Origin of the sequence: Phenylobacterium sp., assembly GCF_036495085.1 — a bacterium.
Lineage (GTDB): Bacteria > Pseudomonadota > Alphaproteobacteria > Caulobacterales > Caulobacteraceae > Phenylobacterium.
The window spans coordinates 1-40949 of record NZ_DASXNL010000134.1 but is presented as its reverse complement, the minus strand read 5'-3'; the positions used below and the strand labels follow the sequence as shown (position 1 = coordinate 40949).

The following is a 40949-nucleotide window of genomic DNA, read 5'->3' as shown; positions in this document are numbered from 1 at the left end:
CTCCAGATAGCCCAGGCCCAGGCCGCCATAGGCCTCCTCGACGGTGACGCCATGCAGGCCGAGCGCGCCCATCTGCGGCCAGAGTTCGCGCGGGAAGCTGTTGGTCTCGTCGATCCGCGCCGCGATCGGGGCGATCCTGTCGGCCGCGAAACGGGCGGTGGTTTCGCGGATCGCGTCGGCCGTCTCGCCGAGGCTGAATTCCAGGCCAGGTCCGTGATTGGGAAGCATGGGACGCCGCTTAGCATGCGCCGCACGGCCGCGCGAAGGGTCTAGCGGCGGCTCCGCGCTCGCCGTTCAGAGACACGGCCAAGCCGCTCGAGCAGGAAATAGATCGCGACCACGAAGAAGCCGACGCCGGCGACGCCCGCCAGGCCGCCCACCAGCTTTGGCCCGAGCCACGCCGAATGGGCCACGGTCCGCGCATTGGTGGCCCAGAAAATCCCTCCGCCGAAGAAGGTCAGCCCGAGAGCCGCCAGAGCCACCAGGGTCAGCAACCCGCCCTGGCCGGGCGACGGAAGCGGCTGAACCTTGGCGGGAATGAAATCGTAGGGCGCGGAATCATCGATGATCGTGCGGCCGACCTGATGGCCGCCCTCGCTGTCACCGCCGTCGTCAGCGCGCTCTTCGTTCCCGGGATCTTCTCCATGGGCCCCCTCGTCGACCCCAAGCCCGTCGGCCGGCTGCGGCTCGAACAGGTCACGGCCGCGGGTGTCGTCTTCATCGACGGGATTTTCGGCCAACTCGTCTTCGAAGGCCGCCTCGTCCGGCACGTCCTGCGGCTCGGGGGCGCGAAGAAAGAAAGGCACCGGGTCGTCCAGCCGCGCGAAGGCTGCAGGGCCAAGGTCGCCGGACGCGTGCGATCGGCCGAAGGTCGGTTCGGGATCGCGCTCCTCGCCCGGATCCTGAAAGAGACTCGACAGTCGTGCGCTGACCGATTCCGCTGCCGCCCTGGCCGGCCCCTGATCCTCGTCCTCGTATGCCGCCGGCGCGGGCGTCGGCTCGCCCTGGCGCAAGACGACCACCCTCTCGCCCTCCATGGAGGCCGTCACCTCCACCGGAGCGTGGCGGGGGACCAGTCCCTCGGCGTCTGCGTCCAGCAGGGGTTTGAGGATCGGCGATGGCGCGGGCACCCAGACGCCGCCTTGTGGGGTCAGGAACAGGGCCTTCTCGGAGGCGCGGCGACGGACCAGGCTGTCGATGACAATTCGTTCGCCGCCCACCTCGGCCTTGCGCCAAAGCTCCATGGCGTAGGCGGCCTGGATGGTCGCGCCCTCGTTAAGTCGCCGCAAAACGCCTGAGCGATGGAAGTTGTCGAGGCCGATGTTGAAGACAAAAGAGGCCAGCGCATCGAACTGGTTCTGAGTCAGGGGCGTGAAGACCGCCTCGTTCAGCGCGTGCGCGATGGCGATGAGGTCGTAGAGCAGCAGCGCCTCGGCGTCGTCTGGCGACACCTCCGCGCCCTGCCTTGCGCTCAGCGTATGGCCATGACCGATCGTCCAGCGCCCATCGGGGAGCTGAGCGGCCGCTCGGCGGTAGCCCTCGAACCGCTTGATCAGTTCGATCGCGGCTCGGGACACACGGTGGCGAGGCTGCATGCCCTCTGCTCTGACCCACTTTGACGCAACGCGCACAGGCGCCGGCCCTTACCGGCAAGTCCTGGGCCGAAACGCTTACTAGGCCAGTCCTTACAACAGGATAAGCGCCGCAATGCCTAGAAGTGCGAGGAATCCGAAGAAGTCGGTCATAAACGTGACCACCACGGATGATGATACTGCCGGATCCCGACCGAACCGGTCGAGGACAAGGGGAGCCAAAATCCCGCCAAGCGCGGCGACGAACAGATTGGCGATGATCGCCAGGAAAACGACGAGCGAAAGCTTGAGATCGTGCTGCCAGATGAAAAGGCCCGCGCCCAGGGCCAATCCGATCGCAGCGCCGTTCATCAGGCCCACGGCCAGCTCGCGGACGATGATGCGCGCGGAGTTGGCGGCGTTCAGCTCCTTGCTGGCGATGGCCCGGACCGCGACCGTCAACGCCTGGGTCCCGGCGTTGCCGCCCAGCGAGGAGACGATCGGCAACAGCATGACCAGCACGGCGATCTTGGCGATCATGGGCTGGAAGGGACCGATCACGACCACGGCGATGGCCTCAGTCAGCAGGTTGATGAGCAGCCACGGTAGCCGCGAGCGCACGATGCCGAGAAAGCCCGCGTCGCGACCGGCGTCGGTCACACCGGCCAGCGCCAGGATGTCCTCCTCGGTTTCTTCCTGGATGACGCCCACGATGTCGTCGACCGTGATCTGGCCGACCAGCCGGCCGCCGGGCTCCACCACCGGGGCGGAGATCAGGCGGTATTTGTCGAAGATGTAGGCCACCTCCTCCTGGTCCATATCGACCGGGATTTCGGTGACTTGCTCCATTATCTGCGCCAGCGGCGTCTCGCGTGATGTGCGCAGGAGGTGGCTGACCGGCGCGGCGCCCACTGGCTTGTAGGCGGGGTCCACGACGTAGACGTCGAAGAACAGCTCCGGCAGTTCCTTGCTCTCGCGCCGCAGGTGATCGATTGTCTGGCCGACGGTCCAGAATTGCGGCGCGGCCACCACCTCGCGCTGCATCAGACGTCCGGCGGTCTCGTCGTCGTAGGCCAGCGTCGTCTCGATGGCGGCCCGCTCGACCTCGGGCATGGCGGCCAGAACCTGGGCGCGCTTGTCCGCCTCCAGATCGTCGACGACGTCGGCGGCGTCGTCGCTCTCCATCTCGCCCAGCGCCTTGGCCAGGATCGCTGAGGGAACGTGCTCGAGGATCTCCTCGCGGATCTCCGTATCAAGTTCAGAGAGCACTTCGCCCAGGATCTCGGGATCCAGGTGTGGGACCAGTTCCTCGCGATCGGCGGCCGACAGGAAACCCATCAGGTCGGCGACGTCAGCCGGGTGCAGCGCGCCCAGCAATTCCCTCAACCGCTCGGCATCACCGCGATCGAGCGCGTCGGCGACCATCGGCACGTAGGCGGGATTTAGGGAATAGTCCTCGCCAAGGGCGAGGTCCTCCAGGTCCTCTTCGGTTTCAGGTCGCTCGCTTAGCTCGGGGTCGTCCGTTTCACGGCTCACGCGGACCTCCCAAGCTTATGTCGAAGCGCTTCTTTCCTGAAAGATTTCCAGACCCTGATTCACTGGTGCGGTCGAGAAGACTCGAACTTCCACGGGTTGCCCCACAGCGACCTCAACGCTGCGCGTCTACCAATTCCGCCACGACCGCTCGTGGTGAGGCGCGGGGGGTAGCAAACGCCGAAGGCTTTGTGAAGGGCGACGAAACGACCTTGCGTGTCGCAGGCTTACTGACCACCGGCCATGAAGTCGTAGACGTTGGCCTCGCGAGTGACCGCGATGGAGATTTTCTCGTCGTTGATCTGGATTTCGCCGCGCGCGACCGGATGGTTGTTGGCCAGGATCCAGACCTCGTCGTTCACGCTGGCGTCGAGCGGGATGACGGCGCCACGCCCCATGCGCAGCAGCTGTTGCATCGGGAGCGTCGATCGCCCCAGCACGACCTGGATCTCGACATTGACCGCGTTGACCTGACTCACCGGAACGCCCCTGACTTCACTTGGGCTTTGCGCACAGCCAGCCCGGCGCCCACTTTGGCCGCGACATGCTTGACCGGGTGTTAAATCCGGCCGCGCAGCATCAAATATGAACGGGCCTGCCAGCGTTTCTCCTCGGAGAGGGCTATTTTGTTCGGGCTGAAAATACGCAACGGACGGGGAACAACGCCACCGGATGAGGGGCATTCCTCCCGATCTTCCCCCAGTCGCTCCGCAGATATTCGGCTCGGCGAGCGGCAGGGCTGGTTGCCTTGCCGACGCCGGCTGACATCGCCATCTCCACAAAGGGTGCAAACCGGTCCTTGCCCCTTGCGGGTCAGGGTCTAGTCTTCCCCAAGGGTAGTGGATGAAACCTATGAGCGACGCCGTCGGCCCTGGCGATCTGGTTCTATGCGTCAATGCCGCCCCAAACCACGCCACGGGACGGCCGGTGCCCCTTCGAGCCGGAGAGACATACCGAGTCATCGCGGTGATGGAATTTGCCTGCCCCTGCGGACGCTCCGATGCTTTGCTCGACGTGGGCGTCGACTTCGCATGGTGCCAGACGCGCTTCCGACTCCTGCCGAAGCCCAAGGCCCAGACGAGAACGCGCCGAGTTTCGGCCCCCAAGGAGAAGGAAACGATTCGCTGAGCGGCCGGCGACGGCTTCGGCCCTGACCCTGACCGCTACCGCGACGGGCTCGCTTTAGTCTCCCCCTGCTCGACCGCGCGCGCGCCGGCCAAGACGTTGGTCATCGCGTAGTTTCCCTCGTGACAGGCGAATTCGTAGAGCACCGCATTGGTCGCGACGAACGCCATCTCCGCGCGCCACGGACGGGTGAAGATCGTTGGATCCTCGACGGTGAATTCATATTTCAGCGCGGCGGGCGCGACACGCGTGAACCGCTCCACGACTCTGGCCCCTGCGGTGAAGAAGAATGGCGCCTGGCTCAACGGGGCGTCCGCACGCAGGTTGGTGGTCTCCACCACCAGGGTGTCCTTCTCCCAATGACCAATGGAATCGCCGGTCCAAGGCCTGATCTTTGCGGGCAAGTGCGCCGCCCCGATTCGGATGATCCGCAACTCGCTGTTGTTCTCGGCCACGATCGCGACCTGGTCGCGAGTCTGCACGAACCGGTAGTTTGCGTTGTAGGGGGCGTTCAGCATCACCGGCCCCATGGCGCCCCAGCTGGGTAACAGGCAGCGATCCCCCGCCACGGGCCGCGACTCAGGGCCGTCGAAGGATTCGATCTGGGCTTGGGCGAACAGCGCGACACGGCGTTTTCCCTCGGCCGTGTAAGGGAGTTGGCCGTCGCCGGGATCGACCAGCCACGACGTGCGAAGTTCGCCATCGACCCTGGCCAGGTGCGCCCCGTCCCACCACTCGCTCTCCGTGCCGCCGACGTTCGCCGCCGTGCTCGGCGGCGAGTAGCTGCTCATGAGTTTGCGCTCCGCATCGGGCATGTCGGCGGCCCGCACGACTAGAGGCAGGAGCCCGGCCGGGCGTTGCAGCCGCGTGAGTGCGTTGTTGTTCCACACGCCATTCAGATCGGGCGCGCCGTATGCGTTTCGCGGCGCTCGATAGGCTTGCCCCGCAGCGCTGGCTGCCGGCAGACCGAGAAGGCCGGCTAAGGAAAGTACGCATAACGCGCGCCTAACCGACTTCAGATCCATGCAACGCCCCCGACGGATCACCCGGGGACCACCGTAGGCGGAATTTCCGAAAGTCCTAGTGACGCCGGGAGCACGCCTTCGCCTCCCGCGCACGACCAGACCAAGCGATCGTCCGGTCGTGATGTGCCGAGCGGACATCTGCGTTAGCTTGAGATCGATGAAACACTCGATTGTCGTCGGAGCCCTGATACTTGGTGGCCTCGGACTCGCCGCGTGCGGACCACGACCCGCCAAAGTCCACGGCGTCCCTGAGGCGGACCAGGACTGGGCCTACTATGGGGCCGACGAAGGTGGTCAGAGGTTCTCGCCTGCTCATCAAGTAACCCCCGCCAACGTCGGCGCGCTTCGCTTGGCCTGGACATCGTCGACGGGTGATCTGGCCGCCCATGGCGCCGACGTCAGCCGCGCGGCGTTCGAGGACACGCCGATCATGGCCGGCGGCCGGCTCTATGTGGTGTCGGCGTTCAACGCGGTCTCCGCCCTCGATCCGGCGACCGGCAGGCCCCTCTGGCGCTTCGATCCGAAGATCAAGACCACCGTGCAGTATGGCGAAGGGTTCACCGCGCGCGGCGTTGCTTATTGGCGCGATCCGGGCGCCGCGCCGGGGAGCGCGTGCGCGGAACGCATTTTCCTGGCGACCAACGACCGAAGGCTGATCGCGCTGGACGCCGCCACGGGCCGGCTCTGCGCCACCTTTGGGACCGCCGGTCAGGTGGACGTGGCCCATGGCGTTGTTCTGGAAAAGCCGGGCGAAATGCAGATCACTTCGCCTCCGGTCGTCGCGCGCGGCGTGGTCGTGGTGGGCTCCTCTGTCGCCGACAATCAGCGGGTCAAGGAGGTCTCCGGCGCGGTGCGAGCGTTCGACGCGATCACCGGAGCGCCGCGCTGGACCTTCGATCCCCTTGCCGGCGCCAATCCGCCGATCGTGGCCGGCGCGGCAAACGTCTGGGCGCCTATGTCCACGGATTCGGCGCGCGGCCTGGTCTTTCTGCCGACGACTAGCCCGAGCCCGGACTTCTGGGGCGGGCTGCGCAAGGGCGACGATGGCGACGCCGATTCGGTGGTGGCCCTCGATGTCGCCACAGGCCGAAAGGTCTGGGCCTTCAAGACCGTCCACCACGATATCTGGGACTACGACAATCCAGCCCAACCGACGCTGGCCATGGTCGCATGGCACGGCGCAATACAGCCGGCGGTGCTGCAGCCGACCAAGCAGGGCCTGCTGTTCACAATCAACCGCGATACCGGAAAGCCGGTCATCCCTGTCGAGGAGCGTCCCGTGCCTCAGGGTGCTGCCCCTGGGGAGACGCTCTCGCCCACGCAGCCCTTCCCTACCGCCCCGGAGCCGCTGGCCCCGAGCACGATCCGGCCGGAAGACGCCTATGGCTTCACGCCTTGGGACCGCGCGCAATGCCGCCGCAAGATCGCCGCCGCGCGCCATGAGGGCCTGTTCACGCCTCCCTCGACCCAGGGGACGATCGAATACCCGTTCACCGGCGGCGGCTCGAACTGGGGCGGACTCGCATTCGACCCGATCCGGCAGATAGCCTATGTGAACACCTCCAGCGCCATGCACCTGATCACCTTGATCCCCGCGGAGAAGGTCAAGGCGGCGAAGGCGGCCGAACCCGGGGTCGAGATCTCCCCCAACGCCGGCGCGCCCTTCGGGATGCGCCGCGAGGTGTTGCGTTCCAGGCTGGGGCTGCCCTGCAACGCGCCGCCTTGGGGGGTGCTGCATGCCATCGACATGCGTACGGGTCGTGTCCTTTGGCAGGTCCCATTCGGCACGACGGGCGACCTGGCGCCCGGCAGCCAACTCATCCTGCGCGGCTCCGGCGCCCCTAATTTCGGGGGGCCAATGGTCACGGGCTCGGGACTTCTGTTCATCGGCGCGGCGGTCGACAACTACCTGCGCGCCTACGACGGCGCCACGGGCCGCGAGCTGTGGCGCGGCCGGCTTCCCGCTGGCGGTCAGGCCACACCCATGACCTACGTCTGGAAGGGACGGCAGTATGTGGTGATCGCCGCCGGCGGCCACGCCAAGTCCAACACCACGCGTGGTGACCAGGTGCTCGCCTTCGCTTTACCCAGCTAGGCCTCGAGCAACAGCAGCCTCGAGTTAGGCGACGGACTTGAGGCTCCACGCCCGAAAGCGGACAACAACAAGAGGTGAGAGCCGGACGTTCTGCTCTATGCGCGATCCTGCAGAGGTGCGATTTCGACTTCGCCCTCAATGATCACGGGCGCGTTCAGCGCGAGCTCTGCGGCCCCCATCACCGCCCTTGGACAGATCGCGGCGTCCTCACCAAAGAGCGCGATCATGAGGTCTGTAAATCCGTCGAGGACAGCCGCCTGCCCGACGAAGCCCGGCGCCGAGTTCACCATGCCGAAGACGCGGCTCCAGCTCACAACCCGATCCAGGTCGCCGATTTCGCGCTTCAGGTCACCGAGGATCGCCAGACCCGCGGCCTTCGCCGCCTCGCAACCTTCTTCAATCGAAAGATCACGCCCGAGCTTGCCGGGTTTGCCGAACGGCGTCCCGTCCGCGGCGCGGGGACCGTGTCCGGCGATGATCGCCCGCGTTCCAACGACGCGGACTTGCCGCCAACTTACCCGCAGGTCGGGTGGAAACTTCATTTCGGCAGGCAGGGCGAGCCCCATCGCCTTCAGTTTCCCCTCAACGCTCATGGCCGTCCCTCGCCCTTCCCCAGGCATGGCAGGGTCACAACGAAACCTGGGCCGCCCGCAGAACCGCAGTTCGCCTTACAGGCCAGTGCAGATGATCACGGCGCTCCTTCAACCGCAAACCAGCCGGGCCATAGGTGGAGTGATCAAGATCCGTGTCGGGGTCGCGGACGGCCATTGGCTGCGCGTCGGGAACGAGTCATTCAGACAGTGGCCCGGGAGCGGAATCCGCCCGCACGACGCGGCTCTGTCATTCAAGAGCAAAGACAGCCAATGTGGGTGTGGGACAAAATCTACCACAAAAGTGAGCAGATTTCCAGAATAATGAATGAAACCAACATCATACACGGGGTATCAGACATAGCGACCACACCGGCCATATTCGGCCGCAGCGACCATGCGGCGGTCGGTTGGGCTGTCTCACAGGCCCAGGTTCCATACCCCGACGCCGTAGCCGCCATGGAGGCCCGCGCCGCCGCCATCGCCGAAGGGACTGCCGGCGAGCTTGTCTGGCTTCTCGAACATCCGCCGCTCTACACGGCCGGGGTCTCAGCCAAGCCGGCGGACCTCCTGGAGCCGGATCGCTTTCCGGTGTTCGAATCCGGCCGCGGCGGCCAGTTTACCTACCACGGTCCGGGGCAACGGGTCGCCTATGTGATGCTGGACCTCACGCAACGAAAAAGGGATGTCCGCGCCTTCGTAGCCGCGCTGGAGGCCTGGGTGATCGGCGCCTTGGCGCGCTTCAATGTCGCAGGCGAAATCCGCCCGGGCCGGGTTGGCGTGTGGGTCGAGCGGCGGGTGGCCGGCGCTCCGACGCGCGAAGACAAGATCGCCGCGATCGGGGTGAAACTCCGCCGCTGGGTGTCGTTCCACGGGATTTCCCTGAATGTCGAACCTGAACTCGCCCATTTCAGCGGTATCGTCCCCTGCGGCGTCACCGAGCATGGCGTCACCAGCCTGGTCGACCTTGGCCTGCCGGTGAGCATGGCGGAAGCCGACGAGGCGCTTCGGGCCAGCTTCGCCGAGGTGTTCGGACCAGTGGCGGTCGCGGCTGCGCCGGGCTAGGTCAGGGGTAGATGTAAGCGAGGGCGAGTCGGATGTTGAAACCCTCAGGTGGGGCTAGATGATCATCAGGCAACGCCGCGCGGCCTTAGGCCTGGCCTCCGCAATCGCGCTCGGCATGGTCGCGCCCGCCATCGGCCAAGGCGCCGGCGTCAGTTATCCGCCGTCTCGCTCCCTCCCGGATTTGGCCTCCTGGCTGCAGAAGGAGACGCCGATCTCGCCGGCGCAGGTCGTCGACATCAGTCCCTCGGCCATCACCGCGGTGGTCAGCTCCAGTTCGGTGCGCGAGCCGCGCGGCTTCCAGGCGACCATCAGTTCCGAAGCCGTTAACCCGGACATCGAAGCCCATGACGGCGTGGCCTCATGGTCGATCCCGGTCGAGGTCAATTGCGATCAACGCTCAGTGCGCCTGGGGGCGATGACCGGTTTCCACAGTCGCAACCTGCGCTCCGAGCCCAAGGTCCTGCGCCAGGCGGATACGGCTTTCGTCAGCCCAACCCCCTCCGCGCCCCTCGGAGCTGTGATCCGAGCCCTCTGCGATCGTGATTTCAAACGACCCCTGGTTGGGATCTCGACAAAATTCGCGGCCAAGGCTCCCGCCAAGCCTCAGCCTGCCCCCCCAGGTCCCAAGCCAGAGATCGTCGCGGCTTTGCCCAAACCACCGCCCTCCGCTCCCGTGACCCCCCCACCCGCCGAGCCGAAAGCTGCGGCGGCCGCGCCAGCGGCGGCCGCAGCGTCCACCCCAAAGCCCGCTGCGGCGACACCCAAGCCGGAGGCGACGACGCCGGCGCCCGCCGCGCCCGTTGTCGCGGCGGCTGAGCCGAAACCAAGCCCCGTGAGGGCCATGTCCAATCCCGCCCCGGCCGCGCCTGTCGTGGCGATGGCCGCGCCGAGCCCCGGCCCCGTGGCGGCTCTGCCAAAACCTGGGCCGACGGCTGCGACCGTGCCCCTCAGGCCGGAGCTGGCGCCAACAGCCAAGCCGCTACCGGCCCGCGCCGCGCCCCCCGTCGCCGCTCTCGGCTCGGCCGCTCAGCCGCAACCCCGGCCCGCACCCAAGCGGCCGATCATCCCGTCCATCGTGATCCAGGTCGGGGCCTCCCCGAGCCTGCCCGAAGCCAAGGGTATCCTGGCGCACGTCACCCGCAAATTCGCCGGCGAACTGGACGGCTTCAAAAGCGACGTGGCGACGGTCGATGTCGACGGCAAGCCGCTGTATCGGGCGATGATTTCCGGTTTCAGTTCGACGTCCGATGCGAGAGCGTTGTGCGGCAAGCTCAAGGCGGGCGGCCAGGCCTGTTTCGTCCGGGACTGACGCGGACCGGTTGCGCATCGCAGGGCCCCCCGGAGGCTAGGCTCAGATCGTCGCCTGGATGGCAGCGGTGGCGGAACAAACCCAAAGCGTGGCCGTTTTCTACTGGGGTCGTCAGTCTCCGGAGTTATCCATGGTCAGTTCCAGCGCAGCGCCTCTCAGAAACGAGGCAGAGTTTGAACGCGCGCTCACCGAGGTGGAGCGCCTGTTAGAGGGACCGCAAGCTCCCCAGACGGTGGAAGACATCTGGTTCAATCGCCTGCTCACACGGATCGCCGATTTCCACGACGCACAGCCTCCGGAGCAGCGCGACGCCAACCTGGATCGGCTGCAGGACCTCGACAAGCAGTTGCAAGCCTTCGGCAAGCGATGGCCGCATCCGGACGATCCTGATGGCGATCACCACTGGAGCCCGATGCTGCACCTCGATCTGGATCCCAGTCACCACCAACACTAGTGGCCTGGATCAGGGTTCGCACGCGACCAGCGAGCGGGCTTCTCAGGCGAAGAAACCAGCGACGAGGGTGGATCGAATTGGCTCTACCTAGGCTGCCACGGACGGCCGCAAGGGGTTGGGGCCGTATCGGTTGGTCCCTGCCTCACCGGGCATGGCGCCCAGGTCAATGGCTGCCCAAATCAGAACAAGGGTGAAGAAAAAGTCGAAGAAGCTGTTGGGTTGCGGCCAGACCGCGACCGTGGCGACCAGCACGAGCGCCGCCCACCATCCGGTACGCCCTCGGTCGTGCAACCGCTTAGAGAGCACACATGCGCCGCAGTAGAACAGAGGGGGATAGACGAACCAGCCGGTGATCCAATGCAAAGTGGAACCGGCCACAGCCTCATAGAGCGCAGCGACCACCAGCAGCAGAGCCGCAGCCATCAATGACGGCATCCGGGCAGCCCGACCGTTGGCCGAGAAGAGCAGCTCGCCCCAGTCGATCTGGCCGTTCATGACGCTCGCCCCCAGAGATCCATGTCTAGAATCCCGGGCAAGGATAGTCCCGCCTTCAGGCGAACTCGACCAGGACTTCGTCCGCCGCGACGCTGTCGCCCGCCTGGGCGTTGACGGCCTTGACCGTGCCGTCGCGCTCGGCGCGAATGATGTTCTGCATCTTCATCGCCTCGATGACGGCGACCGCCTCTCCGGCGCGCACCAGCTGGCCCACCGCGACGTCCAAGGTGACCACCAGACCCGGCATGGGCGAGAGCACCAGCTTGGAGGTGTCGGCCGCGAGCTTCGGCGGCAGGCGCTCGTGGAGGTCGGCCGTGCGTGGGGTCAGCACCAGCACCTTGGAGGTGGCGGCGCGGTGGCGGATGCGGAAGCCCTCGGGCGCCGGCTCCACCTGGGCGGAGAAAGCCTGGCCGTCGAGTACGCCTTTGAACATCGGGCGTCCGGGGCGCCAGTCGATGGCCTCCAAGGCGAGCGTTCTGCCCTCGTCGAGGAATTCAACCTTCAGCACCTCGCCGTTGGTCACCCGCACGAGCCGCTTGTCGCCGTTCTCGATCACCACCCAGTCGTCGCGCATCAGCTCCGGCGCGGCGCGCCGCGTGATCGTGCGGTGCATGGCGCAGGCCACCGCCGTCATCAGGTCACGCTGGAAGGAGGTCGGCGTGGCGCCCCAGAAGCCCTCGGGGAACTCGTCCTTGATGTAGTTGGTGGAGAGCTTGCCGGACCGGAACCGCTCCTGGTCCATCACGGCTGACAGGAACGGGATGTTCTGGCCGAGGCCCTCGATATGGAAGTCCTCGAGCGCACGTCCCATGGCGTCGATCGCGCCTTCGCGGGTTTCGGCCCAGGTGGAGAGCTTCGAGATCATCGGGTCGTAGAACATCGAGATCTCGTCGCCCTCGCGGACGCCGGCGTCGTTGCGCACCTTCGCTGAGCCAACGTCGCCTTCAGCCGGCGGGTCGTAGCGGACCAAGCGTCCGATCGAGGGCAGGAAGCCGCGGTAGGGATCCTCCGCGTAGATCCGGCTCTCCACGGCCCAGCCGCCGATCTTCAGGTCTTTCTGGGCGAAGGCCAGCTTCTCGCCGTAGGCGGAGCGGATCATCTGCTCCACGAGATCAAGACCGGTGATCAACTCGGTCACCGGGTGCTCCACCTGCAGGCGGGTGTTCATCTCCAGGAAGAAGAAGCTCTTATCCTGCCCAGCCACGAACTCGACCGTGCCGGCAGAGTCGTATTGCACGGCCTTGGCCAGCGCCACGGCCTGGGCGCCCATGGCCTCCCGGGTCTTGGCGTCCAGGAGCGGGCTCGGCGCCTCCTCGATGACCTTCTGATTGCGCCGCTGGATCGAGCATTCGCGCTCGAACAGGTGGACGACATTGCCGTGCTTGTCGCCCAGCACCTGGATCTCGATGTGGCGCGGGCTTTCGATGAATTTCTCGATGAAGATGCGGTCGTCGCCGAAGCTCGCCTTGGCCTCGGCCTTGACGGCCGGGAAGCCTTCCTCGACGTCCTTGCGGTTCCAGGCGACGCGGATGCCCTTGCCCCCGCCGCCGGCCGAGGCCTTGATCATCACCGGGTAGCCGATCTCCTCGGAGATCCGGACCGCGTGCGCCGTGTCGTCGATCTCGCCGACATGCCCCGGCACCACCGAGACATTGGCCTTGGCGGCGAACTTCTTGGACTCGATCTTGTCGCCCATCGCCTCGATGGCGTGTGGATTGGGACCGATGAAGACGATTCCTTCCTCGGCGCACCGCTTGGCGAAGCCCGCGTTCTCCGACAGGAAGCCAAAGCCCGGGTGGATCGCTTGCGCGCCCGTCTCTCGGCAAGCCGCAATGATCTTTTCGGCGACCAGGTAGGATTGCGCTGCAGGAGGCGGCCCGATGAACACCGTCTCGTCGGCCATCTCCACGGCCAGCGAGTCGGCATCAGCCTCGGAATAGACCACCACCGTGGCGATCCCCATTCGGCGGCAGGTCTTGATGATGCGGACCGCGATTTCCCCGCGGTTGGCGATTAGGATCTTTGAGAACATCTACCCGCGATAGACGGGGCGGCCGGGCTTGGCAAATGCGTCTTCTCGCCCCCAGACGCCGCCAGCCTCGAAGATGGTGTTGAACCCGTCACCGAACTGCACATTCCCGTCCGTGCCGCCGCTTGGGGGCGGTGGGGGCGCCCCTGTTGCCGGGACCGGCCTCGGGCCGGCGCGCGCAAGTATCTCTCAACGCTTTCCCGGCGCGCGCGCACTGCTTACACTCGTCGCCATGAGCCCGACACCTCTCTCCCCGACTGGTTTCGATCTGACACCGCCAAGCCCGGAGCAGCGCAAAGCCCTGGAGGCGACGCTGACCCGCGAGGAATCCGACGTCCTGCTGCATCACGGCACCGAAGCGCCGTTCTGCGGCGGCCTGCTCGATCAAAAGGATGCCGGCATCTACTGCTGTCGGCTCTGCGGCCTGCCGCTTTTCGAGCACAAGACCAAGTTCGAGAGCGGGACCGGCTGGCCGTCCTTCTGGGCCCCTGTCGACGAGACGCATGTGAAGGCGGTGCGCGACGTCTCCTACGGCATGGTCCGCATCGAGACGACGTGCGCGCGCTGCGGCAGCCACCAGGGCCATGTGTTTCCCGACGGCCCGCCGCCCACGCGGCTGCGCTACTGCATCAACTCGGTCTCGCTGGAATTCGTCCCATATGGCGCGCGCCTCCCCGACCGCCTGGGCCGAGGAGAAGGAATCGCCACGCCGAGTGCGAGCGCAGTCGCTTAGGCTCCCCACGGACGAGCGCTCCGCGCCTGGGCGCGAGCCTCGCCCAATCCGTCGGAACTAGTTCCTCTTCCCCGTGGCCGACGGGCTTGCGCCAGCTCCGCCTCCACTATTGGAAGCCGGGTCGTCGCGCCGCATCTGGGCTTCGAGGACGCTGTCGCCGTAGCCTGAGCCAGAGCCGGTAATGAACCCACCCTTGGCGACGCGCAGATTGTTCTGCACGTGGTTCACCCCGGCAATGTCCTCGACGAGGCGTTCGGCGCGGTGCTTGGCTTCCCGGTTGTCCACGGCGCCGGAGAGGGTCAGTTCACCGGCTGCGACCGTGATCGTGATGTGCGAGGCATCGAGCCAGGTGTCATCGGTCAGGCGTTCGTGGGCGTCTTCGCTGATCCGTTCGTCAGAGCGTTTGTACCCCTGCGGTCCAAGACCCCGAGCAAAAGCGCCGCGGCCCTGGGGGTCGCCGCGCTCGTGAATGCCTGACTCAGCTCCGGCGTTGAACCAGGACGCCACCCGTTCGCCCGCGCGGTGCAGGAAATCACCGCCGCGGCCGCCATAGCCGCCCTCATAGTCTTCGCGGGCCCCGCCGCCGGCCCATCTGCGCGGCACGTGACGCAGGTCGGCCGGATCATAGCCCTCCCGGCCGTAGCCTTCGGCCTGGTAGCGTTCCCTCGCATAGCCGCGCTGGGCGTCGAAGCCGCTCGGCACGTCGCCGTACTCGACGCCGCCCTGGCCGTATTCCTGTGGGTAGATGCGCTCGCGCTCGTCGTCGCCATAGAAACGGCCGCCGCCCCGGTATTCGTCGCCTTGGTAGCCGCGACCTGCGTAATCCTGCCGGCTGAACTGCGGTCGTGCGCCATAGGCGCCGTGTCGCATCGCCGGGCTCACCCCGCCATAGTGGCGGTCCTGCCAGCCGGGCGTCGACGAGCGGCCGCGATAGGCCTCGTCGGCTTGGCGGTCGCCGTAGCCGGCTCCGCTTTCGCCCTCACCGAACACCCGGTCGCGATCGGCGCCGCCCCGACGCGCGCCGTACGCCCGAGAACTTTCTTCCCTCTCCCAGGTGCGGCCTTCGGGGCCGTGACGCTGCCCCTCGTCCAACCGTCGCCGGTCCCGCTCGTTCATCTGCCGCTCGCGGTCGTCCATCCAGTTGCCCGCCATGGAAACGTCCTCCGTGTTTGCGGCGCGGCGCAAAGCCGCCGCCGTCCTCGGGCGGAGAACACGGGCTGGCGCGGAGGGGTTCCGGTCCTAGAGCGGAATGTTGTCGTGCTTCTTCCAGGGGTTGGTGAGTTGCTTGCCCTTGAGGTTTTTGAGAGCCCGGACGATCCGCCGGCGGGTGCCGTGCGGCATGATGACGTCGTCGATGTAGCCCCTCGAAGCGGCCACGAACGGATTGGCGAAGCGTTCCTTGTATTCGGCCTCACGCGCGGCGATGGCGTCGGGATCGCCGATCTCGGAGCGGAAGATGATCTCCACTGCGCCCTTGGAGCCCATGACCGCGATCTCCGCGGTGGGCCAAGCGTAGTTGATATCGCCGCGCAGGTGCTTGGAGCTCATCACATCGTACGCGCCGCCGTAGGCCTTGCGCGTGATCAGGGTGATCTTCGGCACCGTCGCCTCGGCGAAGGCGAACAGGAGCTTGGCGCCATGCCGGATCAGGCCGCCCTGCTCCTGCTTGGTTCCGGGCATGAAACCCGGCACGTCGACGAAGGTGATGATCGGAATCTCGAAGGCGTCGCAGAAGCGCACAAAGCGTGCGCCCTTGCGCGAGGCGTCGATGTCGAGCACACCCGCCAGTGTCTGCGGCTGGTTGGCGACAATGCCGACAGGTTGGCCGTCCATCCGCGCGAAACCCACGACAATATTCTTGGCGTATTCCGGGCTGATTTCGAAGAAATCCGCCTCGTCCACGACCTTGGAGATCAACTCCTTCATGTCGTAGGGCTTGTTGGGGTTGGCCGGCACCAAGGTGTCGAGGCTCGGCTCGTCGCGATAAGGCTCGTCGAAACTGTCGCGTTCGGGCGGCTTCTCCCGGTTCGAGAGCGGCAGGAAATCGATGAGGCGGCGAACCTGGGTCAGGGCCTCCAGGTCGTTCTCGAAGGCGCCGTCGGACACGCCGGATTTCATCGCGTGGACGCGGTAGCCGCCCAATTCCTCGTGACTGACTTCCTCGTGGGTGACGGTCTTCACCACATCGGGGCCGGTGACGTACATGTAGGACGTGTCCTTCACCATGAAGATGAAGTCGGTGATTGCCGGGGAATAGACGTCGCCACCGGCGCAGGGGCCCATGATCACGCTGATCTGCGGAATGACGCCCGAGGCCAGGGTGTTCTCGAGAAAGATGTCGGCGTAGCCCGCGAGGCTGTCCACACCTTCCTGGATGCGTGCGCCACCAGCGTCGAACAGGCCGATGATCGGCGCGCCGAGCTTCAACGCCTGCCGCTGGACCTTCAGGATCTTGTTGGCGTGCGCACTGGAAAGAGATCCACCGAAGACCGTGAAATCCTTGGAGAACACGAAAACCACCCGGCCGTTGATCCGCCCCCAGCCCGTGACCACGCCGTCGCCCGGCACCTTTTGGTCCGCCATGCCGAAGTCCGTGGCTCGGTGCTCGACGAACATGTCGAACTCCTCAAACGAGCCCTCGTCGAGAAGGAGGTCGACGCGTTCGCGCGCCGTCAGCTTGCCCTTGGCGTGCTGGCTGGCGATCCGCCGTTCGCCGCCACCGACGCGAGCCTCCGCACGGCGCTTGTCGAGCTCTTCGAGGATATGCTTCACGCTTAACGGCCCTTCTCTTTGAACAGCGAAGGCGTAGAGCGCGCTAGCGCGGGTTGCAAGGTCAGGCCTGGAGGTCGACCGGCATGCGGCAGAGTGGCGCGACTGCGACGCGGGATCGGCAAGCGGCAGTTGGGGCCAGGTCCTCAGCGGCGCTCTCCGCTGAGGACCTGGCGAGGCGATAGACCGCCCTGTCCAACCTGGCCACCAGCCGAGCGGAAGCCGAGGCACGGGCAGGCCGCGAGCGACGATGTTCCTGCGCTGCGATCAGCGCCGACATGGCCGGGGGCGCCAGCGCCACGGCAAAGGCGGTAGGTTGCGCGGCGGACGGCTGTAGCGGTAGCTTCGGCAAGGCCGCCTCGTCGCCCGGTTGCCGGGTGTAGGCTGCCGGACCGGGCAGGAGGCGATAGCCGCCGAAAGACGCGATCGAACCGAGCATAAGCCCTGGCTCCGCTCCACTTCGGCACAAGCGCCGTCGTTTCGGCGCCGCCGAGGCAAAATCCGCGCCCGGATGCGGCTAGCCGGCCAGGCCCCTGAACCATCGATCTAGCATGGCCGCTTCTGCTGAGAGGCGTTCGGTCCGCTCGGCGGCTTCGGCGTCGATACCCCACTTTTCCTCCTGCCAGGCCTCGTCGAGCCGCGAGAGGGCGAAGGCGTCTTCACCCGATAGCCAGCCGCGCTGCACGGCCAGCGCCAGGACCGCCGAGCCGAACAAGGCTGCCCCGAACGCCAGCCCCGTGAGGCCGAAATCGTCGAGTTCGAGGGCGAGGGCCTTCACCCGCTCGAGCGTCGCCCGCGGTTGAGCCTGATGCACGATGCCGGCGGCGCGGACGAACTCCAGCCCCGCCTCGGTCTGCGCCTGGTCGAGAACTGGCCCCCAAAGGCGTTGTTGCCGCTCGACGAGGCCGCCTGGATCGGTCGCGAAATAGCAAAGCAGGTCGGAGGCGGCGTAGTCCGCGATCGCCTGAGCCGTCGACTCGCGGGCCAGTGGCACGGATTCAATGGCGGTGTTGGCGAGCCGCGTTGCGTGCATTCGGGCAAGGTGCAGGTGCTCGCCCTGCGAGGCCCATTCGTCCGCCACCTCCTGGGCCAGCGCCAGGGTGGGCAGGACCACCGGCTGGCCTTTCGGGCCGCGCAAAACCCGCGCGTCGAGGGTCACGCCGTAGCCGCCGTTCATCTCTGAGACAGAAACGCTGCTGTAGAACTTCCGGGGCTTTTCGCCGGGTTCCTGAAATCCTCGCGCCAAGTCTTGAGTAACTCCCGTAACGTTCCGGCCCGGATTGCGCCGCTATTGGGTGACATGACCGTGGAGAGGGACAAGCGCAAGGAGACACGCGTCGTGGCGCTTGCGAACCAGGACCTGAGAGCCGCGATCGCAGTCACCCGCTTTGGGCTCGGCGCCAAGCCAGGCGAACTGGCCGACGCGCGCAAAGACCCGCTGGGCTTCCTGAAAAGCCAGATCCGCCGCTCAGGCGCTGACCGGCCAACTGGCTCCGCCGCCGGCAGCGCCCAGCGCATGGCGCAGTTCCGGGACTACCAGCGAGAGCGCCGAGACGCGCGTGTGGAACGCGCCGCCGATGTCCGCCCTGGCCCTGCCGGTCCGGGCGCGACGGCCTCGGAGCCCGGCAATCCCGCCATGGCCGAGGCGGCGCCCGGCAAGGGCCATGACGCGCGCGACCCCGTGAAGTTGGTCGGGCGCATGCTGCGCCAGGATATCGGCGAGGACTTCGGCGCTCGCGCACAACTGGCGGTCACCACCGAGGCGGCCTTCCGCGAGCGTTGGGCGCTCTTCTGGGCCAACCACTTCACAGTCTCGGCCACCAAGGCGATCACCGGAACGGTCGTGGGGCCGTTCGAGGAAGAAGCCATCCGGCCCAACGTCTTCGGCCGCTTCGTAGACCTGCTGGGCGCGGCCGAGACCCATCCGGCCATGCTGACCTACCTCGACCAGATCCAGTCGATCGGGCCGGACAGCCAGGCGGCGGAGTTCATGAAGCGGGGCGGCCCGCGCGGCGTCGGCGGGCGGCTGCAGCCCGCCGCGCTCCGTCGCACCGTCGGCCTCAACGAGAACCTTGCCCGCGAAATCCTCGAGTTGCACACCGTCGGGGTGAACGGCGGCTATACTCAGGCCGACGTCACCGAGTTCGCTCGCGCCATGACCGGGATCTCCATCGGCGGTCCGCGCGACCCGGACTACGGGGTCGCCGTCTTCCGAGAGGCGGCGCACGAGCCGGGTGAACGGGCGGTGATGGGTATCCGCTATGATCAGGGAGGAAGGGCCCAGGCCAGCGCCATTCTGACCGACCTGGCCGCCAAGCCGCAGACCGCGCACTTCATCTGCACCAAGATCGCCCGCCACTTCGTGGCCGATGAACCGCCGCCGGCCTTGGTCGCGCGTCTGCAAGCTGCCTGGACCGCGAGCCGCGGGGACCTTGCCAAGGTCGCCGAGGCCCTGGTGTCCGCACCCGAGGCCTGGAGCCCCAAGCCGGAAAAATTCAAGACGCCCTACGAATTCGTCGTCTCGAGCTATCGGGCGGCCGGCGCCGAGCCGACGGGCTTCGACAAGCTCGCGCCAATCCTGACCTCGCTGGGCCAGAAACCGTTCTCGGCTCCCTCGCCGAAGGGGTGGGCCGAGGATGCACAGTCCTGGGCGGCGCCGGACGCCATCGTCAAGCGGATGCAATTCGCCCAGGGCTTCGCAGCCGTCGCCGTCGACGGGCGTGATCCAAAGGCGCTTGCCGCCGATGCGCTCGGCGAGCGGCTGTCGCCCGAGACGGCCAAGGCGATAGCTCGCGCCGAATCGCGCGCTGAAGGCTTCGCCCTCCTTCTGATGAGCCCGGAGTTCCAACGCCGATGATTGCTCATGTCCCTACACGCCGAGGCTTGCTCGCGACGGCGGCGGGCTTCGGGCTCTGCCTGCAGCTGTTGGCCGTCCCCGCACGGGCGGCGGATGGCGAGATCAACAAGCGCAAGATGGTCGTCGTGATCTGTCGCGGGGGGATGGACGGGCTCTCTGTCGCCCCGCCGATCGGGGATGGTGAGTACCGGAACCTTCGCGGCTCCCTTGCGCTCAGCGACACCGCCCTGCCCCTGGACGGGACCTTCGCCCTCCACCCGCAGCTCACCGCCGTCCACGCCCTGGCCAACGCCGGTCAGGCGCGCATCGTCCCGGCCGTGGCCACGCCCGATCGCGCGCGATCGCACTTCGAAGCTCAAGACGTCCTGGAGACCGGCGCAGCAGGTGTCTATTCCACCACGTCCGGCTGGCTGAACCGCGCTGTCGAGACGCTCTCGATGCACCGCAAGGTCGACGCCCTTTCGATCGGCGCGACTGCGCCCTTGATCCTTCGCGGCAAGGTGCAGACCGCCTCCTGGTCGCCGGGACGCACGGTGGACGCCGAAGCCCGCCTGCCAACGCTGTTGCAGGACCTCTACCGCAACGATTCCCTGCTGGGCCCGGCGCTTGCCCGAGGCCTGGCCACCGAAACCATGGCCAAGGACGCCACGGCGGGCCTCGACGGCGCGGGGCCTTCGGCGATGGGTGGCGGCAAGGGCGCGGGCGGCGGACCGGCGCAGCAGGCTGCCGCCAGGTCGCTGGGTCAGTCCCTTGCGGGCTTCATGCGCGAACCCGGCGGCCCGACGGTCGCGGCGATTTCCTTGGACGGCTTCGACAGCCACGCGAACCAGGCCGGCCTTCTGGCCACCCGCCTTGCCTACCTCGATGCTGTGCTGGATGGGCTGAACACGGGCCTCGGGCCGGAATGGAAGAACACGGTGGTTGTGGTCGCAACCGAGTTCGGTCGCACGGCGCGCGCCAACGGCACCGGAGGCACCGATCATGGAACGGCCTCCACCGCCTTGCTGCTCGGCGGCGCGCTCAAACCGGGCGGCATAGTGGGCGACTGGCCGACCCTGAAACAGCAGGCTCTCTACGAGAACCGCGACGTCGCCCCGACGCTGGACATGCGCAGTCTTTTCAAGGGCGTGTTGGTCGAGCACATGGACGTCGATCGCTCCGCGCTCGACAACATCGTGTTCCCGAACAGCGCCGCAGCCAAGCCTACGTCGCGACTCGTCTGAAGACCTGCCCCCGTCCGCGGGCGCTGTGAGCCAAGCTGATTGAGGGGCCGCGCGTCTGAGCGGACCGCGGCTGGCGCAGCGCGCCACCTCCGCGAAACCGGGAGGGCTTTCACTTCGGGACGGCGTCAAAGGCGATGGTCATGCGCGCCTCGTCCGTCGTGAACGGCACGGTGCCGTGCCACATGTAGGACGGGAAGAGCACCAGTCTGCCCGGCTTTGGCTTGACGTAGTGGGCGGCATCCATCGTGGGATCGGTGATGAAGGGCGGCTTGCCGAAGCGGATCCAGCCTTGCCTGTCGGCCGTCTCCAGCGCCGCATCCGGTGTCTCGACGTAGAACGCCGACGACAGCCAACCCTCGGGATGGAAGTGATCGCGATGGAACCCGCCCGGACGCAGGCGCACCGACCAGGCGCCCTGGATTCGGTAGTCGAGCGTGTTTCGGCTCCTAAGCGGGTCGGCGCCCGTCCCCAGCTTGGCCATGTGTTCGCGGAGGGGGGCCTCGATCGCCTTGAAGAAAGCCCGAACCGGCGGAGCATCCGAACCGGACAAGAGGTGCATCGTCTGGCTGCCGTGCCGCAGGGACTGATTGGTGGGGTGCTGCTCGTAGAGATGGATTTCGTTCAATGACTTGCGGAGATCTCTTAAGTACGCTTCCAGGTTCGGCCAGCCGTCGGGTGTCGCCAGATCGTAGGCCTGGACGAGCGCATCGTAATCGCAGAGCTCACCATAGAGTGGATCGCCCACCGCCCGCGCGGCGGTCGCGGCCCAGCCCCACAGCGATTGATCGTTCGGGTAGGCCGCCAGGGCGCTGCGCAGCTTGGCAAGGGCAGCCTCGGCACGTCCCTGCGCCAGATCGACGATGGCGGAGGACTGGATGACGGCCCGCGCTCCCGGATCGACCGCCTCGGCCAGGCGAACGTAGCGTTCGGCCTCGTCCACCCGCTCCAGCCGCAAAGCGCTCTCCGCGCCCGCCAGCAGGATGGCCCGATCGCCCGGCATGCGCTGGCTCGCGGCTTCCAGCAGCGCGACCGCCCGGGCGGCATCGCCGGCCGCCTCATAAAGCGTCGCCTTGGCAAGCAGCAGCGGCGTCGGCGGCGCGCCCGCGTGGAACGCCGAATCCAGGATCGCGTCGGCTTCAGCCACATCGCCGCGCCGCATCCAGACGAAATTGGCGTACTCGGAAGCGACTCCCGGGTCGGCGCGGGCCCTAAGCAGGCACTGACGATAGGCGTAGTCAGCCCGCTCATGGTTTCCAGTCGCCCGGAGAGCCCGGGCATAGACGGCGAAGGTCTCCGGCGCGTCCATGCGCCGGTCGAAAGCCTGCTCACAGGCTTCGACGGCCTCGGAGGCGCGGCCGAGGTCGCCCAAGGTCGCGGCATAATTGTGCCAGGCGATCGGGCTGGAACCGAAGCGTTCGACAGCCTGCTGGTCGAGCGCCAGCGCTTCCTCAAGCCGGCCCACGCGTTTCAAGGCCCCGGAGTGGACAGCAAGCGCCAGATGACTGGGCGCCTGCGCAGATACAAGTACGGCGGTGAGCGCCAGGGCCGCCTCGGCCTTGCCATCGGCCATCAAGGCTTCGGCGCGGGCGATCGTGGCGTCTTCGGTCATCGACGGGTTCTCTTGAACGGTTCGGGATCGGCCTCGCGCTCCTCGAAGCCGAAACGCTCGAAGCCGGCGCGCAACTCCGGGCTCATCGGCGCCTCGAGAACCAGCTGGCCACGTGAGGGATGGGCCAGGACGAGGCGGCGGGCATGGAGTTGCAGCTTCAATCCTCCCGACAACTCGGCGGACGCTTCAGTCGCGTACTTCGGGTCGCCCAGGATCGGGTGTCCCATGGCCAGCATATGGGCGCGCAACTGGTGGGTGCGGCCGGTGTGCGGGCGAAGCGCCATCCAGGCGACCCGATCACCGGCCCGCGAGATGGTCACGAACTCGGTTTCCGCGGGCTCGGCCTTGGGGTCTGAGGAATCTACCGGCTGCACCATCTCTCGGTCGCCGACGCCTTTTTTGGCGAGCGGCAGCTCGAGCACGCCTTGGCCCGGTTTGGGGAAGCCTGCCACCAACGCCCAGTAAGTCTTTTGCGCCCGCCGCTTGGCGAACGCCCCCGACAACTTCGCCGCCGCTGACGGCGACTTGCCCAGCACCAGCACGCCCGAGGTGTCCCGGTCCAGGCGATGAACAAGCCTGGGCCTGTCCAGCCCCTCGCCCCAGGCTGAGAGCAGCCGGTCGATGTGCTTCGAGGTCTTCGTGCCCCCCTGCACCGCCAGCCCCGCGGGCTTGTTCAGGACCAGGACCTCATCGTCCTCGTAAAGCACCAGGGACTTGGCGAACGCGACCTCCCGCGGGTCAAGGGCGTTCTTGTCCTGCGGGGGCGGAGCGTCCGGCAGCGGCGGCACGCGGATCTGAGAGCCGGCCGTAAGCTTGGTTTCCGGCCTGGCGCGACCTCCGTCGACACGGATCTGGCCGGAACGAGCCAGCTTCTGGATCTGGATATGGTTCAGGTGCGGCCAGCGGCGCTTGAACCAGCGGTCAAGGCGCACTCCCTCCTCGCCCTTGTCGACGTAGAGCGTGCGGACCTCTTTCACGCCAGGACCTTTCGCGTCACCAGAAGCACGCCCAGATGATAGCGGCTGACCGACCCGAAGGCGCCGCCCATGGCGAGGAGCAATGTGGTTCGCATCTGCCCCTTATGCGACGCCCGCCGGCCGACGAAAAGGCGTCAGGCGTGCGGCCCGATCGACTGGGCCACGCCTCGCGCGTCGTAGACCTCGACGTCCTGGGGTTTCGGACCTCGGCCCATCAGCACCTCGATGGTCGAGGTTAGAGCCGGCGCGCTGGCGCCCACGTTGAAGCCTGTGCCGACGCCGACTGCGCCGCCCCCGTTCCAGCCATAGCTGCCGCCGCCGATGCCGACGCTAATTCGCGACCCGGGGTTGCCGCCCGAGCCGCGCATGAACCGATCGGACACGCGAAACCACTCGTAGCCCTCGGCGAGCGTGATGTCGGCTGCACGGCGTAATGCAAGGTCGCTGACGACTTCCGGCGGCGCGCCCGGCCCGCCGTGGAAGCTGACGCGATAACGGCCCGGTTCGATCCGATATTCTGAAAATCCTATGCCGAGTGGACCTGCAGCAGGCTGGTAGAACGTGGGTGGCGCGGGTGTCTCGCAGGCTCCGAGCGAGAGGGCCGCCAGCGCCGGGAGGATCACGCGTTTCATCGGTCTCATCCGACGGATCCGTTTGATGGGTGTTCGCCTGGAAACGGCCAGGCGCTCGGCCCCGTTCCGGTTCAACCTAGCGCGAGGGCCGCAAGAAGTCCCGCCATGTCGGCGGGCACGGGAGCCTCAAGCCGCTTCTCGCCGCCGGAGGGGTGGGGAAATCGCAGCGCCGCGGCGTGCAGCATCAGCCGTGGAATCGCGTGGCCGCCGACCACCAGGGCTCCGCCATAGCGCGCGTCGCCGGCGATGGGGCGGCCGATGGAGGCGAGGTGCACCCGAAGCTGGTGCATGCGGCCGGTCTCCGGATCGAGTTCGAGCAGCGCTGCGCCCGGCGCTTCGGACACCGTGCGGTAGCGGCTGCGCGCGGTTTCAGCGTCCGGATGGTCCTGCGGACAGACGCGCATGAACGCCTCGCGGCCCAGGTCCTCGCGGCGCAAGGGGGCGTCGATCACGCCTGATCTCGGCTCCGGCGGCGCCGGGGTGACGATGGCCCGATAGGTCTTGGCGAACTTGCGGCCCATCATCGCCCTGCCGAGGAAGCCGGCCGCCGGCTTCGTCCTGGCGGTCAGGATGACGCCGGAGGTGTCGCGGTCCAGCCGATGGATCAGCCGCGGCCGCGCCTTGCCCGGCTTGGCGAAGGCCCAAAGCAGCTCGTCCAGCGTATGGACCTGGCCCCGCCCGCCCTGGCTCGAGAGACCGGCGGGCTTGTTCAGCGCCAGGATGTCGGGATCCTCATAGATAACCAGCCCGCGTACGAAAGCGACTTCGGCGGCCGAGAGCCTGACGCCGCTGGTCGGCGCGCGATCCGGACGTTGCGGACGCCGGCTCAAGCGCCGCCCCGCTCGCGGCGCAGTGCCGCCCAGCGGTCGAGGCGCTCCTTGATCCTGGCTTCAGCCCCCTCGCCCTTCGGCGCGTAAAAAGTCTGCCGGTCCATCTCGTCGGGGAAATAGTCCTGGCCGGAAAAGCCACCCGCCTGGTCGTGGTCGTAGGCGTAGCCTTTGCCGTAACCAAGATCCTTCATAAGTCGCGTGGGCGCGTTGCGAATGTGCATGGGCGGGGCCAGCGAGCCCGTCTCCTTGGCCGCCTTCATCGCCGCGCCATAGGCGCGATAGACCGCGTTGGACTTGGGCGCGGTCGCAAGGTGGACCGTGAGTTGGGCAAGCGCGATCTCACCCTCTGGCGAGCCCAGGAAGTCGTAGGTGTCCTTCGCCGCGTTGGCGAGCACCAGCGACATGGGATCGGCCTCGCCGATGTCCTCCGCCGCGGCCCGGATCAGCCGGCGGGCCACGAAGAGCGGGTCCTCGCCACCGTCCAGCATACGCGCCAGCCAGTAGAGCGCGGCGTCCGGGTCCGACCCTCGGATCGACTTATGCAGAGCGGAGATGAGATTGTAGTGCTCCTCCCGGTCCTTGTCGTAGGCGGGGCTGCGCTTTTGCAGCACTTGCCCAAGCTCCTTGGTGCTCAAAGGCTTGCCCGAGCCGATATTGAAAAGGGTCTCGATCAGCGTCAGCACGTAGCGTCCGTCGCCGTCGGCGAGCGCGATGAGCGCCGAACGCGCATCCGGCTCCAGGGGCAGTGACGCCCCCTCGAAGCTCTCGGCCTTCTTGATCAGGGTCTCCAGGGCCACCTCGTCCAGCCGCTTCAGCACGAAGACCTGGCAGCGCGACAAGAGAGCCCCGTTCAGCTCGAATGACGGATTCTCGGTCGTCGCCCCGACCAGGGTCACGATCCCCTCTTCCACGAAGGGCAGGAAGCCGTCCTGCTGGGCGCGGTTGAAGCGGTGGATCTCGTCAACGAAGAGCAGTGTCGACTGGCCAGCCAGCCGGCGCACACGGGCTTGCTCGAACGCCCTCTTGAGGTCCGCCACGCCTGAGAAGACCGCTGAGAGTTGCTGGAATTCGTAGCCGGCTTCCTTGGCAAGCAGGCGCGCGATGGTCGTCTTGCCAGTGCCCGGCGGCCCCCAAAGGATCATTGAAGCCAGGCGCTTGGCCTGCGCCATCCGCCGGATCGGACCCTCCGGGCCGAGCAGGTGATCCTGGCCGACGACCTCGTCCAGCCGCTGCGGTCGCAGGCGGTCGGCGAGTGGCGATGGCGCCTGCGGCGTGAGGCCCGCGGCTTCGAAGAGGTCGGCCATGTCAGGCTTCTAGCAAACCCTGGTGGCCAAGGTGAGACGCTTGAGCGTCAGGTTCGATCAGCGGCCTGATCAAACCTCGCCCGCGCGGCGTCAATTCTGTCGCGATTGGCGAACGCCCATTCGCCAAGCGCGTCGATCGGACAGCGGAGCGATTGCCCCAACTCGGTGAGCTCGTAGTCCACGCGCGGCGGAATGGTTGGGGTCACGGTGCGGGTCACCAGCCCATCTCGTTCGAGCCCGCGAAGCGTCAACGTCAGCATCCGCTGCGAGATGCCGTTGATCGCCCGGCGGATCTCGTTGAACCGCTTGGGACCGGGCCCCAACAACATCACGATCATGACGCTCCACTTGTCGCCGATGCGGCTGAGGATGTCGGTCACCGGCCGGCAGGTGTTGGCCACCGATTCGACGCCGTTCTTCTCGATCCGGGAGAACAGCTCGTCGTGGGATAGGCCGCCGTTAGTGGTCAGGCGGCCAACCGGCGGGGCGGTCACATCGGTGTGCTTGGGTTCCAAAAAAGTGCCTTCTTGTGAGTTTTTCGGCGGTTACTCAAATAGTGCTGGTCACAAACTTATACCAGCATGAGGCCCACTCGTGAACCTGCTCCACATAGACTCCAGCATCCTCGGCGACCACTCGGTCAGCCGCCAGATCTCCGCCGCCGCCGTCGCAGCGCTGCGGACCGCAAATCCGGGCGCGGAGGTGACGTATCGCGATCTCGGCGCGAACCCCGCCCCGCACCAATCCGGCGCTCTCATGGCGGCGCGCGGGCTAACGCCTGACGAGCGCACCGCCGAACAGACCCGTGAGGTCGCCGAGGCCGACGCCATCCTGGAGGAGTTCCTCGCCGCCGACACCGTGGTGATCGGGGTCCCGATGTACAACTTCGGCATCCCCAGCCAGCTGAAGAGCTGGATCGATCACATCGCCGTGGCAGGCAAGACGTTCCGCTATTCCGAAGCCGGCGTCGAAGGCCTGGCGGGCGGCAAGCGGATCATCCTCGCCTCCTCGCGCGGCGGATTCTACGGCCCTGACACAGCGGCGGCCTTCCTGCAGCACCAGGAGAGCTACCTGCGCGGCTTCTTCGGCTTCATCGGCATTCAGGATGTCGAAGTCCTGGGTGCGGAAGGCGTCAACATCAGCCCCGACCACAAGCAATCGGCGCTTGCGGCCGCCGTGACGCAGGCCGGTGCGCTGGGCCAACTGCTCAAGGCCGCTTAGGCGCCATGCCGGGCAAGGGGGCCCCCCGGGCCTCCTTCGCCTAGGCCCGAACGGTGGCTGTGATCTGGCGGCCGTTGCGCTCCAGGGTAAACTGCCAGACCGATGACGGCGTACCCACCGCAGCCGTCAGGTCGTGCACGCTCTTGATGTCGCGGCCGTTCACCATGCGGATGATGTCGCCCGGCCGCACCCCGATCTGCTGCGCCGCACCGGCGCTGGTCTTGAGCACCAGCACCCCGGGGCGGGCGAACGGATCAAGGCCCAACTCCTCGGCGACCGCCGGCGATAGATTGACTACGGTCGCCCCCTCGAAGGGGTTGCGCCCGGCGATCTGTTGCTCGTCCCGCGCCGGGGTCGCCGGCGCAGGCTCGGCCGGGATCGTCAGCTTCTGTTCGGCGCCGCCGCGCCGAACGTCGACCCGCACCGACTCGCCTGGCCTGTGGTTGCCGACCGCGTAGTTCAGCGCCGCAGCGTCGACCACGGCGGTCCCGTCCACGGAGGTGACAACATCGCCCTGCTTGAGCCCGCCCCGCGCGGCCGCTCCGCCGGGCCAGACATCGGCGACCAGAGCGCCCGAGGGGGTGGCGAGCCCCATGGACTTGGCGATGTCCGGGGTGACGCTCTGCAGGCGCGCGCCCAGCCAGGGCCGCTCGACGGAGTGGCCGCCGTTCATGGCGGTCTCCACGACCCGGCGCACCACAGCCGCAGGGATTGCAAAGCCCACGCCCGAGGACTGCCCTGAACGCGAGAGGATGAAACTGTTCACCCCGATCAGTTCGCCGTCCATGCTGACCAGCGCACCGCCCGAATTGCCAGGGTTGATGGCCGCATCGGTCTGGATGTAGGCGCCGGCGTCGCCGTTCGGGTCGGCGGTGCGGTTAAGCGCCGAGATGATTCCGTTGGTCACAGTCTGGCCGACGCCAAAGGGATCGCCGATGGCCAGCACGAGGTCGCCCACCTGCGCGTCGGCGCGGTCGCCGATCGTAAGCACAGGGAGTTTCTCGCCCGGCGGCAGGTCGATCTTCAGGATCGCCAGATCCGTGCGCGCGTCGGTCAGCAGCACGTGAGCCGGGAACTCGCGCCGGTCGGCAAGCGCTACTGTGATGTCCTGCCCGTTCTCGACGACATGCTGGTTGGTGACGATGACCCCGTCGGAGCGGACGATCACGCCCGACCCCAGGGAGCCTTCGACGCGATCGCGCGGCGCGCCGATCCCGAACAGTTGCCAGAACGGGTCCGCCTGCTGCTGACGCACCAGACGTTTGGAGGAGATGTTGACCACGGCCGGCGCGGCGCGCTTCACGACGGGTGCGAAGGACTGCTTCATGCCGATGGCGCTGGCCGGCACGGAGCGCGGGGCCGGCTGGGCGAGCGGGGCCTGGGCAAGGCTTGAGCCGGCGCAGGCGCTGCCGGCGAGAAGAGCGAGAGTGGCGATCAGGACGCGGTCGGCGCGCATAGTCTCTCCAAGCTTGGACGGCGGGCGTAGTTCGGCGGCATTTTCCGGCGCTTTAATGGCATGGCTCAAGCCAGGGCGGGCGCCTCTCGTCGATGCGGATGGGCCACGCCCCAGGCCAAGAGGAATGCCAGCGCGAGCAGTCCGCTTGATACATAGATCGCCAGCCCCGGCATGTGCAGGTTCGCATCGTTGCGGATCGACCAAGCGAACGTCTCTCCGAAGAGAACAGGGCCGATGATGCCGGCGACGCCTTGCAGGCTTTGGACCGCGCCCTGAAGTTGGCCCTGCTGGTTGGCCGGCACCCGTTGGGTCATCAGGCCTTGCAGGCCGGGCAGGATGAAGCCCGAAAACGCAAACAGCGGCGCGCCGATGAAATAGGCCCACCCGGTTGCGGCGCTGCCGTACCAGGCGAACCCGGCAGCCCCGGCAACAGTGCCGATCAGCACGACGCGACGCTCGCCGAACCGACCCACCGCTGGGCCCACCAGGAACATCTGGACGATCACGCCCATGATGCCGGTGATCGGGAACGCCAGGCCGAGCGTAGCCAGGGACCAGTGGTAACGGTAGGTCGCATAGAGCACGAAGACCTGCGGCAGCACGATTTGCGCGAGCTGGAAGAGAAAAGCGACGCAGGCCAGCGCCAGGAGCCCGGCCTGCGAACGCAGCAGTTGCAGCGACCCCAGCGGATTGGCGCGCGCCCATTCGTACCGCCTCAGGCGCCGTTCCCTGGGCAGGGACTCAGGCAGGATGAAGAGGCCGTAGAGCCAGTTGACCGCTGTCAGTCCCGCCGCCACCAGGAACGGCAGTCGGATGTCATGCTGACCCAGGAAACCGCCGAGGGTCGGTCCGAGCAGGAAGCCGAACGAGAAGGCCGAGCCCAGCATGCCGAAGCTCTTCGCCCGCCGTTCCGGCGGCGTCACGTCGGCGAGATAGGCGCCCGCGGTCGCGAAGCTCGAGGCGGTCATGCCGTTCAGCACGCGTCCCACAAAGAGCCACCACAGTGTCGGGGCGAAGGCCATGAACAGGAAGTCGACCGCCAGGCCGAACAGCGAGATCAACAGCACCGGCCGGCGCCCGACCCTGTCCGACAGCACCCCGAGGATCGGCCCGAAGGCGAACTGCATCAGCCCCCAGGTGGTCGCAAAGAGCACGTTCCATTCCGACGCCGCGGCGGTGTCTCCGCCGGTGAACTGCTTGATCAGGTTCGGCAGGATCGGGATCATCAGCCCGAAGGAGACGGAGTTCATGACCGCGCTGGCGAAGATGAACCCGAAGGCAGCCTGGCGCGGCCCCTGCCTGCCGCCTGCAGCGATGTTTGGGGCGGCCTTGGCGGCGTCATTCATATATGGCCCTCCAAACCCCTAGCGTGAAACAAAACGCGAACTCGGGCAACACGGTTATAGGACCCGCTCACCGATCGCGGCGAGCTGCGAACGCCAGAAATCCGCCAGCCGCATCAGCAACACCTGATCGGGGAAGCGGTGCCGCGCGGCGCTGTCGCTCGGCAACTTGTCAAAGCCGCGATGCTCGATGCTGACCCTCGTCTCCTCGCCGACCGCCTCGAACCCAACCTCCACCTCTGTGTGAAGTTCGAGCGGGAAGTTCGCCTGCCGCCAGGAAAAAACCAGTCGGTGCGGCGGCTCCCAGACGTGGATCCGTCCGATCTCGAAGACCTTGCCGCCGTCGCGGATCTCGATCAGCCGGCCGTCCTGGCCGGTTTCGAACGCAAGCCGTCCCGGCCGGGGGGTGGTCTGGAAAAGCCGGCTCGGCCGCCACCAGTCACCGATCTCGTCCACGAACGCGGCGAACGCCCGCTCCGGCCCGGCCTTCACGCGCAGCGCCACATAGACCTTCGAAGTCACCCTTCGCCCTCGGACGTGGTATCCCGCTCGAGGTGGGCCTTGAAGGCGGCGAGTTGCTCGCTCCAAAGCCGCTCAGCCTCCTCCAGCCAGCGCAACAGATGAACCATTGGTTCGGGCCTCAGCGCATAGATGCGCACGCGCGCATCGAAAGTTGGATGAGACTCCTCGACAAGCCCGGAGTGGCGCAGGGTCTTCAGGTGACGGCTCATGGCCGGCGGGGTCAGGTCGAGCTCGCGCGCCAACTCGCCGGCTGCGCGCGGTCCGCGGCTCAGCAGGTCGACCACCCGACGCCGGTGCGGGTCGGCGAGAGCCGCCAACGTCCCGTCGAGGTCGTGCGGAAGCGGTCTTGCCGCCGAAGGGCTCACACCCACCCCGTGATCTTCAAGCCGCTGACAGCCTCAGCCTCCTCGCGGGTGACGCTTTGCACTGTCTGGGCGACAGTCCAGATGTGGCCCTCCAGGTCCCGGCACCGGTAGGTGCGATCGCCGTAGAACTGGGTGGCCGGCTCCACCAAGATCTCGGCGCCCGCCGCCCTCGCCCGTTCGCAGTGGGCGTCGAGATCGGTGGCGATCTGGATATGCACGGTCTGGGTGTTCTTGCCGCCGATGGATCTGGGGCTCTTGTGGTCGGCGGTCCATTCGTTGCCGATCATCACGACGGCGTTTCCGAAGCGCATTTCCGAGTGCGCGAGGGTCCCGTCCGCATCCTCGATCAGCATGGAGACCTCGAATCCAAAGGCCTGCTCCAACCAGGAGATCGCAGCCTTGGGGTCCTGGTAGCAGACGGCCGACATCAGGGGTGCGCGCCAGTCAGCCATGGCCGGCCTCCTGCAGGGACGTGGCGAACTTCAATCCGCTGGCGGCCTCCATCTCCTCACTGGAAACCACACGGACCGCCTGGCTGAAGTTCCAGATGTGCCCCTCCGGATCCATCGCGCGGTAGGTCCGGGCGCCATAGAATTGGTCCTCCGGCTCGGCGGTGATCCTGGCGCCTGCGCCTCGGGCGCGTTCGCAATGGGCGTCAAGGCCCTCGATGAGTTCCACACGCATGAACTGGGTGCCGGCGCCGCCAAGGCTGGCCGGGCTCTCCATTCGGGCGCCGCCGAGCTGCGGGCCGTTCCATTCGCCGCCGATGCTGACAGGGGCGCCGCGGAACTCCATTTCCGCATGCCCGACCTTGCCCTGCGCGTCGGTCAGCAAGGTGGTCGTTTCGAAGCCGAAGGCCGCTTCCAGCCACTTCATGGCGGCGATGGGGTCTTTGTAGAAGACACAGGCGATAAGTGCGGGACGGTCGACCATTGCGACATCTCCTTCTCATATCCCGCAATATTTCACTCATACCGCAATTAATCAGTCAAGCCCTTCGGCGCGCAGCGTCTCTCCGAAACCGCAATTCTTAAGGAGTCAGGGCGGACTCGAGGTCGGAAAGGTTCCCTTCGTTGGGCAGTGGATCGATTCCCACGAGCCCGGCCAGCAACGGATAGACATCGACGTTGTCGAAGACCGGGAGCACCGCGCCTTTCCGAAATGCCGGCCCGTGGGCCACGAAGAGGGCGCCCATCAGCGGGTCGTAGGGGTCGAATCCGTGGCCGCCTTTTTTTACAGGCCACCCCTTCGCCCCCTCAATCAGCCACCCGGTCTCGGCGAGGCAAACGTACGGCGGCACCCGGGGATTGGATCCGTAATGAAATCGGCGCGGGACATCCTGCTTGCGCCAGCAGGTCATGTGAGGATGGGGCCCCAGCAGGGCTCTGCCGACTTCGTCCTCGTGGCCGGGCGCAGCTCCCACGGCCGCCTCAGCTCCTAACCCCACAACGTGCAGATCGGCGAGCGGCAACAGGTCCTCCAGATAGGTCGTCCGATCGGCGGAAGTGGCCGCCATGCCGTGGTCGGCGACGATGACCAGATCGGATTCCGCAAAAAGGCGCCTGGCTTTCAGCCCCGCGACCAACCGACCGACGGCGGCGTCGGTGCGCGCCAGCGCCGCGTTCACTTCCGGCGAGTCAGGACCGGCGCTGTGGCCATTGGAATCCACCTCGTCGAAATAGAGCGTGACGAACCTCGGGCGCTCGGCAGCCGGGCGGTCCAGCCAGGACAGCACCTGGTCGACCCGCTGGTCGGCCGAAACGCGCTTGTCGTACATCTTCCAGTCGTGGGGCTGCACACCGTGGATTGGTAGGTCCGAGCCTGGCCAGAACATGGTCGCCGTCCGCACGCCGGCCTTCTCGGCCGTGACCCACAAGGGCTCGGCCTGGTCCCACCAGAAAGGATCATGGCTGACCTCGACCCGTCCCATGGAAAATTTCACGCCCGGCTTGCGGGGGTCTTCCATGTCGTTGTCGACGACGCCGCTGTGATCGGGCCGAAGACCGGTGACCAGGGTGTAATGGTTCGGGAACGTCAGGCTCGGAAAGGACGGGCGCATGGCCTTGGCTCGCACGCCATCGGCGCCAAGTGCTGCGAGATTGGGTGTCACCCCGCGCTGCAGGTAGTCAGCACGGAAGCCATCGATGGAGATCAGGATGGTCAGCGGCGCGGGCTTGATCGTCTGGGCGAACGCAGGCGCGGCCAGCAACGCCAGCGCCAGCGTGGCGGCAGCGACGGTTCTAGTGAGGAGTGCGTGCATTCGCCGAGCTTAGCCGCAGCTGGCTCATTTCAGCGCAAACAAAAACCCCGGAGGGTCGCTCCGGGGTTTCGAGTTCAAAATGTAGGCCCGATCAGTCGGCGTAGGCCTCGACAACCGGTCCGGAGTCCTTGCCCTTTTCCGCTGGGTCGCGATCGACGAACTCGATCACCGCCATGGCCGCGTTGTCACCGTGACGGAAGCCCGCCTTCAGCACGCGGATATAGCCGCCGTTGCGCTCGGCGTAGCGGGGGCCCAGCACGCCGAAGAGCTTGCCGACCTGCTCCACATCGCGCACCTGGCTGATCGCCTGGCGGCGGGCGTGCAGATCACCGCGCTTGCCGAGCGTCACCAGCTTCTCGACGAAGGGGCGAAGCTCCTTGGCCTTCGGCAGGGTGGTCACGATCTGCTCGTGCTTGATCAGGCTCGCCGCCATGTTGGCGAACATCGCGGTACGGTGGGCGCTGGTGCGTCCCAGTTTGCGGTGCGCGGAACCATGCCGCATTGGAAACTCTCCTTCAGGTCCGGGGCGTCTCTCGACGCGCCGGAAGCAATTACATCTGGTCTTCGAACTTCTTGGCCAGCTCTTCGATGTTCTCAGGCGGCCAGTTGGGCACGTCCATCCCGAGGTGCAGCGCCATGCCGGCCAGCACTTCCTTGATTTCGTTCAAGGACTTGCGGCCGAAGTTCGGCGTGCGCAGCATCTCGGCTTCGGTCTTCTGGATCAGGTCGCCGATATAGACGATGTTGTCGTTCTTCAAGCAGTTGGCCGAACGGACCGACAGCTCGAGTTCGTCGACCTTCTTCAGCAGCGCCGGGTTGAAAGGCAGCTCCGGCTTGGCTTCGCCCTCGACCTTCTTCTTCGGCTCTTCGAAGGTGATGAAGATCTGCAGCTGGTCCTGCAGGATGCGTGCGGCGTAGGCTACGGCGTCCACGGGCGTCACCGCGCCGTTGGTCTCCACTTCCATCACCAGCTTGTCGTAGTCGAGGCTCTGGCCCTGGCGGGTCGGCTCGACGCGATAGGCGACGCGCTTGACCGGCGAGTAGAGCGCGTCGACCGCGATCAGTCCGATCGGGGCGTCCTCGGGGCGGTTCATCTCAGCCGGGACGTAGCCCTTGCCGGTCTGGACCGTGAACTCCATGCGCACCTGGGCGCCGTCGTCCAACGTGCAGAGCACGTGGTCGCCGTTGAGGATCTCGATGTCCGAGGGAGCCTCGATCTGGCTGGCGGTCACCGCGCCGGGGCCCGTGGCGCGCAGGGTCATGCGCTTGGGCCCTTCGGCGTGCATGCGCACGGCCAGTTGCTTGATGTTCAGCACGATGTCGACAACGTCCTCGCGCACACCCTCAAGCGAGGAGAACTCGTGCACGACGCCGTCGATCTGCACCGCGGTCACCGCCGCGCCTTGCAGGGAGGAGAGAAGCACGCGGCGCAGGCTATTGCCCAGCGTCACGCCGAATCCGCGCTCGAGAGGCTCGGCCACCAGACGCGCCTTGCGGTTCGCGTCGGCGCCGGTCTCGATTTGCGGCTTCTCGGGACGGATAAGCTCGTTCCAGTTTCGTTCGATCACGGATAGGTGTCCCTCGAAAACGCAGGATCGCCGGCCGCAGACGCGGTCCGGCGCAGGGAATTGGGTACTTGGTTACTCAGACGCGCCGGCGCTTTGGCGGCCGGCAGCCGTTGTGCGGGATGGGGGTCACGTCGCGGATGGTGGTGATCGTCATGCCGACCGACTGCAAGGCGCGAAGCGCAGACTCACGGCCGGAACCCGGACCGGAGACATTGACTTCCAGCGTCTTGACGCCGTGCTCGGCAGCCTTGCGGCCGGCGTCCTCGGCCGCCATCTGGGCGGCATAGGGCGTCGACTTACGCGACCCCTTGAACCCCATCATGCCGGCGCTGGACCAGGAAATGGTGTTTCCCTGCGCGTCGGTGATGGTGATCATGGTGTTGTTGAACGAGGCGTTCACGTGCGCCACGCCCGAAATGATGTTCTTGCGCTCGCGACGTTTAACGCGCGCCGGTTCCTTGGCCATCGGGACGCTCTCTTACTTCTTCTTGCCGGCGATCGGCTTGGCCGGGCCCTTGCGGGTCCGGGCGTTGGTGTGCGTGCGCTGGCCGCGGACCGGCAGGCCCTTGCGGTGGCGGAGGCCCCGGTAGCAGGCCAGGTCCATCAGCCGCTTGATGTTGACCGCGGTTTCGCGACGCAGGTCACCTTCAACGGTGAAGTCGCGGTCGATGGTTTCGCGGATCTGCAGCACTTCCTGGTCAGTCAGCTGATTGACGCGGCGGGCGTCCTCGATGCCGACCTTGGCCACGATATCGCGCGCCTTCGCAGGGCCGATGCCATGGATGTACTGCAGCGCGATAACGACGCGCTTGTTCGTGGGAATATTGACGCCTGCGATACGGGCCACGTGCAAATCTCTCCTGGTCACGCAAGGAAAGCGCGAACGGCGCCCCGCCCCTCGCCCCGTAGGTCAAGCCGGTTCGTCCTTCGCGCTCTTTCGCGGAAGCGCCTCGTTATAGGGATCGTTGCGCTTCCGTCAACATCGGAAACGCCCATTTATGAACGAGAAAGAGCGGGCGCAAGGCTAACGCCTCGCCCGCGTCCGTACGCATCGCACCCCTGGAGTCTGCCTCCGGGATGGTTAAGGAAAGCATGAAGAGGGCGCTGCGCGCAATCGACTCGCGCATGCGGGCTTGCGCAGAGGGCTCAGCGGCGCCAGTTGGCGCGGCATACCAAGGGGGGGTTCACATGGGGCTGCGTCAGGGACTATTGGCCGCGGGGGCCTGTGCGGCCTTGTTGGCGCTGAGCGCCTGGCCGGCGGCGGCACGGGATCTGGTGATTCACGCAGGACGGCTGATCGACGGCACCGGCAAGGCGGTCCGGACCGAGGTCTCGATTGTGGTCCATGACGACCGCATCGTCTCGGTGGAAAGCGGTTACGCCACGCCGGCCGGCGCCGAGGTCATCGACCTCTCCGGCTCGACTGTGCTGCCAGGCCTGATCGACGACCACATCCACATCACCCAAAGCTTCCATAAGGGTGATCCGATCCATACGGCGATGACGCGGACGTCCTTCGACGATGAGATCGACGCGACCGTGAACGCGCGCAACACGCTGATGGCCGGCTTCACCTCGGCGCGCGACGTGGGCAGCCAGACCGGTGTGATCGTGGCGCTGAAGCGCGCGATCAATGCGGGTGTCATTCCCGGGCCGCGGCTATGGGTGGCCGGCACGCCGCTCGGGCCCACGGGGGGCCATGGCGATGAGGCCAACGGCCTCGACCCAGAGCTCGAACATCCGGGCTGGACCAGCAATCTGATCGATAGCCCCGAGACAGCACGCAAGACTGTGCGGCGGCTGCGCCGCGAGGGCGTCGACCTGATCAAGATCATGCCATCCGGGGGCGTCATGTCGATCGGCGACGATCCGGCCCTGCAGCTCATGGAGGACGACGAGATCAAGGCGGTGATCGAGACTGCCCATAGCCTGGGCATGAAGGTCGCCGCCCACGCCCACGGCAAGCAGGCCATCGACCACACGATCTCGCTCGGGGTCGATTCCATCGAGCACGGCACCTACGCCGACGCGGAGAGCTACAAACTCTTCAAGGCCCGCGGGACCTACCTGGTGCCGACCATGCTGGTTGGGTCCAAGGTCTATGAGCACGCCAAGACCCACCCCGAAGACCTGAACCCATCCACCGCCCAAAAGGCGATGACGGTCGTGCCATACATGCTCAAGAACCTGCACAACGCCTACGAAGCCGGCGTGAAGATCGCCTTCGGCACCGACACCTTCGGAATGTCCAACCACGGCGAGAACGCCCAGGAGTTCGCCCTCCTGGTCGGAGCCGGCATGCCGGCGATGGAGGCCATCAAGGCCGCAACATGGAACGCCGCCGACCTGATCGGCGACACCAACGACGTGGGCTCGGTCCAGCCGGGACGTTTCGCCGACATCATCGCGGTGACCGGCGATCCCCTGCAGGACGTAAGGGTGCTCGAAAAGGTGCAGTTCGTCATGAAGGGCGGGGTTGTCTACAAGTCCGGCGGCCAGGCGGTGGCCCGCTAGCCGGACACCCTTGACGGCGGCGGCCGCCCGCACGGAAGTAGCCGCCATGAGTGACCTTGCCGACTTCATCGGGGGCCTGCCCAAGGCCGAGCTTCACCTGCACATCGAAGGCAGCCTCGAGCCCGAGCAGATGTTCGAGTTCGCCCGGCGCAACAAGGTCGCCCTTCCCTTCGCTTCTGTGGAGGACGTACGCGCGGCCTACGCGTTTTCGAACCTGCAGGACTTCCTGGACATCTACTACCAGGGTGCAGGCGTGCTCCTGAACGAGCAGGACTTTCACGACCTGGCCATGGCCTATTTCCGGCGCGTGGCCGCCGGCGGCTGCCTCCACGTGGAGATGTTCTTCGATCCCCAGACCCACACCGGCCGCGGACTGCCCTTTTCGGTCGCCATCGAGGGCCTGTTGTCAGGCATGGCCGAGGCCGAGGCCACGTTGGGTGTCTCGTCCAAACTGATTATGTGCTTCCTGCGTCACCTCGATGAAGACGCCGCCTTCGCAACGCTGAAGGCCGCCGAGCCCTGGCTCGACCGGATCGTGGGCGTGGGACTGGACTCCTCGGAAGTGGGCCATCCGCCCTCGAAATTCGCCAAGGTCTTCGAGGCGGCCCGCGGACACGGCCTGAAACTGGTCGCCCACGCTGGCGAGGAAGGCCCCCCGGCGTACGTCTGGGAGGCGCTCGATGTGCTGAAGGTCGACCGCATCGACCACGGCAACCGTTCGCTGGAGGATCCGGCGCTGGTGAAGCGTCTGGCCGTAGAGGGCATCACCCTGACCGTCTGCCCGCTCTCGAACCTGAAGCTCTGCGTGGTCGATGACCTCACGGTCCACCCACTGAAAGCCATGCTGCAACTCGGCCTGCGCGCGACGGTCAATTCAGACGACCCGGCATACTTCGGCGGCTACCTGGCGCAGAATTGGATTTCCGTCGCCAGCGCTCTTGGCCTGACCCGCGCGGACCTTGCGACCCTGGCCCGCAACAGCTTCACCGGCTCGTTCCTCAATCCCTTGGAGGCCGCGCCCCACCTGGCGGCGCTCGACGCCTACCTGGCGGGCGCGCCTGCCTAGCTACCAGCGAGGCGCATCCAACGCCTGGTCGATGGCGCCGGCAACGTCGTCGATGGAGCCCATGCCGTCGACCTGGACCAGCTTCTTGTGGTTCTCGTAGTAAGGCAGCAGAGGCGCGGTCTGGGAATTGTAGGCGTCGAGCCGGACCTTGAAGCTTTCGGGATTGTCATCGGGCCGCCCGCTCTCGGCGTAACGGCCAGCGATGCGCTGCATCAGGGCCTCGTCATCGACCTTCAGCCGCACCACCAGATCGATTCGCGAGCCACGGTGCGCCAGCATCTCGTCGAGAGCCTGGGCCTGGGCGAGCGTCCGGGGAAAGCCGTCGAAAATCGCGCCACCGGCGGCCTCGGCCTCAGGCAGGCGCTGTTCGATCAGCTCGATGACGATCCCGTCGGAGACCAGTTCGCCCCGCTCCATAATCCCGGATACCCGCTTGCCGAGCTCCGAGCCCGAAGCGATGGCGGCCCGCAGCATGTCGCCCGTTGAGAGGTGAACCATCTTGCGGGTCTCGACCAGGCGTTTGGCCTGGGTGCCCTTCCCCGCCGCTGGCGGACCGAACAGGATCAGATTCATGCGGCTCCAGCCCCTCCCCAGCGCCGGCCCTCTTGGCGGGGCCTGCGAGAATTTTGTTAGCGGACGCCCTTGCCGCGCAGTTTCGAGCGCTTGATGAGACCCTCGTACTGGTGCGCCAGCAGGTGCGACTGGATTTGGGTCACCGTGTCCATGGTGACGCTGACCACAATCAGCACCGACGTGCCCCCCATGTAGAAGGGCGCGTTGTAGAAGCCGATCAAGGCTTCGGGCAGCAGGCAGACCACGGCGATGTAGGCTGCGCCGATCACCGTCAGGCGGGTCAGCACGAAGTCGAGATATTCCGCTGTTCGCTTGCCGGGCCGGATGCCGGGCATGAAGCCGCCGTACTTCCGCAGGTTCTCGGCCGTGTCGTCCGGACTGAACACCACGGAGGTGTAGAAGAAGCAGAAAAATATGATCAGGGCGCCGTAGAGCACCATGAAGAGCGGCCGGCCATGCTGCAGCTGGCCCACCGCGCCCGGCAGCCATTGCGCCCAGGACGGCAGATTGGCGTTGGCCAGGAAGCCCATCACCGTCGCTGGCAGCAGCAGGAGCGAGGAGGCGAAGATCGGCGGGATGACGCCCGAGGTGTTGATCTTCAACGGCAGGAAGGAGGTGTCGCCGCCGAACATGCGGTTGCCCACCTGGCGCTTGGGATACTGCACGAGCAGGCGGCGCTGTGAGCGTTCCATGAACACGATGGCGACCGTCACGGCGATGACCAGCACCCCGATGATCAGAAGCGCGCCACCGCTCATAGCCCCGGTTCTGGCCAGCGAATAGGCCTGCGCGATATAGCGCGGGAACACCGCCACGATGCCGGCGAAGATGATCAGCGAGACGCCGTTGCCGACGCCGCGGCTGGTGATCTGCTCGCCGAGCCACATCAGGAACAGCGTGCCGCCGGTTAGCGTAGCCACGGTGGTGACCGTGAAGAAGATCCCCGGATTGTCGACGATGCCCTGGCCCGACTGCAGGCCCATGGAAATGCCGAAGGCCTGGAACAGCGCCAGCACGACCGTCAGGTAGCGGGTGTACTGGTTCAGCGTCTTGCGCCCCGCCTCGCCGCCTTCCTTCCGCAGCTTCTCCCACGGCGGATAGATCGTGCCCAGGAGCTGGACGATGATCGAGGCCGAGATGTAGGGCATCACGTTCAGCGCGAAGACCGCCATGTTCCTCACGGCGCCGCCGGAGAACATGTTGAACATCCCAAGGATGCCCTTCGCCTGGCCTTCGAAGGCCTGCGAGAACGCGGCGATGTTGATGCCGGGGATCGGGATGTAGCAGCCGATCCGATAGACGATCATCGCCACCAGGGTGAAGATCAGGCGCTTGTGCAGCTCCGTGGCCTTCGAGAAGGCCTCGACGTTCAGATTGGCTGCGAGTTGTTCAGCGGCCGAAGCCATTCACCAAATCCCCAGACACTTGAGCATGACTCGTGGTCCTCACCAGATAGGACACACCGGCCCCGGTTGCGAGGCCGGAATGGTCGCATCGTCAGCTCAAGCCTGTTCGGCCGGGGCTTCTTTTTTGGTGGTGGTGACCTTGCCGCCGGCCTTTTCCACGGCCGCGACGGCCGAGGCGGAGGCGGAATAGACGGTGATGTCGATCTTCGACTTCAGCTCGCCCTTGCCCAGCAGGCGCAGGCCGTCCTTGGCGCGGCGCACGACGCCGGCGGCGATCAGGACGTCCGCATCGATGGCCTTCTTGGCGTCGAGCTTGCCGGCGGCGATCGCCTGCTCGAGACGCCACAGGTTCACCTCGGCGAAGTCCTTGCGGTTGATGTTGTTGAAGCCGCGCTTGGGCATGCGCATGTGCAGCGGCATCTGGCCGCCT

At 66.7% G+C, this 40949-nt stretch carries 42 protein-coding genes and 1 tRNA gene; 10 read left to right on the top strand and 33 right to left on the bottom strand.

The window, feature by feature from the left end:
* From VGI62_RS15360 to VGI62_RS15335, 6 genes are all read right to left on the bottom strand, one after another.
* Positions 1 to 228 (bottom strand): acyl-CoA dehydrogenase family protein (locus VGI62_RS15360; protein ID WP_331505386.1); only part of this gene is annotated, 228 nt, incomplete at its 3' end.
* Positions 229 to 269: 41 nt separating this feature from the next.
* A complete protein-coding gene (locus VGI62_RS15355) occupies positions 270 to 1595 on the bottom strand; it encodes a lysozyme (RefSeq protein WP_331505385.1) in 1326 nt (441 codons plus the stop codon).
* Between the two features lie 90 nt (positions 1596 to 1685).
* Complete coding sequence (gene mgtE / locus VGI62_RS15350) at positions 1686 to 3107, bottom strand: magnesium transporter (protein ID WP_331505384.1); 1422 nt, start codon at positions 3105 to 3107, stop codon at positions 1686 to 1688.
* Between the two features lie 63 nt (positions 3108 to 3170).
* A tRNA-Leu gene (locus VGI62_RS15345) sits at positions 3171 to 3255 on the bottom strand.
* 76 nt (positions 3256 to 3331) lie between these two features.
* On the bottom strand, positions 3332 to 3583 hold the full coding sequence (locus tag VGI62_RS15340) for a FliM/FliN family flagellar motor switch protein (RefSeq protein WP_331505383.1): 252 nt from the start codon (positions 3581 to 3583) through the stop codon (positions 3332 to 3334).
* A gap of 684 nt (positions 3584 to 4267) precedes the next feature.
* The gene (locus VGI62_RS15335) at positions 4268 to 5020 is read right to left on the bottom strand and encodes a hypothetical protein (RefSeq protein ID WP_331505382.1); all 753 of its coding nucleotides are present in this window, start codon (positions 5018 to 5020) and stop codon (positions 4268 to 4270) included.
* A 391-nt stretch (positions 5021 to 5411) separates the two neighbouring features.
* On the opposite strand from VGI62_RS15335, the gene VGI62_RS15330 reads away from it, so the two are divergent.
* Positions 5412 to 7349 carry a pyrroloquinoline quinone-dependent dehydrogenase gene (locus VGI62_RS15330; protein WP_331505381.1) on the top strand — a complete coding sequence of 646 codons (1938 nt, stop codon included), beginning with the start codon at positions 5412 to 5414 and terminating at the stop codon, positions 7347 to 7349.
* A 95-nt stretch (positions 7350 to 7444) separates the two neighbouring features.
* On the opposite strand, the gene VGI62_RS15325 is transcribed toward VGI62_RS15330, so the two are convergent.
* Positions 7445 to 7942, bottom strand: a complete 498-nt coding sequence (locus tag VGI62_RS15325; protein ID WP_331505380.1) for a RidA family protein — start codon at positions 7940 to 7942, stop codon at positions 7445 to 7447.
* 321 nt (positions 7943 to 8263) lie between these two features.
* Here VGI62_RS15325 and lipB point away from each other — a divergent pair, with 321 nt between their 5' ends.
* The 3 genes from lipB (at position 8264) to VGI62_RS15310 (ending at position 10767) form a co-directional block, all read left to right on the top strand.
* A complete protein-coding gene (gene lipB / locus VGI62_RS15320; RefSeq protein WP_331505379.1) occupies positions 8264 to 9004 on the top strand; it encodes a lipoyl(octanoyl) transferase LipB in 741 nt (246 codons plus the stop codon).
* 58 nt (positions 9005 to 9062) lie between these two features.
* On the top strand, positions 9063 to 10313 hold the full coding sequence (locus VGI62_RS15315) for an SPOR domain-containing protein (protein WP_331505378.1): 1251 nt from the start codon (positions 9063 to 9065) through the stop codon (positions 10311 to 10313).
* A gap of 130 nt (positions 10314 to 10443) precedes the next feature.
* Positions 10444 to 10767 (top strand): hypothetical protein, encoded by a 324-nt coding sequence (locus VGI62_RS15310; RefSeq protein WP_331505377.1) that lies wholly within the window; start codon positions 10444 to 10446, stop codon positions 10765 to 10767.
* 87 nt (positions 10768 to 10854) lie between these two features.
* On the opposite strand, the gene VGI62_RS15305 is transcribed toward VGI62_RS15310, so the two are convergent.
* Together VGI62_RS15305 and VGI62_RS15300 are read right to left on the bottom strand one after the other, a co-directional pair.
* Positions 10855 to 11262, bottom strand: a complete 408-nt coding sequence (locus VGI62_RS15305) for a DUF805 domain-containing protein (RefSeq protein ID WP_331505376.1) — start codon at positions 11260 to 11262, stop codon at positions 10855 to 10857.
* A gap of 55 nt (positions 11263 to 11317) precedes the next feature.
* Positions 11318 to 13294, bottom strand: a complete 1977-nt coding sequence (locus VGI62_RS15300; RefSeq protein WP_331505375.1) for an acetyl/propionyl/methylcrotonyl-CoA carboxylase subunit alpha — start codon at positions 13292 to 13294, stop codon at positions 11318 to 11320.
* A gap of 229 nt (positions 13295 to 13523) precedes the next feature.
* Between VGI62_RS15300 and msrB the strand changes: the two genes are divergently transcribed.
* The gene (gene msrB / locus VGI62_RS15295) at positions 13524 to 14024 is read left to right on the top strand and encodes a peptide-methionine (R)-S-oxide reductase MsrB (RefSeq protein ID WP_331505374.1); all 501 of its coding nucleotides are present in this window, start codon (positions 13524 to 13526) and stop codon (positions 14022 to 14024) included.
* Positions 14025 to 14081: 57 nt separating this feature from the next.
* Here the strand turns inward: msrB and VGI62_RS15290 are convergent, their stop codons facing one another.
* The 4 genes from VGI62_RS15290 to VGI62_RS15275 form a co-directional block, all read right to left on the bottom strand.
* On the bottom strand, positions 14082 to 15176 hold the full coding sequence (locus tag VGI62_RS15290) for a BON domain-containing protein (RefSeq protein ID WP_331505373.1): 1095 nt from the start codon (positions 15174 to 15176) through the stop codon (positions 14082 to 14084).
* Between the two features lie 87 nt (positions 15177 to 15263).
* Positions 15264 to 16796 (bottom strand): acyl-CoA carboxylase subunit beta, encoded by a 1533-nt coding sequence (locus VGI62_RS15285; protein WP_331505372.1) that lies wholly within the window; start codon positions 16794 to 16796, stop codon positions 15264 to 15266.
* A 61-nt stretch (positions 16797 to 16857) separates the two neighbouring features.
* The gene (locus VGI62_RS15280) at positions 16858 to 17232 is read right to left on the bottom strand and encodes a hypothetical protein (protein WP_331505371.1); all 375 of its coding nucleotides are present in this window, start codon (positions 17230 to 17232) and stop codon (positions 16858 to 16860) included.
* Positions 17233 to 17310: 78 nt separating this feature from the next.
* The gene (locus VGI62_RS15275) at positions 17311 to 18039 is read right to left on the bottom strand and encodes an ATP12 family chaperone protein (RefSeq protein ID WP_331505370.1); all 729 of its coding nucleotides are present in this window, start codon (positions 18037 to 18039) and stop codon (positions 17311 to 17313) included.
* Positions 18040 to 18042: 3 nt separating this feature from the next.
* Here VGI62_RS15275 and VGI62_RS15270 point away from each other — a divergent pair, with 3 nt between their 5' ends.
* Positions 18043 to 19650 carry a DUF1800 domain-containing protein gene (locus tag VGI62_RS15270; RefSeq protein WP_331505369.1) on the top strand — a complete coding sequence of 536 codons (1608 nt, stop codon included), beginning with the start codon at positions 18043 to 18045 and terminating at the stop codon, positions 19648 to 19650.
* Entirely contained in the window at positions 19647 to 20873 is a 1227-nt protein-coding gene (locus VGI62_RS15265; RefSeq protein ID WP_331505368.1) for a DUF1501 domain-containing protein, read from the top strand. The genes VGI62_RS15270 and VGI62_RS15265 overlap by 4 nt, the downstream gene beginning before the upstream one ends.
* 109 nt (positions 20874 to 20982) lie before the next feature.
* On the opposite strand, the gene VGI62_RS15260 is transcribed toward VGI62_RS15265, so the two are convergent.
* From VGI62_RS15260 to VGI62_RS15235, 6 genes are all read right to left on the bottom strand, one after another.
* Positions 20983 to 22482, bottom strand: a complete 1500-nt coding sequence (locus VGI62_RS15260) for a putative 2OG-Fe(II) oxygenase (protein ID WP_331505367.1) — start codon at positions 22480 to 22482, stop codon at positions 20983 to 20985.
* Positions 22479 to 23459 (bottom strand): RluA family pseudouridine synthase, encoded by a 981-nt coding sequence (locus VGI62_RS15255; protein ID WP_331505366.1) that lies wholly within the window; start codon positions 23457 to 23459, stop codon positions 22479 to 22481. Before VGI62_RS15255 ends, VGI62_RS15260 begins: the two co-directional genes overlap by 4 nt.
* A gap of 134 nt (positions 23460 to 23593) precedes the next feature.
* On the bottom strand, positions 23594 to 24091 hold the full coding sequence (locus VGI62_RS15250) for a CC0125/CC1285 family lipoprotein (protein WP_331505365.1): 498 nt from the start codon (positions 24089 to 24091) through the stop codon (positions 23594 to 23596).
* A gap of 71 nt (positions 24092 to 24162) precedes the next feature.
* Entirely contained in the window at positions 24163 to 24921 is a 759-nt protein-coding gene (locus tag VGI62_RS15245; protein WP_331505364.1) for an RluA family pseudouridine synthase, read from the bottom strand.
* On the bottom strand, positions 24918 to 26225 hold the full coding sequence (locus VGI62_RS15240; RefSeq protein ID WP_331505363.1) for a replication-associated recombination protein A: 1308 nt from the start codon (positions 26223 to 26225) through the stop codon (positions 24918 to 24920). The genes VGI62_RS15245 and VGI62_RS15240 overlap by 4 nt, the downstream gene beginning before the upstream one ends.
* 47 nt (positions 26226 to 26272) lie before the next feature.
* On the bottom strand, positions 26273 to 26740 hold the full coding sequence (locus VGI62_RS15235) for a helix-turn-helix domain-containing protein (protein WP_331505362.1): 468 nt from the start codon (positions 26738 to 26740) through the stop codon (positions 26273 to 26275).
* A 79-nt stretch (positions 26741 to 26819) separates the two neighbouring features.
* Here VGI62_RS15235 and VGI62_RS15230 point away from each other — a divergent pair, with 79 nt between their 5' ends.
* Complete coding sequence (locus tag VGI62_RS15230) at positions 26820 to 27446, top strand: FMN-dependent NADH-azoreductase (protein WP_331505361.1); 627 nt, start codon at positions 26820 to 26822, stop codon at positions 27444 to 27446.
* A 40-nt stretch (positions 27447 to 27486) separates the two neighbouring features.
* On the opposite strand, the gene VGI62_RS15225 is transcribed toward VGI62_RS15230, so the two are convergent.
* The 11 genes from VGI62_RS15225 to rpsM all read right to left on the bottom strand — a co-directional run bounded on the left by VGI62_RS15225 (position 27487) and on the right by rpsM (position 35807).
* A complete protein-coding gene (locus VGI62_RS15225) occupies positions 27487 to 28902 on the bottom strand; it encodes a Do family serine endopeptidase (protein ID WP_331505360.1) in 1416 nt (471 codons plus the stop codon).
* A gap of 65 nt (positions 28903 to 28967) precedes the next feature.
* Positions 28968 to 30248: a TCR/Tet family MFS transporter gene (locus VGI62_RS15220; RefSeq protein ID WP_331505359.1), complete on the bottom strand. Its 1281-nt coding sequence runs from the start codon at positions 30246 to 30248 to the stop codon at positions 28968 to 28970.
* Positions 30249 to 30302: 54 nt separating this feature from the next.
* On the bottom strand, positions 30303 to 30767 hold the full coding sequence (locus VGI62_RS15215; protein ID WP_331505358.1) for an SRPBCC domain-containing protein: 465 nt from the start codon (positions 30765 to 30767) through the stop codon (positions 30303 to 30305).
* A complete protein-coding gene (locus VGI62_RS15210; RefSeq protein ID WP_331505357.1) occupies positions 30764 to 31138 on the bottom strand; it encodes a metalloregulator ArsR/SmtB family transcription factor in 375 nt (124 codons plus the stop codon). Before VGI62_RS15210 ends, VGI62_RS15215 begins: the two co-directional genes overlap by 4 nt.
* Complete coding sequence (locus tag VGI62_RS15205; RefSeq protein ID WP_331505356.1) at positions 31129 to 31584, bottom strand: VOC family protein; 456 nt, start codon at positions 31582 to 31584, stop codon at positions 31129 to 31131. Before VGI62_RS15205 ends, VGI62_RS15210 begins: the two co-directional genes overlap by 10 nt.
* Positions 31577 to 32065 carry a VOC family protein gene (locus VGI62_RS15200; protein WP_331505355.1) on the bottom strand — a complete coding sequence of 163 codons (489 nt, stop codon included), beginning with the start codon at positions 32063 to 32065 and terminating at the stop codon, positions 31577 to 31579. Before VGI62_RS15200 ends, VGI62_RS15205 begins: the two co-directional genes overlap by 8 nt.
* A 97-nt stretch (positions 32066 to 32162) precedes the next feature.
* Positions 32163 to 33392 carry an ectonucleotide pyrophosphatase/phosphodiesterase gene (locus VGI62_RS15195; RefSeq protein WP_331505354.1) on the bottom strand — a complete coding sequence of 410 codons (1230 nt, stop codon included), beginning with the start codon at positions 33390 to 33392 and terminating at the stop codon, positions 32163 to 32165.
* 91 nt (positions 33393 to 33483) lie between these two features.
* Positions 33484 to 33894, bottom strand: coding sequence for a 50S ribosomal protein L17 (gene rplQ / locus VGI62_RS15190; RefSeq protein WP_331505353.1), 411 nt, complete (start codon positions 33892 to 33894; stop codon positions 33484 to 33486).
* Between the two features lie 49 nt (positions 33895 to 33943).
* Positions 33944 to 34960, bottom strand: coding sequence for a DNA-directed RNA polymerase subunit alpha (locus VGI62_RS15185; protein ID WP_331505352.1), 1017 nt, complete (start codon positions 34958 to 34960; stop codon positions 33944 to 33946).
* Positions 34961 to 35036: 76 nt separating this feature from the next.
* Entirely contained in the window at positions 35037 to 35426 is a 390-nt protein-coding gene (rpsK, locus tag VGI62_RS15180) for a 30S ribosomal protein S11 (RefSeq protein WP_329653037.1), read from the bottom strand.
* A 12-nt stretch (positions 35427 to 35438) separates the two neighbouring features.
* Positions 35439 to 35807 carry a 30S ribosomal protein S13 gene (gene rpsM / locus VGI62_RS15175; protein ID WP_331505351.1) on the bottom strand — a complete coding sequence of 123 codons (369 nt, stop codon included), beginning with the start codon at positions 35805 to 35807 and terminating at the stop codon, positions 35439 to 35441.
* 341 nt (positions 35808 to 36148) lie between these two features.
* Here rpsM and VGI62_RS15170 point away from each other — a divergent pair, with 341 nt between their 5' ends.
* Complete coding sequence (locus VGI62_RS15170; RefSeq protein WP_331505350.1) at positions 36149 to 37474, top strand: amidohydrolase family protein; 1326 nt, start codon at positions 36149 to 36151, stop codon at positions 37472 to 37474.
* A 46-nt stretch (positions 37475 to 37520) separates the two neighbouring features.
* The gene (locus VGI62_RS15165) at positions 37521 to 38540 is read left to right on the top strand and encodes an adenosine deaminase (RefSeq protein ID WP_331505349.1); all 1020 of its coding nucleotides are present in this window, start codon (positions 37521 to 37523) and stop codon (positions 38538 to 38540) included.
* On the opposite strand, the gene VGI62_RS15160 is transcribed toward VGI62_RS15165, so the two are convergent.
* The 3 genes from VGI62_RS15160 to VGI62_RS15150 form a co-directional block, all read right to left on the bottom strand.
* A complete protein-coding gene (locus VGI62_RS15160) occupies positions 38541 to 39113 on the bottom strand; it encodes an adenylate kinase (RefSeq protein ID WP_331505348.1) in 573 nt (190 codons plus the stop codon).
* A gap of 56 nt (positions 39114 to 39169) precedes the next feature.
* Positions 39170 to 40519, bottom strand: a complete 1350-nt coding sequence (gene secY / locus VGI62_RS15155) for a preprotein translocase subunit SecY (protein ID WP_331505347.1) — start codon at positions 40517 to 40519, stop codon at positions 39170 to 39172.
* 96 nt (positions 40520 to 40615) lie between these two features.
* The coding region (locus tag VGI62_RS15150) for an uL15m family ribosomal protein (protein WP_331505346.1) at positions 40616 to 40949 on the bottom strand (334 nt) is incomplete at its 5' end.

Bases quoted from the DNA above. Each gene is read 5' to 3' on its own strand.
- VGI62_RS15160 (WP_331505348.1), bottom strand. From the start codon at position 39,113: ATGAATCTGATCCTGTTCGGTCCGCCAGCGGCGGGGAAGGGCACCCAG.
- VGI62_RS15200 (WP_331505355.1), bottom strand. From the start codon at position 32,065: ATGGTCGACCGTCCCGCACTTATCGCCTGTGTCTTCTACAAAGACCCC.
- VGI62_RS15205 (WP_331505356.1), bottom strand. From the start codon at position 31,584: ATGGCTGACTGGCGCGCACCCCTGATGTCGGCCGTCTGCTACCAGGAC.
- VGI62_RS15240 (WP_331505363.1), bottom strand. From the start codon at position 26,225: ATGGCCGACCTCTTCGAAGCCGCGGGCCTCACGCCGCAGGCGCCATCG.
- rpsK (WP_329653037.1), bottom strand. From the start codon at position 35,426: ATGGCCAAGGAACCGGCGCGCGTTAAACGTCGCGAGCGCAAGAACATC.
- VGI62_RS15310 (WP_331505377.1), top strand. From the start codon at position 10,444: ATGGTCAGTTCCAGCGCAGCGCCTCTCAGAAACGAGGCAGAGTTTGAA.
- VGI62_RS15325 (WP_331505380.1), bottom strand. From the start codon at position 7,942: ATGAGCGTTGAGGGGAAACTGAAGGCGATGGGGCTCGCCCTGCCTGCC.
- VGI62_RS15330 (WP_331505381.1), top strand. From the start codon at position 5,412: ATGAAACACTCGATTGTCGTCGGAGCCCTGATACTTGGTGGCCTCGGA.
- lipB (WP_331505379.1), top strand. From the start codon at position 8,264: ATGAATGAAACCAACATCATACACGGGGTATCAGACATAGCGACCACA.
- VGI62_RS15335 (WP_331505382.1), bottom strand. From the start codon at position 5,020: ATGAGCAGCTACTCGCCGCCGAGCACGGCGGCGAACGTCGGCGGCACG.
- VGI62_RS15260 (WP_331505367.1), bottom strand. From the start codon at position 22,482: ATGACCGAAGACGCCACGATCGCCCGCGCCGAAGCCTTGATGGCCGAT.
- VGI62_RS15170 (WP_331505350.1), top strand. From the start codon at position 36,149: ATGGGGCTGCGTCAGGGACTATTGGCCGCGGGGGCCTGTGCGGCCTTG.
- VGI62_RS15290 (WP_331505373.1), bottom strand. From the start codon at position 15,176: ATGGCGGGCAACTGGATGGACGACCGCGAGCGGCAGATGAACGAGCGG.
- VGI62_RS15220 (WP_331505359.1), bottom strand. From the start codon at position 30,248: ATGAATGACGCCGCCAAGGCCGCCCCAAACATCGCTGCAGGCGGCAGG.
- VGI62_RS15225 (WP_331505360.1), bottom strand. From the start codon at position 28,902: ATGCGCGCCGACCGCGTCCTGATCGCCACTCTCGCTCTTCTCGCCGGC.
- VGI62_RS15265 (WP_331505368.1), top strand. From the start codon at position 19,647: ATGATTGCTCATGTCCCTACACGCCGAGGCTTGCTCGCGACGGCGGCG.
- msrB (WP_331505374.1), top strand. From the start codon at position 13,524: ATGAGCCCGACACCTCTCTCCCCGACTGGTTTCGATCTGACACCGCCA.
- secY (WP_331505347.1), bottom strand. From the start codon at position 40,519: ATGGCTTCGGCCGCTGAACAACTCGCAGCCAATCTGAACGTCGAGGCC.
- VGI62_RS15305 (WP_331505376.1), bottom strand. From the start codon at position 11,262: ATGAACGGCCAGATCGACTGGGGCGAGCTGCTCTTCTCGGCCAACGGT.
- VGI62_RS15315 (WP_331505378.1), top strand. From the start codon at position 9,063: ATGATCATCAGGCAACGCCGCGCGGCCTTAGGCCTGGCCTCCGCAATC.
- VGI62_RS15195 (WP_331505354.1), bottom strand. From the start codon at position 33,392: ATGCACGCACTCCTCACTAGAACCGTCGCTGCCGCCACGCTGGCGCTG.
- VGI62_RS15165 (WP_331505349.1), top strand. From the start codon at position 37,521: ATGAGTGACCTTGCCGACTTCATCGGGGGCCTGCCCAAGGCCGAGCTT.
- rplQ (WP_331505353.1), bottom strand. From the start codon at position 33,894: ATGCGGCATGGTTCCGCGCACCGCAAACTGGGACGCACCAGCGCCCAC.
- VGI62_RS15280 (WP_331505371.1), bottom strand. From the start codon at position 17,232: ATGCTCGGTTCGATCGCGTCTTTCGGCGGCTATCGCCTCCTGCCCGGT.
- VGI62_RS15300 (WP_331505375.1), bottom strand. From the start codon at position 13,294: ATGTTCTCAAAGATCCTAATCGCCAACCGCGGGGAAATCGCGGTCCGC.
- VGI62_RS15355 (WP_331505385.1), bottom strand. From the start codon at position 1,595: ATGCAGCCTCGCCACCGTGTGTCCCGAGCCGCGATCGAACTGATCAAG.
- VGI62_RS15250 (WP_331505365.1), bottom strand. From the start codon at position 24,091: ATGAAACGCGTGATCCTCCCGGCGCTGGCGGCCCTCTCGCTCGGAGCC.